General features: G+C 59.5%; 49 protein-coding genes (1 of these 49 only partly in view). 32 read left to right on the forward strand and 17 right to left on the reverse strand.

Annotated features, from left to right (window positions below; genetic code table 11):
• Positions 1–303, forward strand: the final stretch of a protein-coding gene (glgC, locus tag CAQU_RS04650; RefSeq protein WP_075725652.1) for a glucose-1-phosphate adenylyltransferase. Its footprint begins 915 nt before the window's first position; 303 of the gene's 1,218 nt are visible here — the last part of the coding sequence; its start codon lies off the left edge, out of view; the stop codon is at positions 301–303.
• Positions 304–483: 180 nt separating this feature from the next.
• On the opposite strand, the gene CAQU_RS04655 is transcribed toward glgC, so the two are convergent.
• Positions 484–1,137 carry an O-methyltransferase gene (locus tag CAQU_RS04655; RefSeq protein WP_157108903.1) on the reverse strand — a complete coding sequence of 218 codons (654 nt, stop codon included), beginning with the start codon at positions 1,135–1,137 and terminating at the stop codon, positions 484–486.
• A 227-nt stretch (positions 1,138–1,364) separates the two neighbouring features.
• Between CAQU_RS04655 and sigE the strand changes: the two genes are divergently transcribed.
• The 3 genes from sigE to tatB all read left to right on the forward strand — a co-directional run bounded on the left by sigE (position 1,365) and on the right by tatB (position 3,339).
• On the forward strand, positions 1,365–2,045 hold the full coding sequence (gene sigE, locus CAQU_RS04660; protein WP_425429701.1) for an RNA polymerase sigma factor SigE: 681 nt from the start codon (positions 1,365–1,367) through the stop codon (positions 2,043–2,045).
• A gap of 293 nt (positions 2,046–2,338) precedes the next feature.
• Complete coding sequence (locus CAQU_RS04665) at positions 2,339–2,719, forward strand: anti-sigma factor family protein (RefSeq protein WP_075725656.1); 381 nt, start codon at positions 2,339–2,341, stop codon at positions 2,717–2,719.
• A gap of 149 nt (positions 2,720–2,868) precedes the next feature.
• The gene (gene tatB / locus CAQU_RS04670) at positions 2,869–3,339 is read left to right on the forward strand and encodes a Sec-independent protein translocase protein TatB (protein ID WP_075725658.1); all 471 of its coding nucleotides are present in this window, start codon (positions 2,869–2,871) and stop codon (positions 3,337–3,339) included.
• Positions 3,340–3,411: 72 nt separating this feature from the next.
• Here the strand turns inward: tatB and CAQU_RS04675 are convergent, their stop codons facing one another.
• From CAQU_RS04675 to CAQU_RS04685, 3 genes are all read right to left on the reverse strand, one after another.
• On the reverse strand, positions 3,412–4,539 hold the full coding sequence (locus CAQU_RS04675) for an Mrp/NBP35 family ATP-binding protein (protein WP_075725660.1): 1,128 nt from the start codon (positions 4,537–4,539) through the stop codon (positions 3,412–3,414).
• Between the two features lie 14 nt (positions 4,540–4,553).
• Positions 4,554–5,126, reverse strand: coding sequence for a DUF1003 domain-containing protein (locus CAQU_RS04680; protein ID WP_245797297.1), 573 nt, complete (start codon positions 5,124–5,126; stop codon positions 4,554–4,556).
• A gap of 65 nt (positions 5,127–5,191) precedes the next feature.
• Positions 5,192–6,472 (reverse strand): magnesium transporter MgtE N-terminal domain-containing protein, encoded by a 1,281-nt coding sequence (locus CAQU_RS04685; protein ID WP_075725664.1) that lies wholly within the window; start codon positions 6,470–6,472, stop codon positions 5,192–5,194.
• Positions 6,473–6,669: 197 nt separating this feature from the next.
• Between CAQU_RS04685 and CAQU_RS04690 the strand changes: the two genes are divergently transcribed.
• On the forward strand, positions 6,670–7,224 hold the full coding sequence (locus CAQU_RS04690) for a general stress protein (protein ID WP_075725666.1): 555 nt from the start codon (positions 6,670–6,672) through the stop codon (positions 7,222–7,224).
• An 83-nt stretch (positions 7,225–7,307) separates the two neighbouring features.
• Here CAQU_RS04690 and CAQU_RS04695 read toward each other — a convergent pair whose 3' ends face one another.
• On the reverse strand, positions 7,308–8,420 hold the full coding sequence (locus CAQU_RS04695) for a magnesium and cobalt transport protein CorA (protein WP_084562798.1): 1,113 nt from the start codon (positions 8,418–8,420) through the stop codon (positions 7,308–7,310).
• 590 nt (positions 8,421–9,010) lie between these two features.
• Between CAQU_RS04695 and CAQU_RS04700 the strand changes: the two genes are divergently transcribed.
• On the forward strand, positions 9,011–9,718 hold the full coding sequence (locus CAQU_RS04700; RefSeq protein ID WP_157108904.1) for a hypothetical protein: 708 nt from the start codon (positions 9,011–9,013) through the stop codon (positions 9,716–9,718).
• 77 nt (positions 9,719–9,795) lie between these two features.
• On the opposite strand, the gene CAQU_RS04705 is transcribed toward CAQU_RS04700, so the two are convergent.
• The 7 genes from CAQU_RS04705 to CAQU_RS04735 form a co-directional block, all read right to left on the reverse strand.
• Complete coding sequence (locus CAQU_RS04705; protein ID WP_075725668.1) at positions 9,796–10,023, reverse strand: hypothetical protein; 228 nt, start codon at positions 10,021–10,023, stop codon at positions 9,796–9,798.
• Between the two features lie 345 nt (positions 10,024–10,368).
• Positions 10,369–14,097 carry a multifunctional oxoglutarate decarboxylase/oxoglutarate dehydrogenase thiamine pyrophosphate-binding subunit/dihydrolipoyllysine-residue succinyltransferase subunit gene (locus CAQU_RS04710; RefSeq protein WP_425429702.1) on the reverse strand — a complete coding sequence of 1,243 codons (3,729 nt, stop codon included), beginning with the start codon at positions 14,095–14,097 and terminating at the stop codon, positions 10,369–10,371.
• Between the two features lie 255 nt (positions 14,098–14,352).
• Positions 14,353–18,105: an ABC transporter ATP-binding protein gene (locus tag CAQU_RS04715; RefSeq protein WP_075728392.1), complete on the reverse strand. Its 3,753-nt coding sequence runs from the start codon at positions 18,103–18,105 to the stop codon at positions 14,353–14,355.
• Positions 18,106–18,473: 368 nt separating this feature from the next.
• Positions 18,474–19,277 (reverse strand): hypothetical protein, encoded by an 804-nt coding sequence (locus CAQU_RS04720; RefSeq protein WP_075725672.1) that lies wholly within the window; start codon positions 19,275–19,277, stop codon positions 18,474–18,476.
• Between the two features lie 197 nt (positions 19,278–19,474).
• Entirely contained in the window at positions 19,475–20,293 is an 819-nt protein-coding gene (locus CAQU_RS04725; RefSeq protein ID WP_075725675.1) for a shikimate 5-dehydrogenase, read from the reverse strand.
• A 46-nt stretch (positions 20,294–20,339) separates the two neighbouring features.
• Positions 20,340–20,966 carry a tyrosine-type recombinase/integrase gene (locus CAQU_RS04730; RefSeq protein WP_084562802.1) on the reverse strand — a complete coding sequence of 209 codons (627 nt, stop codon included), beginning with the start codon at positions 20,964–20,966 and terminating at the stop codon, positions 20,340–20,342.
• 83 nt (positions 20,967–21,049) lie between these two features.
• On the reverse strand, positions 21,050–22,303 hold the full coding sequence (locus tag CAQU_RS04735) for an IS110 family RNA-guided transposase (protein WP_075725678.1): 1,254 nt from the start codon (positions 22,301–22,303) through the stop codon (positions 21,050–21,052).
• Between the two features lie 347 nt (positions 22,304–22,650).
• Between CAQU_RS04735 and CAQU_RS04740 the strand changes: the two genes are divergently transcribed.
• The 11 genes from CAQU_RS04740 to CAQU_RS12930 all read left to right on the forward strand — a co-directional run bounded on the left by CAQU_RS04740 (position 22,651) and on the right by CAQU_RS12930 (position 34,405).
• Positions 22,651–23,757 carry a VG15 protein gene (locus CAQU_RS04740; protein WP_075725680.1) on the forward strand — a complete coding sequence of 369 codons (1,107 nt, stop codon included), beginning with the start codon at positions 22,651–22,653 and terminating at the stop codon, positions 23,755–23,757.
• Positions 23,758–23,771: 14 nt separating this feature from the next.
• The gene (locus tag CAQU_RS04745; protein ID WP_075725682.1) at positions 23,772–24,146 is read left to right on the forward strand and encodes a hypothetical protein; all 375 of its coding nucleotides are present in this window, start codon (positions 23,772–23,774) and stop codon (positions 24,144–24,146) included.
• Between the two features lie 161 nt (positions 24,147–24,307).
• Positions 24,308–24,844, forward strand: coding sequence for an HlyD family secretion protein (locus tag CAQU_RS04750; protein ID WP_075725684.1), 537 nt, complete (start codon positions 24,308–24,310; stop codon positions 24,842–24,844).
• A 40-nt stretch (positions 24,845–24,884) separates the two neighbouring features.
• Complete coding sequence (locus CAQU_RS04755; protein WP_075725685.1) at positions 24,885–25,268, forward strand: hypothetical protein; 384 nt, start codon at positions 24,885–24,887, stop codon at positions 25,266–25,268.
• The gene (locus CAQU_RS04760; protein ID WP_075725687.1) at positions 25,268–26,287 is read left to right on the forward strand and encodes a major capsid protein; all 1,020 of its coding nucleotides are present in this window, start codon (positions 25,268–25,270) and stop codon (positions 26,285–26,287) included. Before CAQU_RS04755 ends, CAQU_RS04760 begins: the two co-directional genes overlap by 1 nt.
• A 405-nt stretch (positions 26,288–26,692) precedes the next feature.
• Positions 26,693–27,010, forward strand: coding sequence for a hypothetical protein (locus CAQU_RS12600; RefSeq protein WP_157108905.1), 318 nt, complete (start codon positions 26,693–26,695; stop codon positions 27,008–27,010).
• Positions 27,011–27,342: 332 nt separating this feature from the next.
• The gene (locus tag CAQU_RS04765) at positions 27,343–27,636 is read left to right on the forward strand and encodes a hypothetical protein (protein WP_157108906.1); all 294 of its coding nucleotides are present in this window, start codon (positions 27,343–27,345) and stop codon (positions 27,634–27,636) included.
• Between the two features lie 81 nt (positions 27,637–27,717).
• On the forward strand, positions 27,718–28,593 hold the full coding sequence (locus tag CAQU_RS04770) for a phage tail tube protein (RefSeq protein WP_075725690.1): 876 nt from the start codon (positions 27,718–27,720) through the stop codon (positions 28,591–28,593).
• A 110-nt stretch (positions 28,594–28,703) separates the two neighbouring features.
• Complete coding sequence (locus CAQU_RS04775; protein WP_075725692.1) at positions 28,704–28,991, forward strand: hypothetical protein; 288 nt, start codon at positions 28,704–28,706, stop codon at positions 28,989–28,991.
• A gap of 29 nt (positions 28,992–29,020) precedes the next feature.
• Positions 29,021–29,464 carry a hypothetical protein gene (locus CAQU_RS04780; RefSeq protein WP_075725694.1) on the forward strand — a complete coding sequence of 148 codons (444 nt, stop codon included), beginning with the start codon at positions 29,021–29,023 and terminating at the stop codon, positions 29,462–29,464.
• 36 nt (positions 29,465–29,500) lie between these two features.
• Positions 29,501–34,405, forward strand: a complete 4,905-nt coding sequence (locus CAQU_RS12930) for a tape measure protein (RefSeq protein ID WP_211276133.1) — start codon at positions 29,501–29,503, stop codon at positions 34,403–34,405.
• Between the two features lie 8 nt (positions 34,406–34,413).
• On the opposite strand, the gene CAQU_RS04790 is transcribed toward CAQU_RS12930, so the two are convergent.
• Complete coding sequence (locus CAQU_RS04790; RefSeq protein WP_075725698.1) at positions 34,414–35,760, reverse strand: IS256 family transposase; 1,347 nt, start codon at positions 35,758–35,760, stop codon at positions 34,414–34,416.
• Positions 35,761–35,831: 71 nt separating this feature from the next.
• Here CAQU_RS04790 and CAQU_RS04795 point away from each other — a divergent pair, with 71 nt between their 5' ends.
• From CAQU_RS04795 to CAQU_RS04855, 13 genes are all read left to right on the forward strand, one after another.
• The gene (locus tag CAQU_RS04795; protein WP_157108907.1) at positions 35,832–37,337 is read left to right on the forward strand and encodes a hypothetical protein; all 1,506 of its coding nucleotides are present in this window, start codon (positions 35,832–35,834) and stop codon (positions 37,335–37,337) included.
• Between the two features lie 80 nt (positions 37,338–37,417).
• On the forward strand, positions 37,418–38,191 hold the full coding sequence (locus CAQU_RS04800; RefSeq protein WP_157108908.1) for a hypothetical protein: 774 nt from the start codon (positions 37,418–37,420) through the stop codon (positions 38,189–38,191).
• Positions 38,192–38,210: 19 nt separating this feature from the next.
• Entirely contained in the window at positions 38,211–39,107 is an 897-nt protein-coding gene (locus CAQU_RS04805; RefSeq protein WP_075725704.1) for a hypothetical protein, read from the forward strand.
• Entirely contained in the window at positions 39,104–40,999 is a 1,896-nt protein-coding gene (locus tag CAQU_RS04810) for a coiled-coil domain-containing protein (RefSeq protein ID WP_075725706.1), read from the forward strand. Before CAQU_RS04805 ends, CAQU_RS04810 begins: the two co-directional genes overlap by 4 nt.
• Position 41,000: 1 nt before the next feature.
• Positions 41,001–41,807 carry a hypothetical protein gene (locus CAQU_RS04815; RefSeq protein WP_075725708.1) on the forward strand — a complete coding sequence of 269 codons (807 nt, stop codon included), beginning with the start codon at positions 41,001–41,003 and terminating at the stop codon, positions 41,805–41,807.
• Positions 41,804–43,804 (forward strand): phage tail fiber repeat family protein, encoded by a 2,001-nt coding sequence (locus CAQU_RS04820; protein WP_075725710.1) that lies wholly within the window; start codon positions 41,804–41,806, stop codon positions 43,802–43,804. Before CAQU_RS04815 ends, CAQU_RS04820 begins: the two co-directional genes overlap by 4 nt.
• 86 nt (positions 43,805–43,890) lie before the next feature.
• Positions 43,891–44,670, forward strand: a complete 780-nt coding sequence (locus CAQU_RS04825; protein ID WP_075725712.1) for an N-acetylmuramoyl-L-alanine amidase — start codon at positions 43,891–43,893, stop codon at positions 44,668–44,670.
• Between the two features lie 14 nt (positions 44,671–44,684).
• Entirely contained in the window at positions 44,685–45,089 is a 405-nt protein-coding gene (locus CAQU_RS04830; RefSeq protein ID WP_157108909.1) for a hypothetical protein, read from the forward strand.
• Between the two features lie 5 nt (positions 45,090–45,094).
• Positions 45,095–45,487: a hypothetical protein gene (locus CAQU_RS04835; RefSeq protein ID WP_157108910.1), complete on the forward strand. Its 393-nt coding sequence runs from the start codon at positions 45,095–45,097 to the stop codon at positions 45,485–45,487.
• Positions 45,488–45,503: 16 nt separating this feature from the next.
• Positions 45,504–45,869: a hypothetical protein gene (locus CAQU_RS04840; RefSeq protein WP_157108911.1), complete on the forward strand. Its 366-nt coding sequence runs from the start codon at positions 45,504–45,506 to the stop codon at positions 45,867–45,869.
• 237 nt (positions 45,870–46,106) lie between these two features.
• Positions 46,107–47,669, forward strand: coding sequence for a carboxylesterase/lipase family protein (locus CAQU_RS04845; RefSeq protein WP_075725720.1), 1,563 nt, complete (start codon positions 46,107–46,109; stop codon positions 47,667–47,669).
• 94 nt (positions 47,670–47,763) lie between these two features.
• Entirely contained in the window at positions 47,764–48,648 is an 885-nt protein-coding gene (locus tag CAQU_RS04850; protein ID WP_157108912.1) for a (2Fe-2S)-binding protein, read from the forward strand.
• A 183-nt stretch (positions 48,649–48,831) separates the two neighbouring features.
• Positions 48,832–49,572, forward strand: a complete 741-nt coding sequence (locus CAQU_RS04855; protein WP_075725723.1) for a hypothetical protein — start codon at positions 48,832–48,834, stop codon at positions 49,570–49,572.
• 89 nt (positions 49,573–49,661) lie between these two features.
• Here CAQU_RS04855 and CAQU_RS04860 read toward each other — a convergent pair whose 3' ends face one another.
• A complete protein-coding gene (locus tag CAQU_RS04860) occupies positions 49,662–50,186 on the reverse strand; it encodes a hypothetical protein (protein ID WP_157108913.1) in 525 nt (174 codons plus the stop codon).
• Positions 50,187–50,330: 144 nt separating this feature from the next.
• On the opposite strand from CAQU_RS04860, the gene CAQU_RS04865 reads away from it, so the two are divergent.
• Together CAQU_RS04865 and CAQU_RS04870 are read left to right on the forward strand one after the other, a co-directional pair.
• On the forward strand, positions 50,331–51,554 hold the full coding sequence (locus CAQU_RS04865) for an MFS transporter (protein ID WP_075728396.1): 1,224 nt from the start codon (positions 50,331–50,333) through the stop codon (positions 51,552–51,554).
• Positions 51,555–51,704: 150 nt separating this feature from the next.
• Positions 51,705–53,762: a DEAD/DEAH box helicase gene (locus CAQU_RS04870; RefSeq protein WP_075725725.1), complete on the forward strand. Its 2,058-nt coding sequence runs from the start codon at positions 51,705–51,707 to the stop codon at positions 53,760–53,762.
• Between the two features lie 341 nt (positions 53,763–54,103).
• Here the strand turns inward: CAQU_RS04870 and CAQU_RS04875 are convergent, their stop codons facing one another.
• From CAQU_RS04875 to putP, 3 genes are all read right to left on the reverse strand, one after another.
• A complete protein-coding gene (locus tag CAQU_RS04875) occupies positions 54,104–54,580 on the reverse strand; it encodes a hypothetical protein (protein ID WP_075725727.1) in 477 nt (158 codons plus the stop codon).
• A gap of 99 nt (positions 54,581–54,679) precedes the next feature.
• Positions 54,680–55,330, reverse strand: coding sequence for an HNH endonuclease family protein (locus tag CAQU_RS04880; protein WP_075725730.1), 651 nt, complete (start codon positions 55,328–55,330; stop codon positions 54,680–54,682).
• Positions 55,331–55,506: 176 nt separating this feature from the next.
• A complete protein-coding gene (putP, locus tag CAQU_RS04885; RefSeq protein ID WP_075728398.1) occupies positions 55,507–57,117 on the reverse strand; it encodes a sodium/proline symporter PutP in 1,611 nt (536 codons plus the stop codon).
• Positions 57,118–57,671: the final 554 nt, after the last annotated feature.

Genomic DNA, 57,671 nt, shown 5'->3' on the forward strand with positions numbered 1-57,671 from the left:
GTCGCTGGTGGTATCGCGCAGTCCTCGATGGTGGCTTCCGGCTCCATCATTTCCGCGGCTACCGTGCGTAACTCCGTGGTGTCCAACAACGTCTACGTTGAGGAAGGCGCGACGGTGGAGGGCTCGGTGCTGATGCCGGGTGTCCGCATTGGTAAGGGAGCGGTGGTGCGCCACGCGATTTTGGATAAGAACGTGCGCGTCTCCGATGGTGAGTTCATCGGCGTCGACCACGAGCGCGACGCACAGCGCTTCAAGATCAGCCCCGGTGGCGTGGTCTGTGTCGGCAAAAACGAAGTCGTCTAAACGCTGCTAGCGCGCCACACAAAACTGGCGGCAAGTCCCACAATGGTTGGGGCTTGCCGCCAGTGGTGTTTTCACGGGCCTTTTGGGCGCTAATTCCACGAACAGGCCAGGACCCTTAAAGCAAAGGGGCAAGGCCTCTCGGGGCGGGCGGTGGTGGATGTGAAAAAAGCTTGGGGTGGGTTACTTCTGGGCCAGCTTGGTCACGCAGGTTAAACCGGCGCCCAGCGGCAGGCGCATCACCAGGGCGTCATCCATGCTTGACACCAGGGCGTCGGCCTCGCGGGCGGCGACCGCGTCACGGTCATTGCGGGATTCCTCGCCGACTAGCCCATCCAGCAGGCTGTCGGCCAGCACCAAGATGCCGCCTTCGGTCAGCAGCGGCCAGGCGGCCTCCACCATGGCGGATAGGTCGGTGGCCCGCACATCGGCATAAATCAACTGGTAGTTATTTGGCGCCAGACGCCCCATGACCTCCAGCGGGCGAGAGGGCAGGAAACGGCACTGGGAGGGCGCGTAGCCGGCCTCCAAAAACGCCTCCCGGGCGTGGCGCTGGTGCTCGGATTCCGGATCGATACAGGTGAGCTGACTGTCGCCACGCACACCCCGCAGTAGGTGCAGGCCAACCACTGCGGCGGCCGGGGTGATGGCCACCAGGGAGGCCTTGTTGGCTCCGGCGGCCAGCGCCGCCAGGGTGGACAGCAACGACGCGGTGGCCGCATCGGGCACATTCAAACCGAATTCATGCGCTGTCTTGGTTGCGTTATCGAGGGCGGCGTCGGTGACGGTGGCCTCATCGATGAAACGCTGCATGGCGTCAAAAGCAGAAGTACTCACGCCCACATCATAAAAGCGCGCCCACCGGCACCAAGGGGCGCAACGCACCAAAGTCGCCAAACCTGAAACTGCTGTGACTAAAGTCGGCTGAAGTGACCGATGGGGGCAGAAAATGCTAGTGGCCAAAGCGAAGATCTTGCGCCCCGCCAGGGCCCGAGCCAAACCCTGGTGAGGGAAACCTAAAAGCAGCAGCAATCACAGCCTTTTGACAGTAACTGCCTAACTAGGTGACAGCCATTTATCTGGGCTACACTAAGTCCACGATGGACAATCCCAGCATGAGTGTGAAACGCACCCCCGCCGCCCCGGTTTCTCCTGACGCCGATGCCCCTTTGACGGGCACCGCCGCCTTCGACGCCGGCGTCGCCGGCATGCCCAGCTGGGCGGAACTCGTCGCAGAACACGCCGACAGTGTCTACCGCCTCGCGTACCGCCTCTCCGGCAACCAACAAGACGCCGAAGATCTCACCCAAGAGACCTTCATGCGTGTGTTCCGCAGCCTGAAAAACTACCAGCCAGGCACCTTCGAAGGCTGGCTGCACCGCATCACCACCAACCTGTTTTTGGACATGGTGCGCCACCGCGCAAAAATCCGCATGGAAGCCCTGCCCGAAGACTACGATCGGGTGCCCGGCAACGACCTCACCCCGGAACAGGCCTACAACTTCGCCAACCTCGACCCGGTTCTGCAAAAAGCGCTCGACGACCTTGCGCCCGACTTCCGCGTCGCTGTCGTCCTGTGTGACGTCATGGGGATGAGCTACGACGAAATCGCCGACACCCTCGGCGTCAAACTCGGCACCGTCCGCTCCCGGATCCACCGCGGGCGCTCCCACCTGCGCGCCAGCCTCGAAGCAGCCGCACTGACCAACGAGTCCGTCAACGAGCTCATCCCGGTGCGCAGCTAGCCCGGCAGACGCCACCACCAACACTTTTCACCTGACTCACTGGCCACCAGGAGTCAGGTTTTGTGTTTACGCCCCCGTCGCCGAAACGCACCCGATCTGCTGCAATGCCAGAGCGGCTGGAACTCACAGACAACCACAATCGTTAACACCGCATAAGGGCTTTACAAAAACCCACCGGAGGCAGCCTAGAACCCTTCACACACGCGCTGCGGGCATCACTGATGCGCGCAGACGAGTACATTGGGACACAACGAGCAGCCACAACTGATGTAAGGAGGTCGACGTTTAACGCCATGAAGCTCACAGACAGAAAAGGCTTTCCCTCAAAAGGCAAAAGCCTCAGCAACAAAAAACGCTTCGCCTCAGTCGACCACCTCACAGTCGAAGCCGTCGCAGCTTTCGTCGACGGTGAACTATCAGCAGGTGCTACCCACCGCGCAAAAATCCACCTCGTACACTGCGCAGAATGCCGCGCCGACGTCGCCGCCCAACGTCGCGCCGCCGAAGCGCTACGCTCCAGCGAACAGCAGCCAATCTGCGCCCCCAGCGCACTGATCGCAAAACTCACCAACATCGCCGACGCAGCCTGCGAACAAACCGCGCCCCAGCACGACACCACGCCATCGTCAGTTGCTAAGATTTTTACGGCACTTTCAAGAAACAAGCGGAGCTAAAAATAGCCCTCCGACTCTCTTGACCCCCTGGCCGCCAAGACCTAAGTCCCCGCGGCCACACAGACTTACCCACAACACCACATACTGACAAGCCCCCCGCACAAGGGACAGCAGCCAGATGTGAACGCATCGGAAGGTGGCGACCACGCGTGTTTACCAATCTTGGGTGGACCGAGATCATGGTGGTGTTCATCGTCGGGCTCATCGTCATCGGCCCCGAACGACTCCCACGCGTCATCGAAGACGCCCGCGCCGCAATCTATGCCGCACGCACCGCCATCGACAACGCGAAAAAAGAACTCGCCGGCGAACTAGGCCCAGAGTTCGACAGCATCGCCGAACCACTGCGCGACCTCAACAAGCTCCGCGGCATGACCCCCCGCGCCGTCGTCACCCGCACCCTCCTCGACGGCGACGACTCCTTCCTGGACTCCTTCGACCCCAAAAAAATCATGTCCCAAGAAACCGCGGGACAAGCGGTGCGCAAAAACGCCGACAACAACACCACCCACGCCGAACGCGTCCAACCCCCATCAGCGCCCACCCCGGCGCCACAACAACCCCAACCCAACCCGCAGCCCCCGGCAGCCGAACCAGGCGCCTACGACGAAGTTATCTAAGCAAAGACCCGCCCTTTGAATAAAGGGCGGGTCTTGATCGTCAGGGGCAACAAACCCCACAGGCTAAAAAACCTAGCGACGCGGAGTCACTCCCAGCGGCATCCCCGCCAAAGAATCCTGGCGGCGAGCCAGCTTCTCAGCAATCGCACCAAAGGCCTTCCCGGCAGGGGAGTCGGGCTGCCCAATCGCGATCGGCGTGCCGTCATCGCCACCAATGCGCACCTGCGGATCCAAAGGAATACTGCCCAACAAATTCACCTGCGTACCGGTAATCACCGACAAACGATCCGCCACAATCTGGCCACCACCGGAACCAAACACATCCACCACGCTGCCATCCGGCATCACCATGGCGGCCATGTTCTCAATCACACCGGCGATCTTCTGGCGGGTCTGCTGCGTGATCGAACCCGCACGCTCCGCAACCTCGGCGGCAGCGGCCTGCGGAGTCGTCACAATCAACAGCTCAGCCTGGGGGAGAAGCTGCGCCACCGAAATAGCAATATCGCCCGTGCCCGGAGGCAAATCAAGCAACAGCACATCCACATCGCCCCAAAACACATCGGTCAAAAACTGCGAAATCGCGCGATGCAACATCGGGCCACGCCACACCACCGGAGCATTACCCTCCGTGAAATGAGCGATCGAAATCATCTTCACCCCATGCGCCTGCGGCGGCATGATCATGTCATCCACCGGAGTGGGGCGATCATCACTGCCCAACATGTGCGGCACAGAATGCCCATAAATATCGGCATCCACAATGCCCACCGACAAACCACGCGCAGCCAACGCAGCCGCCAAATTCACCGTGACAGAGGACTTACCGACACCACCCTTACCGGAAGCCACAGCATAGACCCGCGTACGCGAATTCGGATCGTTGAAAGGATTCGGCAGCTCCTCACCGCCACCTTTCAACTGGCTGCGCAACTGGCGGCGCTGCTCGTCAGTCATCACCCCGCAGGTGACCTCAACAGCATCCACCCCATCAACAGCAGCAACAGCCGCGCGCGTCGCCTCAGTCAGGGCGGTCTTCATCGGGCACCCCGCAATCGTCAGCAGGATGCGCACAGCCACACTGCCGCCCTCCACAGTGACCTCGTCGACCATGCCCAGCTCAGTGATCGGGCGACCGATCTCCGGGTCGTCAACGGTGGCGAGAGCCTCGAAAATTTTATCTTGTGAAACGTTAGCCATAACGAGGTCTGATCCTATCCCAAAGGTTCCGTCAGGTCGCCAGCGGGAGAGTCACCAGCACCATCCTTGTGCGCGCGAGCCTGCGAACGCGCCGACACGTCATCCAACTTGGCCTCCAAACGGCCCAACAAATCCTTGACATCCTCCAGCTCATGGCGCAGGTAATCACGCGAGACCGAATCGCCCAACGCCAAACGCACACTCGCCAACTCCCGGGCAAGAAACTCCGTATCGGCCTTCGTTTGCTCCGCACGACGCCGGTCATCAGCCAACACCGCACGGTCGCGATCCTCCTGGCGGTTCTGCGCCAACAAAATCAACGGCGCCGCGTAAGCAGCCTGGGTGGAAAACGCCAAATTCAACAAAATGAACGGGTAAGGATCCCAATTCCAGGCAAAACCACCCACATTCAGACCAATCCAAATGATCACAAAAATGGTCTGCCAAAACAGATACTCGCCGGTACCGAAAAAGCGCGCCACCTTCTCGGCGAAAGCACCCACCGCATCGCCATCAACATTGATCAGCTTGCGACGCTGACCACTGGATGGGGTGTCCAACAAAGTCTTCGACACTTGCTCAGCCACGCGGGCCCCTCCTCGAAAAAACATCCACCACGCAGGCGAAAAATACAGTTTGCATCAAAAAAGCCCTAACCTCGCGGCTGGGGGCGAATACCCATCTCACGCCAGTCATCCGGCAACATGTGGTCCAACAAGTCATCCACACTGACCGCACCCAACAGATGCTTATCCTCGTCGAGAACCGGCCCACACACCAAGTTATAGGTGGCGAAATAGCGAGCCGCCGTCTCCTTATCGTCATCGGCGTACAAAGGCGGCAAATCCGGATCCAAAATTCCACTGACCAACGTGGAAGGAGCCTCGCGCAACAGCTTCTGCAAGTGCACACACCCCAAATAGGTGCCGGTCGGGGTGCCCGTCGGCGGGCGCACCACAAACACCATCGACGACAGTGACGTCGGCAGGTCAGGATTTCGTACCGTGGCCAAAGCCTCAGCGACCGTAGTCTGCGGAGTCAAAATCACCGGCTCCGGGGTCATGATGGCGCCAACCGTATCGTCGTCAAAGTCCAACAGACGACGCACCGGCTCGGACTCCTCCGGATCCATCAGCTCCAGCAGAACATCCGCTTTCGCGTCAGGAAGCTCACCCAACAAGTCGGCGGCATCATCCGGATCCATCTCCTCCAACACATCGGCCGCGCGCTCAATCGCCAAAGACTCAATCAGCTCCGCCTGATGATCCTCGGGAAGCTCCTGGAGAATATCCGCCAGCCGCTCGTCATCAAGTTCCTCAGCCACATCATGGCGCTGCGTCGGCGTCAACTGATGCATCAACGTCGCAGCATCCGCCGGGCGCATGTCATCAAATTGCGCCAACAACTCCGCCGTCGCCGGGGAATGATCGGCCGCGGTGGTCGCCAAGCCGTGCACATAGGTCCACGGCACCTCAAACAGGGGAGCACGACGCGCAAACGTCGACTTCGGGCCACTGACCGCGACGCGAGAAATCTGCCAATCACGGGTGCGTGTCTGCTCGATCTCCACATCCGTGATCTGCACCGGCTTGCTATGCAAATCCCGCAACTCCGGATCATCAACCTGCACGCGCGCACCGATCACATCGTTAACGATCGACAACTCGCCAGCCCTGCGCTGGAAGGTGCGCATCGACACCGAACCGCTGACCAAAGTGACCTCCTGCGGGTCGATGGCGGCGATGCGGAGCATAGGAACAAAAATGCGGCGTTTATTCACCATCTCCACCACCAAACCCAAGGCACGCGAAGAGGAATGCGCGGGTCTGATATTGACCATGACATCTCGAACACGCCCAATGGGCTCGGTGTCGGGTCCACGGACAATCATGCCGGCCAAACGGCCAACGTACAGGCGGGTCACGGAACTCATGGTTTCCTAGTCTAGCCAGCCCAAAAGCCCAACCCCGAACCCTGCTGCTTTTTCGGGAACAAAAAAGCCTTCCTTTGCAGTTAGACTGCATATAAGCCCCGCATATATCCCGGGCACTACAAACAGGCGGACTGCCACCTCACCCACCGGGGTGAATTGTTTTTCAGAGCGCGACGAAAGGCTGTGAACAGCTACCAATGGCTCCCAGCGCCCCCATGCCCGCACCCCGCAGCATGCCCACCGGCTGGCCGGTCGGCAGCTTTGAGACCTACGAACAGGCCCAACAAATCGTCAACGAATTGGTGGCCGATCCCGCGGTACCACCCACCGCACTGACCATCGTCGGCCTTGGCCCCATGGAAGTCGAGCACGTCGTCGCCCCCGTCACCTGGGTGCGGTTACTGTTCTCCTCACTCGTGCAGTCGGTAGCACTCGGCATGCTCATCGGTTTGGTCTTCGGGCTCACCGGCAACAACATGGCCGAAACCATGGCCAGCGCGGTCGCGATGACGGTAGTGTTCGGCCTGGTCGTCACCTTCGTGCCCCAACTATTCGCACCCCGGCGCAAAAAGTTTTTGACCCGCACAGAACTCGTCGCCACCCGCTACGACGTGTTGTGTGACCCGGAATTCGCGCCCCACGCCCGAGATCTTGTCGCAGCGATCGTATCCGGCCGACGTCCCCCCGAAAGCACACAGACCCACAAACGCCCGGGGGAAACCACAGGCCGGCCAGATAAGTTCTTCGGCTAAACCCCAAACACAACACCCCGGCCGGGTACCCAACTCATAAAAAGAGCCCTGGGCACCCGGCCGGGGTGTTGTGCAGGATCGGTCTAAAGCCACCGGTTTTTCTTCATAAACCACCACATGAGAACCACCGACAACACCATCACGGCCAAACAGATGTAGTAGCCATAAGGGCTTTGCAACTCCGGCATGTTTTCGAAGTTCATGCCGTAAATGCCGGCGATCATAGTGGGCAATGCCGCCATACCGACAAGGGCGGAAATCTTACGCATGTCGTTGTTCTGCTGCAGCGAAATCATCGCCACACCAGCATCGATCAGGGAAGACAGACGCTCATCGTAGGAGGCGATCTGATCGGCGGCGATCAGCTCGTGGTCAAGCACGTCGCGGTAGTAAGAGCGAAGCTCCTTGCTCAGGATGTCCTTGTGATTAGCGATCAGGCTGCGCAGCGCCGTGGCCAACGGATCGATAGCGTGCCGCATTTCGAGAATCTCCCGCTTGAGCATGTAGATCTGCTCGATGTCGAAGCGGGTATCCGGGGTGAACACCTCGGTTTCCAACTCATCGACATCGGTCGACAGCTGCTGGGCGATAGCAAGATACTGGTCGACCAGGATGTCAGCGACCACCCAAGAAATACCAGTGGGGCCCATAGCGACCTGCTCCGGTTCCGCATCAACCAGCCGCCGAATCTGAGCCAAATTAGTACCACCGGAGTGAGTAATGGTGATGATGAAATCTGGGCCAAGAATCATCTGAACCTCGCCGGTCTGAATGATTTCCTTGGCGTTAGTCACCGACTCGTGTTCCCGGTAACGCACCGAACGAACCACAAAAAACAACTGGTCGTCATAGCGCTCAACCTTGGGGCGCTGGTGCGCAGTCACCGCATCTTCGGCAATGAGTTCGTGCACATCGTAAGCGTTAGCGATGGCCAACATTTGGCGCTCATCGGGCTCCCGCAAAGCCAACCAGACAAAACCCTCGCCACGCTCGCGGACTTCCTTCAACGCTGAAGTGTAGGTGTACTGTCCCCGCTCGGCGGCACCATCGGAGTAGACAGCACAGCGCTCAATAGCGGCCTCCACAGGAACGGGCAGCTTAGGTTTCGGCGAGATCTTCGGTTTGGCTTTAGTAGCAGATGCTTTGGCGACACCAGCCGCAGCTTTGACGGGCTTGATGAATGGGTTTGAAGCCATGGTTAGCCTCCCTCTGACTCGCTCGAGTGGTGATCCAGCATCCGAGGCGCGGGGCTCGCGCCGGGGTGTGGTGGACAGGCCACTGGGGTGTTTGGGCTGATTCACGGGTGCCGGGCGGCGGGCCGACAGCGCTGGTGTGCGTGTTGGTGGCGGGTGGTGTCGCGGGGCGTGACCGTGAGACGAGCGTTGTCCCGCGCAGGCGGGATGACGGTGAGTGTGACGGGCCGAGTTGGTGCGCTTTTTCTACTGGGCGTTTTTCGTCGTGCAGGAGAGAACGCAGGTCGGTTCGACTGCCCCATGCTAAACCCGTGGAGTTGCCTTGTCCAAGACGGGAAGGCTCTGTCCGGGGGTGAGGTGTCCACATAGTGAAAAACCCTGGTGTGGTGGGGCTGGTGAGTAAGTCATGTCACGATGCCGAACTGCAGGATAGGTGCAGCAGCAGGGTAGGATGTAACGGCAGAAAAAAATTCACCGACGCTTAAAAATGAGACACCGCCCCGGGGTCGTGGCTACGCCAGGATTGCCGCGGTGGTTGTGTTGTGTTTTTGCTGATTTTGTAGCTGTTTTCACCCTGACCATAAGGATTCGCCGTGTTTTTTCGCCGACGTGCCATGCTGACTCGCCCTGCGGGGCTGTTGGTGGTGTTGGGCGTGGTTGGTGGCCTGGTGGCGGGGTGCGCCCCGGAACCCCAGCGGGAGGTTAATCCGGCGCAGGCTAATGCTGTGCGGGTCGTCATTGATGATGCGAGTCCGAAGCAGTGGATTGTGGGCGAGTTGTACATGCGCGCGCTGAATAATTATGGGCGCGATGCGGTGCCGTATCTTCCCAGCGAGGATGCGCCGTCGACCGCTCGCCTGGAGGCGTTGGTGTCCGGCAAGGCTGACGTGGTGGTGGGCTGTACTGGCCAGCTGCTGGAGGAGCTTAATCCCGTCGAGGCTTCCCGGTTGTCGGAGGAGTATTCGCAGGCGATTGCCGAAGGCAAGATTGATCCCAATGACGGCACCTGGCGGGATAAGACCTATGAGGCCTTGGTGAATTCTTTGCCGGGTTCTTTGGCGGCGACGGATCCTTCCAATGCGGTGGCGTGCGACCCGGAGTCTTCTCCGAAGCTGCCGCAGAACGTGGTGCCGATCTATCGCAAGCCGGTGTTGAATCGTAAAGGCCGGCTCATCATGAACCGGGTGACTGGCACCATCAGCACCAAGGATGTGGATCAACTTGCCCAGGAGGTGGAGCGCACCAGCTCTGTCTCGGAGACTCTCGGCCCCTATTTGCGCAGCCACGATTTGGGCCGCTAGGAGGGCGCTTGTGGCCTTGTAGGGGGCTGCAGTGGGGGATTGGGGGTCAATCCCCATGCGTTGGGGTGTGATGGGCGCTAGAGCACGTAGCGATGCCGCGCCGCCCGTGCTGTGGGGCGCGGTGTTTCCTGCTGCTGTTTGGGCGCTTTCTCGCAGGGCGTGGGGGTCTGTTGCGGGGTGAAGCGCTTGGCGCACAGGTAGCGTCCCGGGCCGGCGGTGCCGGAGTTGGTCCAGAAGCGGTGGCGGGCGCGGGCGCCGGGCTGGCCTGCCAGGGCGCGGGCGGGGGTGTGGTGGTTGGGGGTCACGATCAGTTTGGCCTTTCGGGGATGTCCTCTGTGGTGGGTAAGACTTCATGAAGGCCGGTGCGTGGTTCTGAGCTACCCCCATCAGTGGGGAGGGAGCGACGCCTGAGGGGGTGGGGCTGGGTGGTGCTGGCGTCTCAGTATTGAGCTGTGGGGGGAAGGTGTCGGGGTCAAGGATGCCAGCGCATGATTTGGGTGCAAAAGTGTTCAATGCATACCGGGTTGTGCATGAATTATTGGTGGGTGGTTGGCGGCCCCGCGCACAAAAAAGACCGGGGCCCGCACCCTGATTGAGGGGTGCGGGCCCCGGCCGTGTGAAGAGGCGGCGCCTTAGGCCTTAAAGGCTGGTTATTCGAAGGCAGCCTGCAGCAGCTGCTCCTGCTCGAACTGGTGGACCTTTGCCAGACCAGTGGAGGTGGAGGACTGTGCGCGGCGGGAGATGCGCTTCATCGGCAGCAGACCATCGATGAGTTCCGGCAGGTGCAGGCCGAGGAACGGCCACGGGCCCTGGTTGGCGGGCTCGTCCTGGCAGAAGCGGATCTCGGTGGCATTCGGGTAGAAGTCGAATGCTTCCTTCAGACGGTTGTGCGGGATCGGGTGCAGCATCTCGAGGCGGACGATGGCGACATCGTCGCGGTCGAGCTTCTTGCGGCGCTTTTCCAGCTCGTAGTACAGCTTGCCGGAGACCAGCATGATGGTCTTGACCTTGTCGCAATCGCCGATGACGTTGTTGTCGCGGTCGACCAGGCGCGGGTCGTTGATGACGGAGCGGAACTTCTTGACCTCGGTGAAGTCTTCGACTGCCGAGGCTGCTTCCTTCAGGCGCAGCATGGACTTCGGGGTGAACACGACCAGCGGGCGCTTGAGCTCGGACAGGGCGTGGCGGCGCAGCAGGTGGAAGTGGTTTGCCGGGGTGGACGGCTGGGCGACGGTCATGGAACCCTCAGCACACAGCTGCAGGTAGCGCTCGATGCGGGCGGAGGAGTGGTCCGGGCCCATGCCCTCGTAGCCGTGGGGGAGAAGCAGGATGACACCGGAGGTCTGGCCCCACTTTGCCTCACCGGAGGAGACGTACTCGTCGATGATGGTCTGCGCGCCGTTGGCGAAGTCACCGAACTGTGCTTCCCAAGCGACCACAGCATCCGGGTTACCGACGGAGTAGCCGTACTCGAAGCCCATGCCGGCGTACTCGGTCAGGGCGGAGTTGTACACCAGGAACTTGCCGGAGCCGTTGGCGCGGGCCAAGTCGTCGATGGGGTTGTACTCGGCGGCGGTGCGCGGGTCGATCATCACGGCGTGGCGCTGGGTGAAGGTACCGCGGCGGGAATCCTCGCCGGCCAGGCGGACCAGCTTGCCCTCCATGGCCAGGGAGCCGAAGGCGAGCAGCTCGCCCCAACCCCAGTCGATGCCGCCCTCGCGGACGGACTCGGCGCGCTTCTTGGCCACCGGTGCGACACGCGGGTGAGCTTCGAAGCCTTCGGGGGTGTTGACGTAGGCCTGGCCGATTTCGACCATGCGCTCGCGGGTGATGGAGGTGTCCAGGCCGTGCGGCAGCTTCTGGGAGGAGGTGATGCCTTCCTGGGCCTTAACCTGCTGCTTTTCGGCCATCTTCACTTCGTTGAAGACGGACTCCATCTGGTCGTGGAAGTCACGTGCCACGGCCTCAGCATCGGCGTTGGTCAGATCGCCACGGCCGACCAGGTCCTCGGTGTACTTGGTGCGGGTGGTTTCCTTGTTGTCGATGATGTCGTACATCTGCGGCTGGGTCATCGACGGGTCGTCGGCCTCGTTGTGGCCGCGGCGGCGGTAGCACACCAGGTCGATGAAGACGTCCTTGCCGAAGCGGCGACGGTATTCGGTGGCCAGGCGGCCGACCCACACCACAGCCTCCGGGTCGTCACCGTTGACGTGGAACACCGGGCAGCCGAAGGCCTTGGCGATGTCGGTGGCGTAGTGGGAGGAGCGGGAGGAATCCGGGGTGGTGGTGAAGCCGATCTGGTTGTTCACCACGATGTGGATGGTGCCGCCGACGGTGTAGCCGCGCAGGTTGGCCAGGTTGATGGTCTCGGGCACGATGCCCAGGCCTGCGAAGGCTGCGTCGCCGTGGAGCAGCATCGGCACGACGGAGTAGCCGTCGGGGCCAAGATCCAGGATGTCCTGCTTGGCGCGGGCAATGCCCTCCATGACCGGGTTGACGGCCTCGAGGTGGGAGGGGTTAGCGGTCAGGGTGACCTTGATGTCGCCGTCGCCGAACATCTGCAGATACTGGCCGGTCGCACCGAGGTGGTACTTCACGTCGCCGGAGCCGCCGGCCTGTGCCGGGTCGATGTTGCCTTCGAACTCGTTGAACAGGGTGCGCAGCGGCTTACCCACGATGTTGGCCAGCACGTTGAGGCGACCACGGTGCGGCATGCCGATGACGACCTCGTCCAGGCCCTGGCCTGCGGCGGTGTCGATGGCGGCATCCATCAGCGGGATGAGAGCCTCGGCGCCCTCGAGGGAGAAGCGCTTCTGGCCGACGTACTTGGTCTGCAGGAAGTTCTCGAAAGCTTCGGCGGCATTGAGCTTCTGCAGGATGTACTTCTGCTCGGCGGGGGTGGCCTTCGGCTGGCCTGCTTCGAGGCGGTCCTGCAGCCAGGTGCGCTCGTCGCGGTCGAGGATGTGGGTGTACTCGGAGCCGACCTTGAGGGTGTAGGCGGCGCGCAGCTTGGCGAGCACCTCACGCAGGGTCATGGTTTCGCGGCCGTCGAAGCCACCGACGTTGAAGGTACGGTCCAGGTCCCACAGGGTCAGGCCGTGGGTTTCGATCTGCAGGTCGCGGTGATCCGGGATCGGCATGCCGGGCTGCTGCCAGTGCAGCGGGTTGATGTCAGCCAGGAGGTGGCCGCGGGAGCGGTAGGCCTCGATGAGCTGCATGACGCGGGTGTTCTTGTCCACGCCGCGGTTCGGGATGTCCTGGGCCCACCGCATCGGGGCGTAGGGCACGCGCATGACCTCGAAGATGTGGTCCCAGAAGTGGTCGTCGACCAGCAGCTGGCTCATGGTGCGCAGGAATTCGCCGCTCTCGGCGCCCTGGATGATGCGGTGATCGTAGGTGGAGGTAATGGTGACCAGCTTGCCGACACCCAGCTCTGCCAGGCGGTCTTCGCTCGCGCCCTGGAACTCTGCCGGGTAATCCATGGAGCCGACGCCGATGATGGCGCCCTGGCCCTTGGTCAGGCGGGGCACGGAGTGGCGGGTGCCGATGCCGCCGGGGTTGGTCAGGGAGATGGTGACGCCGGAGAAGTCCTTGCCGGTCAGCTTGCCCTTGCGGCCGCGATCGACGACGTCTTCGTAGGCCTCGACGAACTCGGAGAAGGAAAGGTTTTCACATTCGCGGATGGCGGCGACGACCAGGGCGCGGGAGCCGTCCTTTTGGGGCAGGTCGATGGCCAGGCCGAGGTTGATGTGCTCGGGCACGATCAGGGTCGGCTTGCCGTCCTTGACGGCGTAGGCGTTGTTCATGTCCGGGTGGGCCATGACGGCCTTGACCATGGCGTAGCCGATGATGTGAGTAAAGGAGATCTTGCCACCGCGGGTGCGACGCAGGTGCTCGTTGACCATGGCGCGGTTTTCGAACATCAGGCGGGCCGGCATGTCGCGCACGGAGGTGGCGGTGGGAACCTCGAGGGAGAGGTCCATGTTCTTGGCGATCGCCTTGGCGATGCCGGTCATGGTGGTCTCGCCGGCTTCGGGCAGCTCGCGGGTGCGGTTAAGCGGGGAGGCTTCCTTGCGCTTTTTCTCCGCCAGCTTGGCTTCGTGGGTCTCGGCGGTGGTGCCGGGGCCGGCGGTGCGGATCTTCTTTGCGCCGCTAGAGCCACCTGCAGCGGGCTTTGCTGCTGCGGGTGCCTGCTGGGAGTTAGCGGCGGGGGAAGAATCTGCTGCGTTGGCGGCCATTACGCCCTGCTTTTCAAACAGGTCGCGCCATTCCTGATCGACCGAGTTGGGGTCTTTCTGGAACTGCTGGAACATTTCGTCTACCAGCCATTGATTCTGGCCGAACTGGTTTGCGCTGCTCACGGCAGGTGCTCGCCTCATTTCTTTACAACAAGTACGTGGTTTGTTTGGTGAGTTTCGGGGGTAGCGAGAACTCACACCGGATTACTACAGGCTAACGTGTCAGCACGTCGAATGTCTTATTTTACGCACTTTCGGGTGTGCCTGCGGGGGCGAGCAGGGGTTTCGCTACCCGGTGGGGTGGTGGGCAGCTGTCTCCGATGGTCGCTTTTGCGTGTGTTGGCGCGCATAAAAGCCCGCGGCATCGGTGGCGTTTTTCGTTGGGGACAAAGGGGGTTATTGCTGCTGGGGTTGGCTGGTGTTGGCGTGCCACATGGCGGCGTAGGTGCCACCCGCGTTTTTCAATTCCTCGTGGGTGCCGTCTTCGACGATGCGGCCGTCCTTGACGACGAGGATCCGGTCGGCGCGTTGGGCGGTGGCCAGGCGGTGGGCGACGATGACGCTGGTGCGGCGCGAGGTGGCCCGGTCGGAGGCGTTGAGGATGGTGTTTTCGGTGGCGGGGTCCAGGGTGGCGGTTGCCTCATCCAGCAGCAGCAGTTGGGGCTCGACGAGCTCAGCGCGTGCCAGGGCGATGAGCTGGCGTTGGCCGGAAGATAGTCCCGCGCCGCGCTCACCGACGGGGTGGTTGAATCCTCCGGGGATCCGGGAGATCGCGGTCAGGGCGCCGACGCGGCGGGCCGCATCGGTGATGGCTTCCCGGTCGGCGCCGGGGCGACCGTAGGCGATGTTGTCGGCCACCGTGCCGCTAAACAGGTGGGCTTCTTGGGGAACCAGCCCAAGGGCGTGGTGCCAGCTGTCGATGGTGAAGTCGCGAATGTCGACACCGCTGGCGGTGACTGCGCCCGTGGTGGGGTCGTAGAAGCGGGTGAGCAGTTTGATGATGGTTGATTTGCCGGCGCCGGTGGGGCCGACGACGGCGACTGAACTGCCGGGCTCGATGGTGACGTTGACGCCGTCAAGCGCCGGGGTGTCGCGCACACCGTAGGAGAAGGTGACGTTGTCGAGGGCGATGTCGCCGTCGGCGTGGCTGCGCGCATCGCTTCGCTGCCCGGCGTCGTGCACGTCTGGTCCGGTGGTGAGGAGTTCTGCGATGCGCCCCAGCGAGACGCGTGCCTGCTGGTAGCCGTCGAAGGTTTGGGATAGCTGTTGGATCGGTCCTAGGAGCAAACCGAGGTAGAGCGCCGCCGACACCAGCGTGCCGGCGGTGATTTCGCCGCGTTCGACCAGCCGGGCGCCGACGAACAAGATGATGGCTTCGACCACCATGTTCACAAATGCGATGGAGGTGAAGTAGGTGGCGATGACCCGTTGGCTGCGCAGGCGGGTGGCGCGGTATTTTTCGGCCTGCTGGACGAAACGGCGGTCGATGAAGTCGCCGGCACCGTAGGCCTGGATGGGGCGCAGCCCGCCCAGGGCTTCCTGGAAATCGGCGTTGACCGCGGAGATGTCCTTGCGGGCTTGGGCGTAGAGCTTGGAGGAGATTTTGCGGAAGACGTTGGTGGCGATAACCACGATGGGGATCACGCCAAGTGCGATGAGGGCAAGCTCAACGTCGAGGGTAAGCATGATGGCGGAGACACCAACCAGGGTGCCCGCCGACACCAGCGCTTGGGCCAGTCCTGTTTGCAGGAAGGAGGTCAGCGAGTCGATGTCTGTGGTCATGCGGGTCAGCACTGAACCTGCGCGGTTTTTTTCGAAATAGGACAGGCTCAGCCGCTGCAGATGCGCGTAGGAGCGCAAGCGCAGCGTGAACAGCAAACGCTCGCCGGTGCGTGCCGCGAAGATGGTTTGGCCGACTGCGGCCACCCAGCTGATGGCCACGATGGCGATACCGGCCACGCTGATGGTCCACAGCGCGCGCGTCTGTTGCTGGCCGACGCCGGCATCGATGGCGATGCGCATGAGGGCGGGAAACGCCAAATCGGCGCCGACGCCCACAATCAGCAACACCACCACCGTGAGGATCAGCCCCTTGACGGTCGATAGCATCGCCCAGGGGCGCAAAGGCCCTTCGAAGTGCCGCCAGTAGTCCGCGTCGACTGCCGGGTCTTCGTCGGCGGGCGGCAGCTCGGTGACTTTCTTCATTAATTGTGGCGTTGCCGCGATCGCGGGCATGCCGGGCCCACCCTTGCCGTGGGGGCGCCCGCCGCCACCGCCACCGCCGCGGGCAGGCTTCGGGCGCTGCCGGGCTTTCGCGGCGCGCTCCAGGTCCTCGGTGTCGTCCGGCCACAGCTTGCTGGCAGGTGGTTCCTCGCCCGCGTCGAAGGGGACTGGTTCGCCGTCCTCGTCGACAACCACCGGGCGGGTGGCCATTAAAGCGCTAAATTCCGGGGATGAAGCCATCTCATCGACCGGGCCGCGGGCGGTGACAGCACCGTCATCGAGCACCACGACCGCATCGGCAAGCCGCACGGTGGATTCGCGGTGCGCCACAGAAATAATGGTCACGTTGTCCAGCTCGTCGTGCAGCCCAGCCAAAATCTTGGCTTCCGTGGAAGCATCAATGGCGCTGGTCGCATCATCCAGGACGAGCACTCGTGGGTTGCGCACGATGGCGCGCGCCAGCGCGATCCTTTGGCGCTGGCCGCCGGATAAGGTCAGGCCGCGCTCGCCGAGCACGGTGTCGAAACCATCGGGCAGCTGCTCAATGAACTCGGTGGCCTGCGCAATATCGGTGGCCCGCAGCAGCGACTGCTCGTCGATATCCGCGCCCAAACAAATATTGTTGCGCACCGTATCCGACATCAGCCACGCATCATCGAACACGCACACCACGGCCTTGCGTAACAGCGCCCGCGGCACCGTGCCGTAGTCCACCCGCTGCGATTCGGCACCTACCTGCGCTGTGGTCAGCGCGAGCGTGCCACTGTCGGGGCGATAAAAATCGCCCAACAACTGCACCAGCATCGTCTTGCCCGCACCGGGCGGGCCAATCAGCGCCACGCTCGAGCCCGCGGGAACCTCCACGCTGACATCGCGCAGCACCTGTCGACCCCGGGTAGAAAAAGACACCCTATCCACGCGCACCCCCAACGGCCCGTCGGGCAGATCCCCCTGGACAGCGGAGTCATCAACCTCCGGGCTCAAAGACAGCACTTCCCGCACGCGCTCCACCGACGACATCGCCAACTGCAAGCGCACGGCCACGCCAGCCAGCATGCGCGTCGAGGAGGTCAGCGTCATCAGATAGGCGGTGAACGCCACAAAAGTGCCAACCGAAATGGCGCCATGCAGAGTCAGGTAGCCGCCGACCGCCACGTTGATCACCAACGTGATCAACGGCAGCTGGTCGAGCGCCGGCTGGAAACGGGCGGTCATTTTCGCCGCGCGCATCCGGTGCGCGAACACCTCCCGGCCCATCCGCTCGATGGTGTCGACCTCCCGGGACTCCTGCGCGAAAGCCTTCACCACGCGCACCCCAGTGATGGCCTCCTCAACACGGGTGGTCAAATCTGCCGCCTTTTGCTGCGCGGACCACGTGGCAGCAAACAACGTGGTGCGCGACAGGGAGGCGGAAAACACGATAATCGGCAAGCTAACAAGTGCCACCAACGCCAGCCACGGGTTGAGCACAAACATCACCACCACCATCGCAACCACCTTCACCGCCACCCCCGAAGCCAGCGGCAACACCGCAGCGATCGCCTGCAAGGTCGTGATGTCGGAAATAGCGCGGGAAGCCACCTGGCCGGTTGACAACTCATCCTGGCGGGGACCATCCACCGCCAACAGCCGATCCATGGCCTGCACCCGCAACGTGTGCTGCATCCCAATCGAAAGCTTGCCCGCCTGCCAGCGGCGCCCAAATTGGGTTGCATAACGCGCCACCGCGAGAAGCAGAAAAACCGCAATCGTCGCCGACAACGGCGAAAAACCAGCCAACAGGCGCGCCGGCACACCACCATCACCCGCGCCCGTAGCCACATCAATGGCATCGCGAGTAACCAACGGAGCGATCGTCTCCGTCGCCGTCACCAGCAAAGTAAACACCATCGCGAGCACGCCAGCCCGCTTTTCCAACGCCAACATCGACAGCAGGGTTTGCAGCCCCTGCACCTGAGACGGCGGCTGACTTTTCAGCGCAGAAGGGGAGTACCCCGACGCAGAAGCCGGAACCTGCGAACTCTGCCTCACGACAAACACACCTTTCCGCGTGAAAAAAACCAGCGCAGCACACCAACAAGGCTGCGCGCACAAAAGCAAAAACACCGCCGGCAAAGAAAACCAGCCGATATCGCCAAAGGGACTACCAACCAGCCAATCAGAAAACCCCCGCATGCGCACATGCGCGCCCAAAGCCCCAAAAAAAAATAAAAGCGCGCGGACTTACAACAGTCCACGCGCCCCAAATAAACGCGCCGACGCCACCCACAAAGGCGCCGGGGTCGCTAAGACACCTAGGCGCTTGTCAAAGGAGTTTCAGGCTCAACCACATCCTGCGGTGCCGCGGAAGCAAACTTCGCCGGCAATGCACCCAAAGAAGTGCGCGCATTTTCAATCAGCTTGTCCGCAATCTTACGGTTAGCCACAGTGCCCACAACCGCACCAATGCCCAACGGCATCACCTTACCGACCCACGTGCCCCACAGCTTCTTGTTCAGCCGCTTCGTCGCGGTCTTTAGAAGTCGGGAGTTGACCTCATTGAGGCTGGGAGTACCAAAGCGAGTCAGGGTAGCCGCCACAGACGCACCTTTACGATCGCCCAAGTTACCGACAGCAGCATCGACAATCATGGTGCCGGCAGAACCCAGCAACACCACCAAAATCAACGCCCGGCGACGCTCCTTAGAACGAATATCCACCCCACGCAGATGCGCCGACGCCATCACATAAAACGTCGCAGCATCCAAAAACAGCACAGACTCCGCGCCCACCGCGGCAGCACCCGTCGCGAAACCAATACCCGGCACCGCAGCGGCGGCACCCACAGTGGCACCACTACCGGTCGCCAAACGCTTAATGTGCTTATCCATCAACCGCTGGATCTCGTAGGGAGAGGCCTCGGGGTTCTTCGAACGCAGCCAGTTGACATAGCCCTCAATCAAACTCGACTGCATATGCGCAGCCTTGTCGAGCGCAGTAATCAAAATCCGGCCAGTCGCACCAGCGCGCTCCTCCAAAACCTGAGGATCGCTGTGCACAGCGTCAGTGATGTCCTTATCGCGCTTGGCAACCTTGTCGTCACGGCCAAAAATGCCCATAAAAGCTCAAACGTCCTTGTGTTGTTGGGTAACAGGGTTTTAAAAAAATCCATCCCCGCCACCGTTAAGACCGCAGTGGAAAACCACGCGGTGGCAGGGTGGGCCGTGCATCACGCACAGCCATCTATTGATAACGCCTTAACTACCAATAGTATTTCCTGCCCGCAGAATACAGGGCGAAGCAGGCAAAAGTAATCCTAGGATTCGTCTCGCTGCGCGTACTCCTCCGCAGCAGCAACCTGCTCCCGAGTTGGCACCACACCGGTGTACAACGCAAACTGCTCAGCTGCCTGCAACGCGATAATCTCGCCGCCATCGATGATTTCCCGATTGAGCTTCTCAGCAGCCTTCACCAGCGGAGTGCGCACCGGATAAGCAACACAATCCATCACAATGTCAGCGTCGTGAATCTGCTCGACACTAAACGCCAACTCATCCTCATCGGCACCCCGCATCCCCAACGGAGTGACATTCACCAGCATCTGCACCCCCTGCGGCACCTGGGCAGAAAACTCCCACCCAAAATCAGACGCCAAACGACACCCAGTGGTGTGATTACGGGCCACCACCGTGCCCCGCATCCCATGATCCGTCAACGCCGCCACCACGGCACGGGCCATACCACCGGAACCACGCACCGCCACCGACGTCTCAGCAGTGGCCGAAGACCGCTTCAACAAACGCCGCACCGCCATGTAGTCCGTGTTGTACCCCGTCAACAACTCACCATCGTTGACGATCGTGTTGACCGCCTGCAGCCGCTGCGCCGAAGGATCCAAACGATCCAACAAAGGAATCACTTCCTCCTTAAACGGCATAGACACCCCAGCGCCACGAATATTCAACCCCCGAATACCCGCCACAGCAGCCGTGATCTCACTCGGAGCAACCGCCTTGTACAGGAAGTTCAGCCCCAACTCCGCGTACAACCAATTGTGAAAACGCACACCATGATTCGAAGGGCGCGCAGCAAGAGACACACACAACGTTGTATTCCGGTCGACGATATTAACCATGTTTATTGATACCTAACCCACAAAACCTACTCTGACCAGCACCGGACTAGGCCGCGTCGCTTGCCGTGGTCTTATCCTGGTCTTGTTCAGAAAAAAGCCCATCAACATGCACCGCGACTGAATCAAGATCGGCATCAAACAGTGTGGTGTAAATATCCAATGTCATCGCAGCCGAAGCATGACCCAATTGGCGCTGAATGACCTTAACATTCGCACCCGCCGAGACCATTAACCCCGCAGCTACATGGCGCAAACCATGCGGGGTCACCCTCGGAATGTCCTTACCGTCTGCCTGCGCGCGTTTAATAGCGCGTTCTAGCCACCCGCCCCCGGTCTTACTGACAGGCAGGGGGCTACCGTCAGGGCGCTGCCAAATCAGTTCATCAGGGGCGCGCATAGCCACCAATGGGGCGATTTTCTCGCAGGCAATTTTGGGCACACTGATTTCCCGCGATTTACCGCTTTTTGGGGTGCCCAGGGTGGGGGTTTTCGTCAAGTAGATATAGTTCCGGCTGATGGTTGCGCGGCCCCGTTCTAGGTCCACATCGCAGGCGCGCAGCGCGATCATTTCACCGAATCGCACACCCGTGGTGGCTAGGAACCAGATGGCTGCTTCATATTGGGGGGTGTTCCTATGGTAATTGCAAGTTCTCGGGCAGCTTTTTAGCGTGATTTAGGTCATTGCCTAGGGGTGTCTCGGGCATGCTTGAGTCCCCATTGCGGCGTGGGTGCAATGGGGTGGCTTTGGGAATTGAGTTAGGCTGCGGCCTGTTGTGGTGGGTGCTCGGCGATGGTGCCGGTTGCTTTGTAGTGGTCGTCGTAGAAGGTGTGGTTTTTGAGCATTGCGAAGATGACGTTGGTTCGTCTGCGTGCCAGGCACATGACTGCAGCGTTGTGACGCTTTCCGGCGTCGCGTTTGCCTTGGTAGTATGTGCGTGAACGTTCGTGTGATTTGATGCTGGCGAAAGCGGAATACCACAGGGCGTTCTTTAATCTTTTATTGCCACTTCTGTTGACGTGTTCGCCTTTGATTGATGTGCCAGATTGTCTGGTCACGGGGCATATACCGGCATAGGATGCGAGTTCAGCCGGGGTGTGAAAGTCACGCAGGTCGCCGACACACATGATGATCGTCTGCGCGGTTTTGGGACCAACACCAGGCATTGACAGCAAGATTTGGTATTCCGGCATGGTGGCTGCCAGTGCTTCTGCTTCTTCTTGGAGTTGCTGGATTTCATCGTTGATGTGGGTGATCAGTTCCAGGTAGCTTTGCACGCTGCGCCATCGTGCTTCGGTGTGCGGCATCGTGATTGTTTGCGATGCGATGGCGGTGATGAGGTTATGTGCTTTGTCGGGTTTGTTGCGCACGGTGGGGCAGTTGCGTTCAAGGAATCGCGTGAGGCGTTTTTCTCCTGCTCGTACGATTGCTTGGGGACTGTTGTAGTGCAGGATCAATGCTTTGACCCATTGTGCTGACAGGGTTTTCCCTGCGAAGAAGCGTTCCAAGATCGGGCAGATAACAAGCAGTGTCACCCGGATGCGGTTGATATATGCGGTTCGTGTGCGGATGAGGTCTTCAATCTGACCGTTCAGGATGGACAGCTGTTGCATCGCGTCTTCGGTGTGTGCGACCGGTTGCAAAGATTGCGGCATGCGCATTGCAGTTTCTGCGATGATTTGCGCATCTTTCGGGTCTGTTTTGCTGTTGCCTGCGTGTAGTCGGGAGGCGTGTCGCATCCGTGTGCCGGTGAGATAGCCCAGCTGCAGGCCTTGTTGTCGGGCAACTTCGACTGCGAAGGCACCGATATTATTTGGTTGATCAACCACCAGCATGACCGTGTCGCCGAAGCGTTGTGCTTTGGTGTAGAGCTTGGTCAGTGATTGTTGGTCTTGGTTGATCTTGCCTTTGTATAGGCATTTGCACTGGGTATCAATGACCCAGGCATAGTGATGAGTTTTGCCGACATCGAGTCCGATGACGATATCGGCGGTAAGGGAGGTCGTTGTCATGACAAATGGCACCACCTTGTTGGGTATTGGTGCGCTGGTTGAAAAGTCCCAGCGACGTTGTTGTTGATCATCGCTGGTGTCATGACGTACGGGCTACAGCCACATTAGATGAGGCATCACCAAGTGCTTCTTGGGTGCCAAGTTCCTATTAGCAGGCGAGTACGTCTCTGGTGCCGGTGGCAACACCCCCCGGATCATTGATGACAGGGACGAAGAGCCATGCCGGCAACCAGCGACGAGCTCAGAACGAGCCACACTCAACTCTAGGTTGAGGGGCACCTTTACTGAACTGCCAATTACGCTAATGTGGCGTGGATTCGCTAAGGCATGTACATGCCACGTATTCGATGTCTTTGGAACTTGCCGTCGCGCAGGCGCAGCAGCGTTTGCAACAGGAATGGGTGGCGATTGTCGCTAGGTATGAGACTGCTGAGCAACGCCAGGAAGCACTGCGCGCCGTGTATGAAGACATTGTTGAGACACAAGGTTTGGCTGTGGCGGTGGATGCAGCGAATATGGTTGAGCTTAGCCGTCTGAGTCATCCTGAGTTGCGGCATCTGCCCACGCCGGAGGTGGCACGAACAGCGAAGCGGACGGCGGTAGTTGCTACGCTGGATGAGGCGTTTGATATGTGGCAGGACGTTGATGAACTTCCCGGATCGTTGAGCCGCATGCTGACAACGTTGGTGTTACAGCCTGCCAGGAACACCGTGATGATGGCCACCGCGCATGCACGCACGGGGTATGTGCTGGTGCCGAATGCTACGGCGTGTGCGTGGTGTTTGATGCGTGCCAGCGGTGGGACTAAGCAGCGTAGTGTCGGCGATGGTGGGGATTTTCACCCTGGGTGCCAGTGCTGGGTTGCTGAGGCGATGGCGGGGGTGGTTGAGAGTGTTCCCGAAATCACCCGTGAGGTGATAGCTATGGCTAGGCGCTCGGGGTTGACGGATAGCGAAGAAGACCAGCGCGCGTGGGAAATCGCCCGCAGGGATTCGCTTTTAAGGTTGTCAGATTTCCGTGCTTTTCCCCCGATACCGGGCGTGGAGATCCCCGAGGTTCGGTTGAGGCACTTTGTGAGCACCACGGGTGTAGAGCTACCACAGCCGAGGATTGAAAATGTTTTTGGGCATGTGCTGTACGGGTGGCGCGGAAACACGTCCATACTGGAAATGCTCAAGTACGCGCGGTGGGGACACACTGCGGATACTTTGGCACCTCAAGAAGACAAGACCCGGTTCCCTGAATACTGGGAGGATCAGGATATTGTGGATGCGCTTGTCGTGGGGCTGGAAGATTCAGGGCCGTGGGAAGTATGGCAAGCTCGCACCAATGGTGCACATGCGCGGACGCGTGTGCACAAAGTCTTCGAGTACGCTGGTCTAAAAGTTAAATTGCAGTACTATATTGGTCGTGACGGTGGGGGTGAACATCTCACCGCTTTCCCCGTGGAGTGAAAAGGAGAGAGGACTTGCGAGCACAGATAGATCTCAAGCATCGTGTTTACGACTCTTTGTCCTTTTTTGAGCGCGAGAGCGTGGCGCGGTCAGACTTCTACGCGTTGTTGGATTTCCTGCTGTCCTATGCTGGTATCGCCGTGGAAGAGCTTGGTGACGATGCGCGGAGTTGCTTCAAGGCTGGGTATCCGGTGGATGCGTTCGATGAAATCGCATATCTCGTCAGCCAGCGCGATGTTGGCGTGCCTGATTGGTGGTTTGAGCAGCTGGCCCTCATCCCAATCTTCCAAGCCCCGTACGAGCCAGAAGAAGTCATTGAGATGGCCGCGTCGATGAAGAAGATTACTGGCGTGCCAGCCCCCTGGGAGGATTCCCAGACAGCCGCGTAAGCACCTGTTGGGCTTCACGTCAGGTTCGAGTCCTGGCGCGGCACGAGACAAACCCCATGCACCCCGAAACTATTTGGGTGGTGTGTGGGGTTTTGTCATGCCCGGCCACCCCGAAAAGGGACACTTGTGGCCACACACCAACCTGGAAAAGGACTAACACCATGGACAAAGAGAACACCACCCAAGCAGACCCGGACACCACTGACGATTCCACCCCGGTGGATCAGCAGCCCCCTGCCGAGCACGAGGAAGCGGAAAGCACCTCCACGACGGCAGAGGAACGCATCAAGGAAGCTGAGGCCCGCTTGGAAGAAGCCCGCAAGCACTCCCGAACCTGGGAAGCACGCGCAAAGGGCAACAAGGAAGAGCTAGACAAGCTGCGCGCAGACCTCACGGCCCGCGAAAGCGAGCTGACGGACACCCGCGCCCAGCTGGACACACTCACCCACGAAAACGCCCTTGTGACCACCCTGGCCGCAACAGGCGCGGACGTGGCCGCCTTGCTGGATTCTCGCAGCTTCATGGACGCGGCTTACCGTCTTGACCATACTGCCGACACTTTTGCCGAGCAGTTGGCCGAACTGGTCAACAGCCGCACTGTTCACACAGTGCCCACCCACGCCCCCATCACCCCGGTCAAAGAGGTGCCCCCCACCACGGGCGCGCGCCGACTATCGAAACTGATGGGCTTGGACTAGGGGCACACTCATATCACACGAAAGGACGGTTGAAGACCTTATGGATCTTGGACTGACTGTAAAAACCTTTGGTGGTGGCGACCAGCGTTGGCTTGGTTCTGCAACCGGCACGACTGATGCCACCACTGTCACCTTGGACATCGCAAAGTTTGCAAGCTTTAAGTCCACCCATGGCGACATCATCCCGGCGGGTACCCCGCTAAAAGTTTCGGATACTGGTGGCAAGTATGAGCCACTGACCCAAAAAACGGAAAAGCTCGCTGGTTTTCTGCTGGTCGCACAACCCAATAAGGGCACTGTGCAGGTCGCCCCGATGATGTGGCACGGCCGCATTCGCGCTGACAAGCTACCCGCAGACCTGTTTGACGTGTCCACTCTGACCACTCCAAACCCCCAATTCACTATCGTTAAGGAGGTTAAGTAATGGCGGAATTGTGGACTGAACTGGTTACCCCGGATGAACTGACCGATGTGGCGCGGAAGTCTCTTGCGCAAATCGAGCAGGAAAAAGGCTCCCTGGCAGCTCTGTTGCCGTCTGAGCAGATTGACGGCCGCGTGGCGGAGTTCAATCGCACCCGTGAGGGGTTGACGCCTGCGGCTGAGTACCGCGCGTTTGATGCAGAATCCCCGCTGGGTCGCTACGAGGGTGGCGAAATGGTGACCCTGGGGTTGCCCCCGGTATCCCAGAAACTGCGTATTGGTGAGCTAGACCTGATTATGGGTCAGGCTGGTCGCCCCTCTGATGACAAGCTGAAGCTGACTATCGGCAAGGTCGCGCAGCAGGCGGTACGTGCGGTGTCCGAACGTATTGAAGCCATGCGTGGTGAGGTGCTGCAGACTGCACGCATCAACATCAACGAAAACGGTTTCAAGGTTTCTGCTGAGCTTGGCCGTGATTCTTCTATGGAGGTCACTGCTGACACGAAATGGGACCAGCAGAAAGCTAACCCTCTGGATGACCTGATTAAGTGGGCTGAAGCCTACAGCGACGAAAACGGCGATGTGCCGGGCATGTTTATCGTGTCCCGTAAGGCAGTGGCGCAGCTGCAGCGTAATGAGATTTTGCGTAAGGCCGTCGGCGGGGTGAATACCCCGTCTATCACCACTCTGGACGCGATTAACGCGCTTCTTGGTTCCTACGGGCTGCCAGGGCTGACTATCTTTGATCGTCGTGTGGTTATTGGTGGTGAGAAAAAGCCCATCCTTGACCCTAAGTCTGTGCTGATGCTTCCTGGTGACGCACCGGTTGGTAAAACCGTGTGGGGTGCCCCTGCTGAAGCTGGGGATGAAGCATACAATCTGCTTCCTGGCGATTTGGGTGGCATCGTCGCTGGAGTTCACCGCGAATACGATCCGTATTCTTTCTGGGTGCACACTAACGCTATTGCGCTTCCGGTTTTGACGAACCCGAACGCCGCAATGGTCGCTACTGTTTTGACCTAGCTACGAAAGGGGGTGGGTGATTTGTTGGCATCTGTTGACGACGTAGCCCTACTTATCGGCGATATTGATGTTGATGAGTACCCCCGAATCACTCGTCTCATTGAGGAAGCTGGCGATGTTGTTCAGGCGTACTGTCGTCGTGAGTTTGCTGAACCTATTCCCGGCCCTGTGGCCCGTATCGTTGCCCGTCTTGTCGCTCGTTCGCTAACGAGTGAGGATACGGGGCTACCTGTGGGGGTTTCGAGTTTGCAAAACACTGCTGGCCCGTTTTCTCGTAGCGTGTCTATGGGTGATGGCTCTACCGATGGGGGTGTGTGGTTGACTCGGCAGGATAAGCTGAGGCTTGCACAGTACAAAGGGGGTGCTTTCACTGTCCGCACGTGGTGATTTCCCACATCATTCGTTGTGGAAGTTGGAACGTTTGATACCAGCACCGATTTTTTTGGTGATGATGTCATTCGGGGGGACGTGCACTGGCAGCAGGTCAATGTGTTTGGGTGGGCGTTGAACGTTGTTGATGAGCAACAGGGGGATAGTGTTAGCCGCACCCGTGACCACATTGACCTTTACGCACCCCATGCCGTGTCACCGTTGTCTGGGCAGGTTGTTCGCCTGCCTGATGGCACGGTATGGGAGGTTGAGGGTAATCCCCAGAATTATGACAACAATCCGTGGTGGCAGCCTGGTTTGGCGGTCACGCGGCTCTACCGGGTTGAGGGGTGATGTAGGGTGGCACGCATCAAGTGGGACATCAAAGCTTTCGAGCAGCTGCGACGTCAGCCAGAAACAACTGCGCTAGTGGATTCCGCAGCGCAACGAGTTGCGGCGACTGCTGGGCACGGCTATGCGTGGGATGGCCAGCAAGGCCACAGGCGCTATCACACCATTGTGTTTCCTGAATCTAGGTTGGCTAAATTTGCTGACGCGCGCACAAACAAGCTGCTGAAAGCACTAGAAGCTAACGGTCAGGTTGGGGGTGTGGGATGACGCTGGGAATGCGGTTGGTTGAACAACATTTCCGCACCCAACACCCGGGTGTGATGGTCACTCACAAAGTGCCAAAACCACGACCGCAGACATTCGTTCGCATCGACCAGGGGGCAGCGCAGCCGGTTGATTTGGTTATTGATCGTAGCCTGGTCATCGTTCAGGTGTACGCGCCTAGCCTGCAGGCGGCTTTTCTACTAGCAGACGAACTGCGCACCACGATGCGCAGCATTGATGCTGACTGTGCTGATGTGTTCGGGTGGGTTGAACAAGCTGGCCCGCAAGAATGGGCTGACCCGGATTTAAGAGATACGGCGCGGGTGCAGTTTACGGGGCACTTGTACCACGACAACCGCGAATAATTCGCAATTCGCTTTTTGTTCATCACGCCACCTAGCTGGATTGGCGGGTGGTTTTTCTAATCCCAAGGGGGGATTCTTTTTATGGCTGCTTCTACTGATAAGCGCAACCGCTACAACTTGATTGTTGGTGCACCTAACGTCAAGGCTGCTGGCGGTATCCAGATTGGTGAGCCTATCACCAACACCGAAAACTACCCGGAAAGTGCTTCTGCTGTGGTTGCGCCTGAACTGGGTTTGGTTCCGGCTGGCCACATCACCGAGGATGGTGTGACCAAGACGGTTGACCGTTCTACCGAGAAAATCAAGGACTGGAACGGTGACACCGTTCTTGTGCTGGATTCTGACCACTCTGCGTCCCTGAAGTTGACCTTTATGGAAAGCGCTAACGTCAATGTTTTGCGCACTGTGTACGGGCCGCAGAACGTTGTCATCTCCAACGGGGGCAAGTCCATCCGCATTGCGGAAAACGCTGAACCGCTGGCGAATATCTCTGTGATGTTCGACATTAAGGGCGGTAAGGGCGCGCGTATTCGTGTGCTGGCACCTGATGTTCAGGTCACCAACGTGGGTGACGTGCAGTGGGTTAAGGCTGGTGTCGTCAAGTACGAGGTCACGTTGGAGTGCTTCCCTGACGTTGATGGCAACAAGCTTTATCAGTGGCTTGACCGAGACAATGTTGACCCGGACGATTTCACCCGCAAGCTGACCCTGCCGTCTGGCGCGTCTAGTGGCACATGGGATCTGACCGTGGACGGCTACACCGCCACCGGCCTGGCACACAACGCGCAGGGCACTACCGTTCAGTCCAAGATTCGTGAAGCGGGCGCTAAGACCGTCGAAGTCAGGGGCAACGGCCCCTACACCATCACCAACGCTGTTTCTGTTGCGGTGAACACCACCGCGCTGAAAGGTGGCAGCGGTGAAGCCAAGGTTGAACGCGGTTCCGCAGACGGCTAAACCGCGCTAGGTGAGCGCCGGGGCAGGCTCGCCACCACACAACACCCCGCAACCACGCGGGGCACTGCCCCCACTTTTCACACAAAACACTCTCACTAGGAGGCCCCCTAATGGCTACTAAAAAGACCACCGATGACCGCACCGAAAACTACGAGTACACCGCCGATGATGGCACTGTCATCACTGTCCCCTGGCTGGATACGGTCATTGACGCTGGAACCATGCGCCGGGTGCGCAAGCTGGATCTGAATGACCAGATGTGGACTCTGTTGGAGGAGTTCGCAGAGCCGGATGAGCTGGAAAAGGTTGACGCTTTGAGCCTGGCTGAGGTTCCGAAGTTTTTCCGTGGCTGGGAAAAGGGTCTGGAAGTGGCCTTGGGGGAATCCAAGCGGCGCTAACGCTGCTAGATGAGCGGGGTACGCGCCGATTGGTTGAAGCCGGGCTTATTGAGCAGGGTTTACGACTGCGGTGGCTTAATGACGGCTCACAACGTTTAACGTGGGCGGATCTTGTTGCCCTGATTGAGACTGCCCGCCCGGGGAGCTTGTTGGCGGTGGCGCGGGCGGGGCAGCAGGCAGCGTGGGACGATTCGCAGCATCTTCAGGCTGAAACGTTGGATGTTGTGAATGTTCTTGCGTGGCTTTTGGCGCTTCATATTTCTGGCGGGAAGTATGACCAGCCCGCACCCCAACCTGTGCCCCGCCCTGGGGCAGATACACCCCCTACCGCCACCAGTGACGTGCCCCCGCAGCAGCTTGACGCGCCTGTCCCTACGGTTGAGGAGACTTTGCCGGGGGTGGATGAGTCTGGGCGCATTGTGGGTGAAGCCACCCCGCTGGATGAATTAAATGAGTGGCTGGGGTGGGTTTAGCCCCCTTGGCATGATTTGATGGGAGGTCACCGGGGGGTGGCAACTGAACTAGGCGTTGGCTATATTTCGATTGTTCCCGAGACGTCGAAGATTGCCCCGGGCATTACGGCCGCGATGGGGCAGGCCGAGAAAGGCGCGGATAAGCAGGGCAAATCTATTGGTGGTGTGCTGGCTGCGGGGATTGGTAAGACCCTGAAGCTGGGTGCTGCGACTACTGGCCTTAGTGCTGGTGGCATTATGGGCACCGCCATTTATAAGGGTATGGGGCGCCTTAATGCTATTGAGGGTGCGCGCGCGAAGATGGGCACCCTCATTGAGTCCGCTGCTGATGTTGACGGTGCTATGCAGAACGCTTTGGCTTCTGTGCGTGGCACCGCGTTCGGCTTGGGTGAAGCTGCTACGACGGCTTCCAGTATGGTGGCTTCTGGCATTAAGCCGGGTCAGCAGTTGGAGGGCGTGCTAAAAACGGTTGCTGATACTGCTGCGATTGCTGGCACCAGCATGTCTGACATGGGGCTGATTTTCGGCTCGGTGGCTGCCCGTGGCAAGCTGCAGGGTGACGATATGATGCAGCTGCTCGGGCGCGGTATCCCTGTGCTGCAACTATTGGCCAAAGAAACCGGCAAAACGTCTGCGGAAATCAGCCAAATGGTTTCCAAGGGCCAGGTTGATTTTGAGCTTTTTGAGCGCGCAATGCACCACGGCATGGAAGATGGTGCCCTTGCGATGGGTGACACGTTCCAGGGCGCGTTTGCCAACATGAACGCAGCTTTGGGGCGTTTCGGCGCAACCCTTATGGGGCCGATCTTTACCCAATCACCAGCAGTGTTTAAAGCGCTGACTGGCACTATCGATGTTGCGACCGAAGCTGTTAAACCACTGGCGGAGGTTTTTGGGCAGCTGCTCGCCCCTATGGTTGAGGGGCTGGTGAACCTGCTGGAACAGCGCGTGAACCCCGCTTTGCAGCAGTGGGCGCAGTCGTTTGCCGACTGGCTACCCCGCGCAGCGCAAGACGTTAAAGGTTTCGTTGATGCTGTGCGCGGTTCCCCCGAGATGGGGGCCGCGTGGGAAGCTCTTTCGGGGGCGTTCAGCACAATTGGGGGCGTTCTTAAAGACGTTGCCCCACAATTGGCAACGATTGGGCAGACCGCAAGCCAGGCTATCGCCAATATTTCTGTCCAAACGTGGAAGATCCTTGGTGAAGCGCTGCAAATTGCTGCACCCCTGATTAAGGATATTGTGCAGTTTTTGGCTGACCATCCTGGGGTGGTGACGGCGTTTTTCAGCGCGTGGGCTGGTGCCCAGGTTGTTAAGACCGCTGTTAGCCCGTTTGAGGGTGTCGCTAAGGCCATTATGGGCGTTAGCAGGGTGCTCATTATCGCCAAACTGGGGCAAGAGCTGTCTGCGATTGCTACGGCTACGCAGGCCACGAATCCTGCGCTTGCAAGCTTTGCCCGCATGGGTTCACGTTTGGCTAAGAGCTTCACCCCGTTCCAGACGGCAGCGAAGTTTGTTCTTAGCCCGATGAAAAGTATTGGCAAACTGGCTGTGCAGCTGGTGCCTAGGCTGTTGGGGCTGTTGGGACCGTGGGGGCTTATCGCTGGTGCTGTTGCAGCCGTGGGCGGTGCCCTGTACCTGTTTTTCACCAAGACCGAAACAGGCCGCAAGCTGTGGCACACGTTCACCGAGTTCCTAAAGAGCACCTGGGATAACGTCAGCCAAAGGTTCCAAAGTGGCTTCGAAGCCATCCGGGGCGTTTTCGATTCGCTGAAACAGGCGTGGGATGACATTAAGACCGCGTTTAGTGGCGGTGAGGGCGCTGGAAGCGCTTTGCAGGGGCTGATTGGTGAGGATGCAGCTAACCGGGTGATGGGTATTGCCGAGGGCGTGGGCAACGCCTGGGGCGCTATCACCGGGGCTGTGCAGTCTGCCGTGTCCAGCATTGGTGAGATTGTGGGCAGTTTCGCCAGTGTGGTTGGTTCTGTGCTGGGCGCAGCATGGGATGGGGTGAAAGTCGGCGCGCAGGCCGCGTGGGAGTTCATCCAAATGGGCTGGCAGAACTTTGTCACGGTTGTTACCGCCGTGTGGGATCAGGTGCGGGACACGTTCACCACCGTGTGGGAACTGATTAAGAACAGTGTTTTCACCGCGTGGCAGGTGGCGCTAGACGTTGTTGCGACAGCTATCAGTGCTTTTAGCTCGCTGGTTAAGGGCGACTGGGACGGTGTTGGCAATGCGCTGAAAGCCGGTTGGGAGACCATTAAGGGGCACGTTTTTGACGGCTTCCAAAAGGCGCTAGACCTGCTGGGGGGCTGGTGGGATCGCACTACTAGCCGTATCGGTGAAGTGGTAGACACCCTGAAGTCTCGCCTGTTTGCCTGGATTGGTGAAACCAAGGCCGCGTTTTTTGATGCTTTGGGACGCCACTTGGCTGACGCGCAGCAGAAATGGGAGCGTTTTAAGACGCTGGTTGGGGAGAAAATCAACGCCTTGAAAGAGACGTTGGTTAATATCGCCAACAATCTGAAGCGCGCGTTTTTTGAACTTTTGACCTCTGCCATCACTGACCTGATGGGCAAGTTCGGTTCTCTGAAAACTGAAGCTGTCTCCAAGGTCAATGAGTTGGGCAAGTTTTTGCAGGACTTCCCGAACAAGGTTAAGCAATGGTTTGCTAACGCCGGGCAGTGGCTAGTTCAGGCTGGCCGTGACATGATTGGTGGCTTCAAACGCGGTGTTGAAGAAGCGTGGAGCAATGTCCAATCTTGGGCATCTTCCCGTATTCACCTCAACATTGGCGGTCACGCTGGTGGCGGTGTAGCGGGCTACGCAACAGGTGGCAGGCACCCCGGCTACCGCCTACCCACCAACGGCCCTGGCACCCACCAAACAGATGGGTTCATGGCTGTGGACGCCCGTGGTGTGCCGTTGGCGCGCCTTGATGCGGGCGAGTGGGTGATTAACCAGCGCAGTTCACAGCGGTACGCGCGTGAGCTAGCCCAGATCAACGCGGGAACGTTCCCGAAGCTTCCGGGCTATAAAGACGGCGGGCTTATTACTAAGTCCAGTGCCGAGATTAAAAAAGCGTTGGAGCATGTGGGGCATCCCTACATCTTTGGTGGTTGGTCTGAAGCTGGCACTGACTGTTCTGGCGCGGTGTCGATGGGCGTTAATGCGTTCCGTGGTCTGCCGATTCTGGATAGTCGTACCGCAACAGCTGCCGAGGGCGCTTGGCTGGAAAACAAGGGCTTTACCCGTGGTGCGGGTGGTTCTGGTGATTTCACCGTGGCGTTCAAAAATGGCGGCCCTGGTGGTGGCCATACTGCTGCACAGCTGCCTGATGGCACGTTCCTTGAATCTGGTGGTAACACTGGTCAGGGTTTGACTATTGGTGGTAAGGCTGGCCCGTTGCAGGGCAGGGGCTTTACTGACTGGTATCACGCACAGGGCAAGGATGACGAAACTGACGGCTCTGACGGGTTCAGTACGTCTAGCAGCAGCGGTGGCAGCTACAGCAGTTCCAGCACACCTAGTGTGAACTGGGGGTTGGCTGGTGACCTTTACACCGCGATTGCGAAGCATATTGGTGCTGACAGGTCGGAGGTTAACCCCGGGTCTAACGCCGGTGTGTCCTACAGCAGTGACCCTATTCTCACTGATGAGAATGGGGATAAGGCGCTAGCTAGTTGGAATGGCCCCGACTGGGGGCCTGGTTTCTTCACGCATGAGGTTGCTAGGGCTGCGAAGTCTTTGGCGCTACCGGCTGCTGCTGCTGCTATTGGTATCGCCACCACACTGGTGGAGTCCGGCAACCCGCTGAAGATGTACGCCAACAAAAAGGTGCCGGAGTCCTTGAGCTTCAGGCACGACGCGGTTGGCAACGACTACGACAGTGTTGGCCTATTCCAGCAGCGCCAGGCGGGCTGGGGCACCCTGGCACAACGCATGACCCCGTTCGACAGCGCGATCCTGTTCTTTGAGCGACTGAAAAAGTTCGACTGGGAAAGCATGGACCCGGGCGCTGCAGCCCAAAAGGTGCAGGTGTCGGCGTTCCCTGACCGCTACGGCAAACAAATGGGGCTGGCTAAAACCATGCTCAAATCTGCCGGTGTCTATGACACTGGTGGTGTGTTACCCCACCTGGGGGCCGCGTTTAACCTGTCTGGCAAACCTGAGATTGTTATCAATGATGAGCAGTTGACGGCTTTTAGCCGTTTGGCGAACAACCTTGGCGCGTTGGTGCCGGTGTTGGAGCGTGCTGCTTTTGCTGGTGATTATCGTGGGGGCGCTGGACTCATTGAAGAAGATGACCCGCTGGTTGATCTAGCCATTACCGCTAATGAGTTCATGAAGAACATTGGCGGTGAGGTGGTTAGTAATTCGCAGGTGGTGCAAGACGCCGAACGTGGTTTGGCGCAAACCCGCCGTGCGGTTGCTTCCGAGATGAAAGGCATTGAAAAGCAGGAAGAAGAACTTGCGCAGCTGCGCAAGGAACTTGCTGACGCTTCAGCCGAGGGTTCTGGCCTGTCTACTGCTGCTACACGCAAACTAGAGGACGCTGAAAAAGCGTTGGCTAGGGCGCGTGAGGACGCGGGTAAGGCCAAGAACGCTAAGGGGCAGGCTGCTGCTGCACGTCGTATCGCTGACGCTGAAAAGCGTTTGCAGCGTGCACGTGAGGACGCTAGTAGCGACCTGGATAAATCCAGCGCTAAGGGCGCGAAAAAGCAGAAGCAGATTCTTGAAAAGATTGCTAAGGCCGAGGATAAGCTGGCGCAAAGCCGGGAAAAGTCCGAGAACGCGGCTAAGCGTCTAGAAGCTGCCGAGCGTACGGTTATTGCTGCACGCGGTAAGGCCATTCAGGACATTCTTGGGGTTGTTGGGCAGGCGTTTTCAAACGTCGCTAACAACGCTGCTGGAAGAGTGTGTCAAGTTTTTTGTGTGTGAACTTCGGCTTACAGGTAAGGCTCGAACCGATCCGGGTAATGTGCTGACAGCTGATTGATGGCCGCAACCCACCCAGTCACACGCACCCCCTCAACAAACCGGCTCGTTCCCGCACGGGCACGCCCGGCCTTCTTTTTCGTTTTCTCCGCCTGCCGGTCCTCGATGTGGCAGATCATCAACCACAACGCCTTGACCGCGGCAGCATCATTAGGAAACTGCCCCCGATTCCTTGTCGCTTTACGCAACTGCGCATTCATCGACTCGATCGCATTCGTGGTGTAGACAACCTTCCTCGCCTGCGGCGGGAACTGCAAAAACGGTATGAAACGCTCCCACGCATCCCGCCAAGCCTTCACCGCCTGCGGATACTTCAGCCCCATGTCGCTGGCATCAAACTCGTCCAAAAACGCAAGCGCCTGCTCTGCCGTTGCAGCGGTGTAGATCTTCTTCAAAGCAGCCGCGACCGCGCTACGGTCCTTTGCCGCCACCCACTGCAGTGCGGTGCGGATCAGGTGCACCACACAGGTCTGCACCATCGCATCAGGCCAGGTGGCCTGCACCGCCTGTTCGAAACCTTTCAGCCCATCACAGCAGACGATGAACACATCTTTGACCCCACGGTTAGCCAACTCCGCACAGACCTGGGCCCAAAACGCCGCGCCCTCATTGTTTGCGATCCACAGCCCCAAGATCTGCCGGGTACCCTCCATGGTGATGCCGACCGCCATATAGCAGGCCTTGTTGACGACCCGGGCACCATCACGGATTTTGATGCGCAAAGCATCCAGGTAGATCACCGGGTAGAACTCCTCTAAGTCCCGGTGCTGCCAGGCAAGTACCTCATCTAGGACCTGGTCGGTGATCTGGGAGATCGTCTCATGCGACAAATCCACACCCAACGTGGTGGCCAGGTGGTGCTGGATGTCACGAAGGCTGGTGCCTGCGGCATACAGAGAGATGATCAGGTCGTCGACATCGGTGATCCTGCGGGCTCCTTTGGGCACCATCCGTGGGGTGAAGCTGCCGCTGCGATCCCTGGGCACGGTGATGTCGATAGGCCCGTACTGGGACTGGACGGTTTTGTTGTAGGAGCCGTTGCGGTGATTGTCGGCCGTGCCGTGGCGGGCTTTGCCTGTGCGGTCTCCTGCTTGGTAACCGAGGTGGGCGTCCATTTCGGCTTGCAGTGCGGTGTTGATCCCGGTCTGGATCATCGAACGCACCATGTCGTTGATGTCGGTTGATGATGTGGCGAACTCTTTGAGGATCTCGGCGAGTTCAGGGCTGGACATCAGTCGCTTCTCTAGTTGTTTAAGCCGGGCTTTGTCTTGCGGGTCGCGGGTGGTCATGGTGGTCATTGTGGAGCATCCTCCTCGATGGCTGGTGATTTAACACGTCACACACAAACCATCTGACACTCTCTGCTGGAATGACTAAGGCGATGGGTGAGCTTGCTGCGACGTTTGAAAAGTCGCAGGCCGAGGTTCTGAAGTTGCACGGCACGCTGGCTGAAAATATTTTGGCCACGGCACGCAATCAGAAGAAGAGTCGGATGGCGCAGCTGAACATTGAACGTGTTCGGCTGGAAAGTGCCCTAAAGGTCGCTAAGGCTGAAGCTAAGAGCGCGAAAAGCCGTGAGCAGGGCACTGAAAGTGTTCGCAAAAAGGGCACCACGACCCTGATTGATTTGGGTGAAGCGCTGGATCGTTTTGCCGAAACTGGTGTTTTTGGCATTGAGGATTTGGTTGAGACTGCTGGGGAGGGTTTCGCAGAGTCCACCAGTGTGGCTTCTGACGCTGCTGCTGAAGTTGCTGCGCTAGAGGAGGATGTGAAGATTGCCCGGCTTGAGGGCATTGCTGCTGTTGCTGAAGCTGAAGCTGCTGCTGCGGAGCAGCGCTATCAGGCGTATCAGGCAACGTTGGCGCAGGCTCACACGGTGAACCTGCTGGCAGCTGCGCAGGAACGCCTAAACCAGCAGGCCGCGTCGTTCTACGGCATGACCAGCCAGGGCGCTGACCGGGCTTCACAGGGCTGGGGCGGTATCGCCCAAACTGGCGGTGGTCTACTGAAGATTGTCGGCGGTGTCGCTATGGGTGTGCTTTCGGGTGGCACCTTGGCTGTCCCGGCGATTATGTCTGCGGTGTCTGGTGTGAAAGACCTGGCGGAGGGCATTCCGAAGATTGCGGCCTACAAGGACGATATTAAGGAGTCCTGGGAAGCTGCTGACGGCTGGGGTAAGGCTGCGCTGGTTGGTGGTTCACTTGCCAGTGGTCTAGGCGGTGCAGCGTCGATTGGTTACGGCGCGTATACCGGCGACTGGGCTGGGGCGTCGCAGCTGGTGGGTGCTTCCGGTGAACTGGGTCAGCATTTGTCGCAGGCACCGTTCAACATGGCTAAGGCGCGTAACGCGCGCGCCGAGTCTGTGTATCAGGAGCGGGTTGCTGCTGAAGAACGCGCTTACCAGGCGCAACGCATGCGGGCTGATTTGGAATGGCAGCGCCAAAAGTCCGGCTTCGACGCCAACGCTGATTATGCCAAGGCGTCTGTTGCTATTGAGCAGCTGACCAAGGAAGTCAAAACGGCTTCCACCAAGGATGAAGCCAAGGCCGCTAATGAGTTGCTGCAGGCTGCTAAGCAGCAGCGCGACCAAATGCTTCAGTTCACCAAGCAGCAACAAGAGTCCCTTAAGGGGCTGACTGACCAGGTGAAGTCCGATGCTGATTCGGCGCGTAAAAACGCTGAAGCGCTACGGAATAAGCCGTTGCCGAACTTGGATATCCATGTGACTGGTGACGCTATTACGACCAGGCAGCTGAATGAGATTGTTGAGCAGGTCAACAAGATCACGCAGGAAACTGGTGCGGTGCGGATGCGTGTGGAGCAGTTGGAGAATCCCCGCCCGGGGGCGTCGCAGTATGTGGGGGTGCGACAGTAAAAGCCCTTTTTGCCCCGTGCCCGTTGTGGTGCGGGGCACCCCACCCTTTTTAGAGAACATAATTACAGATTGGAGCGCTTGTGCGTCGCATCGTTTATACGTCACCTCATGGGGATGTGTGGGATCTGACCCCTGGCAGCGCTGATGATAGGGCGTCGTTGTTGACTGACGGCGTTGAGGGGGGTGCCGGGTCGTGGGATACGCAGGCACTGAACCTGGTGGGCAGCCCGGGCAGGATTCGCACGGGGCTTACCATTAATGAATCTGGTGGCACGTTGCGGGTGTTGCTGAAAGCTGCTTCCGCAGAGGATTTAGACCCGTTGTACCGTCGTTGGCGACAGGGGTGGAGCGCTAAGCAGGCGGGGCTGTTGTCGATGGGTGGCAGCAGTTTGGGCAGGTTGACTGCCCGCGTGTATTTGTTGGATCCGATGCCGTCGCCGGGGTTGAATCCGCAGCGTTTGCGGGCGATGCGGGTGGAGGTGACGTGGGTGAATGATGATGGTGTGTGGTGGACTGATGAGATTCGGGGCACCGGGCAAGTCACGGTGACGAATGTGGGTGATGTGACTGTTAAACCGAAAATCCGTTGGAGTGGTTCCGGTGGGCAGGTCACAGTTCCCTCGGGGGCAACATTCACACTGCCCCCTACGCAACACGCCAGAATCCTGGACTTCGACAACAAAAAGAGCTATCAGGTCACTGATGAGCGGGGCGTTTTGGATAAACCGTTGTGGGGGCGTTTGGGGGAGGTCGTGAAACCGGAGGTGGTTCCGGTGCTGGGGCGTCGTGAATATCGTTTGCCCCCCGGTGCTGAACTTGTGTGGCAATTGGGTGTTCTGGACCCGTGGACGTAAACCATTAGAGGGGGAGCGCATGGATTGGGTGGCTTTTAAAAAGCATCGCGAACAGGTCATTAAAGACCAGGGGCAGTGGTGTGGTGTCCTTGACCAGGATGGTGTGCCGGTGTACGAAATGCCAGCGATCATTAGTGAGACCACACCCCAGCAGCGTTTGGAGCTAGCTGACGCGCAGGTGCTGGTGGATATTAGCCCTGTGCAGGGCGAACCCCACCCACTGTTGAGTATTCTGGCTGAATCTTTGTGGGACGATTGGCGCAACCAGCCTGGTGTGGCTTTGAAAGAAACTCGTTTTTGGTGCGTGGAAAACGCGGCCGGACGCCGGGTGTATAAGGTCGCGTTCATCGTTTTGCGCGGTGAGGGCGAACTGCCCGAGTCGATGGAGATTAACGCGCAGGAAGTGTTGGGTCTGGTCAACGGCTTTGTGAGCGTCGCTTACACGGGTAACTGGCGTGACGCCACGGGCAAAAACAAGTTTCGCAGCTTTGATAGGGACTGGGCTGCTGATGAGCATGGCCAGGGTGGCGATTTTAAGAAGCCCCGTTTGATGAGGGCGATTGAGATGCCTGACCGGGCGGATGGTTTTACCCGCGCGGGTGGGGCGACTGCGATGGTGCGCCGTGTGCTGAAAGAGTCTATTGAAGCCTGTTATCAGGGGGTTGGCATGACCGATCCGGCAACGTGGGGTGTGGTGGTGGCTGACCCGTTGACGCCTGACCCGGCTGATGATTTGCATGTGAAGATTCATCCTGGTTATGGGCCGTTGTGGGATGAGGTTGCGCCGGTGGCGCGTATGGCTGGGGTTAAGGTTTTGGCGCGTTTTTGGTTGCCGGGTGATTCTCGTGTGGGTGTTCCTACGTTTGTTGATAAACCGACGTTGATTGTTGACGTTCAAAAGGGGGTGAGTGTGTGAGTAGGGCGCAGTTGGTGGCTGATGGTGGTGAGGTCACTATTGGCAGGCAGGTTGCCACGTATGTGTATGGCAGTCTGAAAGTGACGTTGAAAGATGATGAGCAGCTAGGCGAGGGGTTGGAGAAAGTCCAGCAGGAAGCTGGGTTTATTTATCGCCCGGATGATATGCCCACGGGTCGTTTTGATGTGTCGTTTTCCCGCGCTGATGCGGAGATTGATAGGCGCACGCAGCGGTCTAATTTTGAGCATGTTCTGGATCGTGCGGTTCAGCGTACTGCTGCTGATGTGTTTTTTGAGCGTGAGATTACTGAAGCGGGTGTGGGGCTTTATACCCCTGGTGTTGATTTTCAGGTGGGGGATGAGGTTGATGTGTGGGTGTGGGGTAAGAAAATCCCCGCCCCGGTGAAAAGTATTAATTATGCTACTGACGCCGAGGGTGCGCATGTTGTGGTCAAGGTGGGTAGTGAACTGCTGGTTGATGCTGAAGCGTTGGCTGACCGTAATAATGAGCAGGAAATACGTATTGAGCGTGAGCGGTATGAGTCCGCTAAGGAACGCAAAAAGTTGGCGGGCAAGATCTCGGGCGTGAGCGGCCGGGTGAGTGCGATTGAGTCGAAACTGCCCGCGTGGGAAGTTGCGGTGAATCAGCATTTGGCGACGGCGCGTGCTGCTGACAAAAAGGCTGATGAAGCGTTGTCTAAGGCGGGGCAGGCGGTTGCTAAGTCGGAGTCTGCTACGGCTAAGGCGGAGCGGGCTACGCGGGATGCTGCGGAGTCGGCTGCGTCGGCGCGTGATTCTATGCAGCGTGCTTCTGATGCTGAGGCGCAGGCGCGTGCGTATACGCAGGCGGTGGAGTCGTCGCAGCGTGATGCTGCTGTTGCGCGGAAAAAGGCCGAGGATGCTTTTACCCGTGCTGATGAGTCGGCTAGGTCGGCTGCTGCTGCGCAGCGTGATGCTGCCGGGTATAAAAAGACGATTGATGCTGCGAACAGTAAGGCTGCTAACGCGCTGTCTACTGCTGAAGCGTTGACCCGGGAAATCACGTTGTTGGAGTTGGCGACGCCGGAGCAGCGTGCTGCTGCGATTAAGGCGAACCGTGATGCAGCCCGCGCACTCACCGATGCTTCAAAGGAGCATCAGAAAAGTATCACCGCGTTGGGTGACGCGCAGGAAAAGCTGCGACTAGCGTCGGTGAAAAATACTGATTCTATTAGGCAGTTGACTGACGCGGGCAAGCAGCTTAAGGCTGCGACCAGTGCGAATAGTGACGCTATTGGGAAACTTTCGTCTGCTACCGGGGCGTTGACTGACGCGCAGGGGCAGCTACGTGAAGCCACGCGCAAAAACAATGACGCGATTGTGCAGCTGGGTTTGGCGCAGGCTGATTTGACTGCTGCTGGCAAAGCCCGCGATAAGGCGATTCGTGACCTTAGGGATTATGGCGAAGCTGCTAGTACGGCGCGCCGTGAGTTGGAGTCTGCCGTGAGCGCGTTGAAATCGCAGGCTGCGACAACGAAAACCGCTGTTCAAAAAGCCACAACCGCGTCTGAGGATGCGGGTATTGCCGTCGGCAAACTTGATAGGGCGTTGGATTTTGTGCGGTCACAGCGTATCCGCATGGCCTACGTCGGCCCTGGTGCCAGCAATTCCTATGAGGATGCCCACATTTCTGTGGAGATCCGCAATGAGGATGGGTTTGTGACCATTAAAGGGGGGTGGATTGGCACGATTGCGATTATGGCTGCTTACGAGATTGGCACGCCGACGTTCTACGGCGGTTCCGTTAAGTACGTGAGCATTGGGCAGACCAGCCGGTATTACAAAGCGTCAAGTTTCTACAAGGGCTGTCGCGCGATGACAGTCATCTATTACCCAGAATATGGAGGTAGCTAATATGGCTACGATTACGATTCAAGGCACATTGTTTGATGGGGCTGGAAACCCTGTTGAGCCAACGAAAGCCACGCTGAAAGCAACCCGCAGGGCGCTGGACGGTGGTGTTGTTCTGGCGGTTCCGACACCTGTTGAGGTGTCCGGCTCGCAGCTGACTATCACCGCGCCGGAGGGGCTGGCTGACCTCACCGTTCATGTGGGCGATGAGGTTCTAACATTCCCCATCATGATCGCCGATGGGTACACGTTGGGGCAGGCTGTGGACGAAGCAGCCAGCGCGGAGGGCGTGCGCCCCCACGACCTTTTCAGGCTGCTGCAGGAAGTGCAGGGTGTGCGGGCTGACGTGGAGCGCATGGCGTCCACCGTAGGCGACACCGCGCGCGAAGCCGGCGAAACCGCTAAAACCCAGTTCGATGAGCATTGCCAGCAGCAGCTAGAGCAGCTGGGCGAGATTCTGCGGTCGGTGGAACAAGCCCGAGACGCCACCACCAGCACTGTCGATGCCGTGACCGAGCAGGTGGAGGAAGCTGCCCGCGCGGTCACGCAGCACAAGATCATTGCGGAGGGTGCGAAAAACAACCTGGACGTGATGGCAGCGTATTTGGAAAGCGCGCAGGAAGCGGAGCGGAAAGCGCAGCAGGCGTCTGATACGGCGGTGGAGGTGGCTGCGCAGACTGGTGCGGGCATTGACGGTGCGGTGCAGCGCCTGTCTGCCCTGGAAAAGCAGGTCGGGGGCATTGACAGCAAGGTTGAGGACGCTTTTGTTCGCCTGATTGCTTTGGAGATTGCTGGGGAGGGTGATGAATGATGGTGCGCGTTGTGGGCAGGTTGACTGATGTTACTGGTCAGCCGTCTAGTGTGCGTGAGGTGTTGGTGCGGTCGGCGCGTACTCGCCCGCAGGGTATTGATGGGGTGGTGGTTGATGAGCCGGTGCGGGTGGAGGTGGGTTCTGGTGGTGCGGTGGCGTTTGATGTGGTTGAGGGTAATGCGGTTTTGACGTTGTTGCATCATTCTGATGTGCCGGTGCCGGGGCATGTGCATTTTGAGTCGGTGCCGTTGGTGGTTGCGCCGGGGATGACGTTGGCGGGGGCGGTGGCTGCTGGTCAGTCTGTTGATTCTGCGGAGTTTGACCAGTTGGAGCAGTTGGCGGTTGATGCTGCGCGTGCGGTTACGCAGGTGAAGCGGGGTAATCGTGAGGTTCAGGCCGCGTTGGTTCAGGTGCGCCGTTTGATTGATGAGGGGTTGCAGGATGGGCAGGTGAGGGTTAAGCACTTGAATAGTGAGGTCAAGGCGCTGATTGATGGTAAGGCCGGGAAGAAGCACCAGCATGCGATGGGTGATGTGACTGGTCTTGATGCTGCGCTTAAGGGTAAGGCGGATAAGTCCCACACGCACCCAATGTCGCAGGTGGTGGGGTTGGATGATGCGTTGGCTGGTAAAGCCCCGAAAACGCACACCCACTCCACTGCCCAGGTGACTGGTTTGGATGCCGCGTTGAAAGCTAAAGCTGACGTGTCTGCGCTGGGTGGTAAGGCTGCGAAGTCGCACACGCATGCTATGTCGCAGGTGACTGGTTTGGATGCTGCGCTGGGTGGTAAGGCTGCGAAGTCGCACACGCACTCTATGGGTGATGTGAGTGGGTTGGATACGGCTTTGCGGGGCAAGGCTGATACGGCTGACCTGCAACGCAAGGCTGATAAGACCCACACGCACTCAATGGGTGACGTGACCGGCCTAGATGACGCTTTGCGGGGCAAGGTTGACGCTAGCCTGCTGGACGATACCAAAAACGGTGCGCAGGGCACTGTGGTGGTGCGTAACCGTGATGGGCACATTCAGCTGTTGGATGAGCCACCCTACGGTGACAGCGCGGTGAACCGCAGGTATGTGGAGGGCAAGGTTGCCGAGTGCGCCCCGGCCAGCCACAAACACCCACTTTCAGATATTTCAGATATTCCGAACTGGGTTGACGGCACAGACCCGCACCTTATCGCTAAAAACCGTTTGTGTGTGCGCCGGTCTACTGGTGGTTTGCGTGTCGCTGACCCGGAAATTGACGACGATGCAGCCACAAAACGCTATGTGGATAAGGCTTCAGGCGGGAGCATTTCACTAGCCCGTATAGAAAAGCTTGGGGCTTCTGGAACGTTCGATAATCGTGGCAAAATCTTGGGCGTTAACTGGATGGCGGAGCCGAACACTATTCCGGTGCGCACGAATGGTGGGCAGATGCGGGTGGGTGATCCGAATGTTGATGATGAAGCTGCTTCGAAACGCTATGTGGACAGGATTGCTGGTGGGACGATTCCGCTAACCCGGTTGGGGCAGAACGGCAGTAGTGGCACCCTGGCGGTGAACGGCACCGTCAAAGGCATCCACTGGAACAACGAGCAGTACACTTTGCCGATTCGCACGCAGAATGGGTGCATCAGGGTTGGGCGCGCCGTACACGATGATGACACCGTCAGCAAGGGCTACATGTTCCAGGAACTGGGCAAAAAAGCCAACAGCAGGCACGGTCACAACGCCAGTGATATCAGCGGGCTAGATAAGGGCGTGGCTAAGGTTCTGGTCAACGATTCAAAAATCAAAGTCGTAGCAAACCAGGGCACCGTGCAGTTCATCGCCACCGAAAGAATCATTAACAGCGACCTTGAAAGCGTGAAGATTCCCGCAGGCTACCGGCCATACCTGGACGTCCCCCTCACTAGAGACCTGGTTGCCAAGGCAGATGGGACGATAGAAATCACAGGCTTTTATGGCAACCACGAAGCGACCGCAGGAATGTGGGTAGCAGCCAAGTAACACCACCCCAAGGGGTGGTTTTTTCATGCCCAAAAACCACGGGGAACCAAACGGGCACAAACAACAAAAAAGGGGGGTGCTGCAACATGCAACCAACACCACAACACCGGGGAGACCCAACATTCCTACCCCAACTACTACGCACCTGGGGAGTACAGGTACAAGAGTTCCCAGGCTGGCGCGACCGTGGACACGGCGACTTCGGCCGCATCATGGGCGTAGTCTGCCACCACACCGGGGGCAACGGCACCAGCGCCGAATACATCGCCCGCCACCCACAACTAGGACTATGCGCACAAATCCACCTCTCACGCACAGGGGTGGCAACCATCGTCGGCGCAGGCATCGCATGGCACGCAGGGCGTGGCTCATGGCCAGGCTGGCCAACCGATAACGCCAACGCCGTTTCTATCGGCATCGAAGCACAGTCTGATGGCACTAGCCCCTGGCCACAAGCCGAACTAGACGCCTACGTGCGTATTTGCGCTGCTATCTGCTGGTACCTAGGGCTACCCGCAGAACGTGTCATCGGGCACAAAGAATGGGCAAAAATCCAGGGGAAATGGGACCCCGGCGGGATCGACATGAACCAGTTCAGGCAGCGGGTGGCTGCTGCTATCAAAGCCGGGCCGTCCGGCATCAACGCCCCTACGGGGGCTAACTCTAAGGGGGGAACCTTGCAGTTTGACCAGATTCCTACGTTGTATGGCTCACGTGTGCCAGGCAGTGAGGTAAAGATGCGGCCGGTTGATGCGCTGCTCAATGCTGACGCGCATGCTTTTGTGGCGCGGGCGAACACTGAAAAGATTCTGCAACGCCTTGACGCGATTGATGCGCGCTTGGCGGAGATTGAGGGGGCAAAGTAATGGCGGGCAACCCAATGCTAGACGTTACGGGGCAGTGGATTCATGAGCAGGTGGAAAAGCAGCCCTGGTATAAGGCTAACGCTAACACTGTGACTACTGCTGTTGGTTTTATTGCCACGTTGGTGGCGTGGCTTGCGTCCCAAGAGTGGGCTGCGAATGACCAGCGTGTACAGGCAGCTGTGTGGGTGGTTGGTTTCGTCTGCACCATTGCGGGCGTGCGCGCAACCCCTAATGGGTGGTCAGCTACGCAGGTAGCGCAGGTGCAGGCCGCGCGCGCACAGTTCATTACGGATTCGGGGTGCACGCAGGAACCCGCGCCGGTGTATCGCACCGTTGTTGAAGATCCCCGCCCGGCTGATGAGTTCACGGCTGATTCGTTGGATTCGTTGGTTCAGCAGTTCAACGCGGGCAGGGGGTGAGTGTTGTGCGCACCGTCGTTTCACGCATCGCTTATGCGGTACTTATCGTGTGGTGCGCGGTCACTGGCTTGGCGTATATTCCCCCGCTGGGGCGACTTCCTGACCAGTTGGATGTGGTTAACCGGATGTTGTCGGAGTGGGGTTTTGGGGGCGCGTGGCTTTTGGCTGCGGGGTTGTTGATTGCTGGGCAGTGGTGTTATAGGCCGCGTCAGATTGGGTTGGCGCTTGCGATGGGGCTGACGTTGATGTTGGCGGGGGGTTATGCGGTGGCGTGGATTGGTGAGGATCAGGCGCGGGCGTGGGTGTCGCTGAAGAATTATGTGATGCTGGCAACCCTGATTTTGGTACTGGCGGTGCACGCTGAAAGGGTGATGCCTGGTGCCCCTACCCATCAGTGATTCAGTGATTGTTGGCGTGATTTCAGCTATTGGCGCGTATTTGGTGGCGAAGTTGAACTTGCGCAGTGCGCAGGATAGTGACAGCACTAAGCGCCTGGAACTGCTGATTGATAGTTTGCAGGAGACCGTTGACCGGCATCAGCAGACGATTCAGTCTATGGAGCAGGAATTGGCGAAGTTGCGCCAGGAGCGTGATGAGGATCGTGAGCAGCATCATGTGACCCGCATGGAGTTGGAGACTGCGCGGTTGTATCAGGCGTATGTGATGGCGGAGTTTGCGCGGTTTAGGCGGTATTTGCGGGTGAATAATTTGCCGTGGCCACCGCCTGATTTTTTGCCGTTCGATGAGTGGAGGGAAGCGTTGCCTAGGGATAGTCCTTAGGTGTGTTTTGGTGCCCCTGGCGTTTTGCTGGGGGCGCTTTTTGCGTGTGTGGGGGTGGTGGTCTTGTGGTCTTATTTTGGTCTTGCTAGGTGGCAAACACGACAAAAATGGCAAAAATGACACAAAACATACAGTGCCCCAAAACACCCACCAACCAGCACCAACCCCACCACCAGCACCAACCCAAAACCACCCCACCACTACCCCCACTAAAACCATGTTTATTACCGTAGTGGCATGACCCCCAAACGCCACACCCGGATCCCAGCACCAGGGCCACTGCGTGGGGTAAAACACGACGGCCGACGCAGCTGGCGTGGCATCACATTCGGCCGCATCGAACCAGGCCACGGCCGCTGGCGACCCCCTACACCAGAACCCACCTGGACCGAACAACGCGTCGCCGACGCCTACCAACCACCAGCCCTCCAACCCGTCTACTCCTGGCAAGACCGCACCACCGGCACCGAAGACTGCCTCACCCTCGACATCGTGCGGCCCAACACCGACGAGACACTGCCCGTCGTCGTCTACTTCCACGGCGGCAGCTTCATCCTCGGCGCCAGCCACCAAGCCATCCTCCGCGGCCACCAATTCGTCACCGACCTCAACGTCGTCTACGTCTCCATCAACTTCCGGCTCGGTGTTTTCGGCTACCTCGACCTGACCAGCCTCGCCGACAACGACCCCACCACCACCGCCAACCCCGCACTCCACGACCAAATCCTCGCCCTGCAATGGGTACGCGACAACATCCACGCCTTCGGCGGCGACCCCGGAAACGTCACCATCATGGGCGAATCCGCCGGCGGAGCCGCCGTGCTGACCCTCATGGCCTGCGAGCAAGCCCACGGACTATTCCACAAAGCCATCGCCCAATCCGCGCCAGCAGCCACCTTCCACCACCGCACCCAAGCCGCCTTTTGGGCCAAAAGCCTCCTCGAACACATGGCCCTGCCCGCCGGCACACCCCTGGACATGCTGCGCGAAGAACCCGCCGGCGACCTGGTGCGCGCCGGGCAATCCATGCTGTGGCGCAACCCCTCCTTCGGCCAACTCAACTCCGCATTCGGCCCCGCCCGCGAAGAAGGACTCCTGCCCCAACACACCCTCAAAACCTTCAAAGCCGGGCACAGCGCCCCGGTGCCACTACTGATTGGCACCAACAACGACGAAGCCAGCTTCGCGAAACTGTTCTACATGCGCAAAGCACCCCGCAGCGCGCGGGCACTGACAATGCTCAAAGCCTACGACCCCGAACACGCGCCCCGCGTGCTCGAGGCCTACCGCGGGGCACGCACCCGACAAGACTTCGCCCAACTGATCACCGACGCAGTGTTCTGGGCACCCTCAGTACGCATCGCCCAAAACCACGCCCTGGCGGGCAACCCCACCTGGATGTACCGCTACGACTACGCCAGCATGCTCATGCGACGCATCGGCATGGGCGCAACCCACTCCATGGAGCTCGCCCACATCTTCAACGATGCCGCCGCGTCCCGCATCTCCACCGTGCACCGCATGGGCGACGAAGGACAAGCCGAACAAGTCAAAGAACTCATGCAATGGCACTGGGGCCACTTCATCCACCACGGGGTCCCCGGCCCCGACTGGCCCCACTACCACCCCGATACCGACAGGGCCACCCTCATCGTCGACACCCCACACAGCATCGCCTACGACCCCGGCAAAGTAATGCGCTGCGCCTGGCAGGACTACCGCATGACGGAATGGGGCAGAGGCCAACAACGCTTCACCACCGACGGCGTCACCATGGACAACACCATCGGTTTTTCCTAGCCCCTCCGCCGCACACCCTAAAACCCCCAACCCCACCACACCACACGCAAAGGACAGGCCAGTGGCACAGCTATCCCGGACACTCGCCCACGTCATGGCTGAATACCCCCGCTTCCAGCCGACGCTGACGCCCCCGGACAACCCAGCCTGCCACGGCGATATCGCCCACTTTTGTCACCCCGACACCCTGGGGGCCGCCATCACAAGCGCGGTAGAAAAATACGACATCGAACCCAAACACGCCGCCCAACTGTGGTGGTTTTCCTGGTGCAACTCCACGGTCAGCGCAAGCGTGACGGCAATGGTGGAGTTCTACAAAATCCCCAGCCTCGACCTGGAACAAGGACAAATCTTCCACGTGGAAGAAAGCGGACACCCGGACCCCTACTGGTGTGGCTTCCTACCCGCCGACCTGATCTCGGCACAGCAGGTGGAAACCTTCCTCACCGGGCTGCAACCAAACAGCCCCACACAACAAGCACTGGCCGAACTATCCGCCACCATCGACGACCCTGACGATCTCGCAGAACTCCACGCGTGCGCCGCCTCGGCACACGCAATGACAGCCGGCGCCAGCCGCATCATCGCGGCCATCGGCGCGAGCTTCGAAGTCAAACCCGCCCCACTATGGGCAGTTTTGGGAGACGCTTTCGTCACCCACGCGGTGGCCGTCGGAAACGACAGCTTCGACCCGGCCCGCGGCGTCGCAATCGCACGGGCACTCAACGCCGGCCTAGCAGAACACGTACCCAGCCCACGATTCGACATCATTCGCGACGGGCACCTGCTTGACCGGGGTGAGCACGATAAGGCGCGCGCCGGGGATTGCGGCATTGATGATGACGACCACGTGGTGGCGAAAAGGTCATCGTGCTGCATGATTTATCACTCACCGCGGGCCGGGAAATGCCTGTCGTGCCCCAAACAGCTACCCCAGGATCGGGAAGAAAAACTCCTAAACTACGTCGCATCCTTGTAAACACCACTAGGCTGGCTGCTGGTGATAGACACCATCAACACGTGCTTGCCGCACCCAGGGTGCGCGCAACAGTGCCGGGGTTGTCGCATAGCGCCAAACATTCGGGATTGTTTCGCGCTTCATCGTCACTTCAACAAGGGGCGAGTGGTGAGGGCAAACACCGCTTTTCAGGAGCCTTAAAACATGAGCTTTTTCGCTGACATTGCCAGGGCCCTCGACGCGGCCAGCATCGAGTACCGCGTAGGCAACGACGATCATGTGATGGTTCCCATCACAAGTGGCGTCGAGGTGCAGTTCGTTGAGATTGACCCCGTCGTTCCCGCCGCCAACGTTTATATCGCGGCGGTCGACGACCAAACCGGCGAGGAATTCGCCCCGGAACTCGTGGGCGTGGTGTTTTCCACCGACGATGCCGTGACCACCATCGAGCGCTACATCACCACGGATCTGGTGGTGACATTCATCCGCGATTTGATGGAGGGCACCGATGAGCGCATCCAGGATCTGGATTTCGCCCAAAACCATGAGGACCCCAACGTGTTGTCCGCCGAGGTGGGGGACAACTCCTATTTGCTGGTGCTGATCGATGATTCTGGGACTGAGCCGGAAGCCCGGGTCATTTTCGAGGTTCCCAACGATGATGCGGAAGAAGACGAAGCGGCCTGGGCTGTTCCGTTGACTTCTGAGGTACTGGAATTGGGTACCTACACTGACTTCGACCGTCTTTTGGACGTCCTGGAGCTGGCTAGTGAGCACGCCGGCAATTGGGAGCGGGCCCTATCCCAGTCGGCTCATGCTGTGGAGGACGAGCCGGAGGTCTACGACATTTTTGGCCTCGACGACGAAGACGTCGTCGGTCCTCCTCCTGTACTTGACGAGGATGAGGACGAGGATGACGAGGTCGAATCGGACGAGACCAGATAAGGCTTTTGCCGCTGTTGTCAGTTCTTCTTCCTCGGCGCACCCCGCGCACCTTCATTGTCGAAAGAAATAAGGTGCGCGGGGTGTGGTGTTTAAGCCGCGTGTGCCGCGTCGAACAGCGCCCCCGGGGAGCGCAGCGGCTCGAGGTGGCGGTTGGTGACCCAGCACAGGGTGGGGGAGGACTCGCCGAGTAGTTCGTGGATGTCGAAGCTTGCCGCGCCGGAGAGCAGGGCACGCACCCATCCTTGTGCCCATTCCGCCTCAACGGGGTGGCCCTGCGGGGAGCTGAAGCGGGCGCTGATGAGAAACGCTGGCTGCCGAATCTCCCCACTGGTGCGGATGATGTCTTTGGCAGTGTGACCCAGGCGTAGGCGCTGCAGGCTGACGGTCAGCGGTGGGCAGTCCGCCACGGCGGGAAGTTTTTTCGATGGTGGTCGCCAGGTGCCCGAGGTGCGGGTGAGCGCGCGGGGGTGGGCGATGATCGACTCCAGCGACAGCAGGGTTTCTCGCTGGGTACGGGCAATGTCCATGGTGCGCTCCTGCATGGAGATGCGCGGGCGCTGGGGCTGTTGGTGGGTCTCGGTCAGGCGGCTGGTGATATCGGTGATGTTTCGCATGCCGCCACAGTAGAAGACGCCGTGCAAGAACCGGCCAAATCTTTCGAAAATGCATTCGAATCCGGCGGGTGTGGGCTGGGTTTTTTAGGTGCCCATTGGTTCGGTTAAAGGGTTTGGCGTTAGGGTATGCCCGTGCCCACCTTTATGAGTCGAAAAAACCGCCCGGCGCCGGCGGCGAAAGTGCCGATTCCGCACGAGATCTGGATTCTTGTCGGCGCGGCTTTCATCATTGCACTGGGCTATGGGTTGGTTGCGCCGATCATTCCGCAATTTGCCCGCAGTTTTGATGTCAGTATCGCAGCGGCTGGCGCGGTGATCAGTGCTTTTGCGGGCATGCGTTTGGTGTTTGCCCCGGTGTCGGGCAAGCTGGTCAATCTTTTGGGCTCTCGCATCACCTACTTGGTGGGCTTGTCGACGGTGGCGTTGTCCACGATGGCGGTGGCTACCGCGGGGGACTATTGGCATGTGCTGATTCTGCGGGCGCTGGGCGGGATTGGCTCCACCATGTTCACGGTCTCGGCGATGGGCTTGATTGTGCGCATTGCCCCGGAGGAGATTCGGGGCCGCGCCTCTTCGACGTATGCCACGGCGTTTTTGTTGGGCAATATCATCGGCCCGGTGGTCGGGGCGGCGTTGAGCCCGCTGGGGATGCGGCTTCCTTTCGTCATTTACGGGGTGGCTTTGATGGTGGCCACGGTTGTGGTCGCTGTTGGTTTGAAACCAACCGCGATGCGGGCGGTGGATAAATCCTCAACTGCCGCGCCGATGACCTTGGCTGAGGGCTGGCGCGATACGGCCTATCGGGCTGCGGTGACCAGTGCCTTTGCGATGGGGTGGACGAACTTTGGGGTGCGCGTGGCGGTGGTTCCGCTGTTTGCTGCGGCGACTTTTGCCAACGGCGTTAAAGTCGCCGGTATTGCCTTGGCGATGTTTGCGGTGGGTAACGCTATTGCCCTGCAGTTCAGTGGGCGGCTGGCCGATTCGGTGGGGCGGCGGCCGTTGATTGTGTTTGGGGTGGCGCTCAATGCGGTGTTTGCTTCGCTGATTGGGCTGAGTGATTCGCTGGTGTTGCTCTATGTCTTTTCGGTGTTGGCTGGTGCGGGTGCTGGTGCGGTCAATCCGGCGCAGCAGGCGAGTATGGCTGACATTATTGGGCGTCATCGGTCGGGTGGCACGGTGTTGTCCACGTATCAGATGGCCCAGGATTTGGGTGCGATTTCTGGCCCTTTGATCGTGGGTGTCATTGCCGATCATTATGGGTATGGCCCGGGGTTTGCGGTGTGTGGATTGGTGGGCGCTGTGGCGTTTGTGGCGTGGATTTTTGGTCGTGAAACGTTGCCACCAAAGGTTGTTCCGCGCCCGGTGTGACGAAGAAAACCTATTGCTGCACTCGTATATCAATAGGTATTTATCCCTGCTCACGGCTAGTGGGCGGGTGCGAAAGGGTGGCCTGGGTAGCGTTTGTGCAGGTGGCGCGAATGGCTTTATAGGTCGTTGTTGCGTAGTGTGGATTCAACAATGAGCAATACCGATAACGTCACCGGCGACGTAAACGAGCCGGAAAACGTCATTTTGTCGGAAGTGGAAGATCATTCGCAGGGCGAGCAACAAGCCGCCGGGGAAGCGAAAGAATCTGAGGCTACCGGCCCGAACGAAGGCTTTGATGGCCTAGGACTCCCCGCGAATGTGCTTTCCGCAGTCGCTCAGGTGGGTTACGAAACTCCCTCCCCCATTCAGTCCGCCACCATTCCGGTGCTGATGGAAGGCCACGATGTGGTGGGCCTTGCACAGACCGGTACGGGCAAAACCGCAGCGTTTGCGCTGCCGGTTCTGGCGCGCATCGACTCGCAGCTGCGAGCACCCCAGGCTTTGGTCCTGGCCCCCACCCGTGAGTTGGCCTTGCAGGTCGCTGACGCCTTCCAGTCTTTCGCCGACAATCTTGGTGGCATTCATGTGCTGCCGATCTACGGCGGTCAGGCATACGGCGTGCAGCTGTCCGGCTTGCGTCGTGGCGCCCAGATCATCGTGGGCACCCCGGGTCGTGTCATCGACCACCTGTCTAAGGGTTCCCTGGATCTCTCCCAGCTGAAGTTCCTCGTCCTGGACGAGGCCGACGAGATGCTGAACATGGGCTTCCAGGAGGACGTCGAGCGTATCCTCGCTGACACTCCCGACACTAAGCAGGTTGCACTGTTCTCCGCGACCATGCCCCCGGCGATTCGTCGCCTGTCCAAGCAGTACCTGAACGAGCCCCGCGAGATCACCGTCAAGAGTGAGACCCGCACCAACACCAACATCACTCAGCGTTACCTGTCGGTGGCGCACCGTAACAAGCTTGACGCGTTGACCCGCATTCTTGAGGTCACCGAGTTCGAGGCCATGATCATGTTCGTGCGTACCAAGCACGAGACTGAGGAGCTGGCTGAGAAGCTGCGCGCCCGTGGTTTCTCTGCGGCCGCCATCAACGGTGACATTGCCCAGGCTCAGCGTGAGCGCACTGTCGATCAGCTCAAGGATGGCCGCCTGGACATCCTGGTTGCGACCGATGTTGCTGCCCGTGGCTTGGACGTGGATCGCATCAGCCATGTGTTGAACTACGACATTCCCAACGACACGGAAAGCTACGTGCACCGCATTGGTCGTACCGGCCGTGCTGGTCGTTCGGGTGAGGCTATCTTGTTCGTCACTCCGCGTGAGCGTCGGATGCTGCGTTCCATTGAGCGCGCCACCAACGCGCCGCTGGAGGAGATGGAGCTGCCGACCGTTGACGAGGTCAACGAGTTCCGCAAGTCGAAGTTCATGGATTCCATCACCGAGTCCCTGGAACACACCGAAGTGGCGATGTTCCGTGGCCTGGTCAAGAAGTATTCCGATGAGCACGATGTGCCGTTGGAGGACATCGCCGCCGCCCTGGCTACCCAGGTGCAGGCCGATGATTTCTTGCTCAAGGAGCTGCCGCAGCAGCGCCGGGAGCGCGACCGCGACCGTGATCGTGGTGACCGGGGCGAGCGCCGTGAGCGTTTCGACCGGGATGCCCCGAGCCGTTTCGATCGCGACGGTAAAGAGATGGCCGTGTACCGCATTGCCGTTGGTAAGCGTCAGCACGTCCGCCCGGGCGCAATTGTTGGTGCGTTGGCTAACGAGGGCGGCCTGTCCAACCGTGACTTTGGTCGCATCACCATCCTGATGGAGCACTCCCTGGTGGAGCTGCCCAAGGATCTGCCGCGTGAGGTCTTCGACGCTTTGTCCGATACTCGGATTTCCGGCGAGTTGATCAACATTGAGCCGGATCCGGGCCCGCCGGCCGGTCGCCCCGCCTACAACCGTGAACGTGGCGGTGACCGTGGTGGTTACCGTGGCGGCCGGGATCGTGAGGATCGTGGCGGTTACCGTGGTGGCCGTGATGACCGTGGTGGTTTCCGCGGTGGTCGTGGTGGCCGGGATCGTGATGACCGCGGTGGTTTCCGTGGTGGCCGTGATGACCGTGGTGGTTTCCGCGGTGGTCGTGGTGGCCGGGATCGCGATGATCGCGGCGGTGACCGTGGTGGTTTCCGTGGCGGACGCGACCGCTACTAAGCGAAGCTAGCGCTAACAAACGCAAAAGAAGATCCCGTGGGCTTTCAACCAGAAAGTCCACGGGATCTTTTTGTCTGCCTGCACCAACAAGTCAGCAGCTGGGCGCACGCCGTGCGCTTGTGTGTCGCGCAGGGCCACACTCTATGTGTGCCAGCACTCCCAGGTTTTTGCCGTGGCCGCGGGGCAGGGGAGTAGGGAAGACACAAAAACCACCTGACACGGCACAGTGCACTTGCGCGAACTCACAACTGTGCAGCTATGCAACTGTGCAGCTGTGCAACTTCGCAGTGCCGTGTCAGGTGGCGTGTCAGGTGGCGTGGGGCTGGTGTGAGATCTTGTCTTTAAACGATGACCATCAGCAGGGCGACCAGCAGCCACAGACCATTGAAGATGCCGCCAAACATGGACAGCTGGCTCTTGGTCTTGTTCCAGTCGCTGACCTTTTTGACCTTCTTGTTGCCCGGCTGGTCGGGGTCGAGAGCCCCGAGCCCGGCCATCATGGTGCGCTGGCGGGGGATGATGGCCAGGTACAGCACCGCCCAGGCGATGATGCACAGCAGGATGCTGGCGTGGTACAGGCCGTTTTTCATCAGGTGGGGGTAGGCGAAGATCCAGGCGGCGATGCCGAAGACCGGCACCAGTCCGGACAGGGCCCCGTAGATGGTGGTGACCCGGTACATCAGGGCTGCGGATCCGACGGCTTGGGCGTCACCCTTGTGGGCGGCTAGTGCCTGGACCTGGAAAGTGGAGGTCGCGAACATGACGGGACCGAGAAACAAAATCGCGGTGATCACGTGGGCGGCGTAAATAAGGTTCATGGTGTCTAAAAGCACTCATTCCATGTTGTGGGTGGGCAAGCTACGTGCTTTGCCAGCAGGGCGGTACCCCGTGTGGGGCGAAAACACGTATGAATTTTCTTACCCTAGTTGCCTTAGCGGAAGTTCGCGAACCAGACAGCTGCGCTTCATGGTGGCGATATCTTCCTCCGTCAGCGCCAGCTGGTAGCGGGCGGCAACCACGGCCACTTTGCGGGCATACCAGCATCTGGCGCTGCTGGCTGGGGGCATCCATTCGGCGGGCAGCTGATCGGATTTGTCCCGGTTGGCCCTCGTGGCGACCACGATGAGGTTGTCAGGATCGTTGGCGAAGCTGATGCGTTGTTGCTCGCTCCAGGTGGCGGCCCCCAAATCCCAGGCGGCCGCCAGCGGAAACACGTGGTCGAGCTCAACATTGGTGCTGTTTATGGCCGCGCCGGTGTACGGGCAGGTGGCCTGCCCGCCACGGATCCGGCAGGAAGCGTCGACGGTGGTGCCGGCAAGTTGTTGTTGCAGTTGCGTGTGCCGGGTGGTGCAGCCGGAAGGATCGGCAGCCCAGCCCCTGCCGAAGTGGCTGCGCTGGTAGCCCAGGACGCGGGGGCGTTGGGCTGTGGTGGGAACCTGCGATAAGGACTGCGCCAGTGGTGGCGGCTGGTGCCCCGGGGTTGCCGGCGGAGACTGCCACGCCACGGCAAGCTGGCCGGCGGCCAAAAGCGCGCTGAGCGCACCAAGAATCACAAAACGTCGACGCATCACATCAGGTGTAGACGCACAACGCCAACGCGGTGGTTTTTCTTTCCCCCTGACACACACAAGTGGCGCCCTGCCACCTCCTCGCGATAACGACGATGAAGGGGACAGGGCGCCACAGGAAGCCCGTTTTGCGGGAGTTGTTCTCCCGCATAGTTCAAGCGAAGAAGAATCGACTTTTAACGGGCCTCAGGTGCGTCGATGATTTCTTCGGCCATGTCCTCAACGGACATGTCGGGGTTTTTCTCCACCGCACGGGCCAACATGGTGGCCTGGTCGAACTCCTCCAGGATGGCCTCATCCGGCTTGCGGGTGGCCAGGGAGACCACCACGATGCCCAAGGTCGCGGCAATCACGCCGGGCACAATCTCGTACAGGTCGGTCAACGCGCCCAGACCCATGCCCTCCAGGGCGGGGTTGAGCCAGCCCTGACCCCATGCGAAGGCGACGACAGCGCCGGCCACCAGGCCGGTGATCGCGCCCGCAGTATTCAGGCGGCGCCAGTAGAGCGCGAAAATCAGCAGCGGACCGAAAGCGGCACCGAAGCCCGCCCACGCGAACGCCACCAGACCAAGAATGGAATCGGAGGGGTTCATCGCCATCAGACCGGCGATAACCGCCACGGCCACCACCGCGGTACGCGACAGGTTAATCAGCACCTGGCTGGAGGGCTTCTTTTTCACCACGATCATGTAGATGTCTTCCACCAGGGCAGAAGAAGTCACCAACAGCTGGGAGGAAATCGTCGACATGATGGCCGCCAACACGGCGGTCAGAATCAGACCGGCAATCAGCGGGTGGAACAGGATACGACCCATATCCAGGAAGATCGTCTCGAAGTTCTCCTGGTCGGTGACCGCGATGGAGGGATCCTGACCAAAGAACGAGGTACCGATCACGGCGACCGCAGTCGCGCCGATGATGCACAAAAGCATCCAGAAAATACCGATGCGACGGCCGGTCTTGGCCTCACCGGGGGTGCGCAACGCCATGAAACGCACCACGATGTGCGGCTGGCCGAAGTAGCCCAAGCCCCACGCCAAGGCAGAGATCACACCGATGGCGCTCATTCCCTTGATCATGGAGAAGAACTCCGGGTTGCCTTCCGGCCACGGGCCATAAGGCTTATCGGTCGCCCAGGTGAACAGGGTGGAAGTATCAGCCAGTGCGAAATACGCCATCACCGGAACGATCAACAGCGCCGCAAACATCAGCATGCCCTGCACCGCATCCGTGTAGGACACCGCCAGGAAGCCACCAATGAAGGTGTAGGCCACCGTCACGGCGGCCACGATCAGCATGCCGTCAATGTAGGAGCCACCAAAAGTAGCCTCAAAGTAGCGCCCGCCGGACACCATGCCGGAAGACACATAGAAGGTGAAGAACACCAAAATCACAATCGAAGACAGCACGCGCAACGCGCGGGAAGAATCGTGCAGACGATTCTCAATAAACGACGGCAACGTCAGCGAGTTGCCGGCGATTTCGGTGTAGGACCGCAGACGCGGGGCCACCCACATCCAGTTCGCCCAACAACCAATGAGCAGACCGATAGCGATCCACAACTCGCCCATACCGGACACGAACAGCGCGCCGGGAAGACCCATCAGCAGCCATCCGGACATATCGGATGCGCCCGCAGAAAGTGCCGCCACGAAAGGGTTGAGACCGCGGCCGGCCAGCATGTAGTCGTCGTACTCGTCTGTTTGACGATAACTCCAATAACCAATGGCGAGCATCACCAGCATGTAGATGACGATCGCGATGATAAACCAAGTATTTTGGCTTATTCCTTCTGAGGTCATGAAAGACAGGCCTCCTATTTACACAAAAAGTTTTTCCGTCACCGGCCGGGAAGCCTCCACGAAACATAAGGGGTGGTTGTCGTGGCAAAAAACAATCGGCCGGTGTTGTACCAGTCACATTATGGTCGCTGAAGCGATGTGATGCACGGAATATCGAAAATTATTTACTCATTTACTGCTGCGGTGCGTCACACCCCACGCACCAGCACGCGCGCACCTGCGCTTTTCGCCGCAAGCTACCGCAGCGGGGTCACCCCCGCGCGCACAAGTCGGCACCAGCGCGCCACGGGCACAGCGTGCCCCTGAAATCCAAGCAGTCGTTGACAGGAAAATAACAGCAACACTGTGGCCGACTGCCTCAGGGATCCCGGGCAGCGCCCGGCCCACACCCTACGCGCCCACGGGGGCTAAACCAAACATAAACCATGCAAAACGGGGGTAAGTCCGTGGAAGAAAACGCCACGCACCCACCCCAAAACCCCCGCCTTGTCACCCCCACAAAACCCCCGCTTTGTGCAGGTCACACCACCTGGCGCCCG

It is taken from the genome of Corynebacterium aquilae DSM 44791 (genome assembly GCF_001941445.1).
In the GTDB taxonomy this organism is placed as follows: Bacteria; Actinomycetota; Actinomycetes; order Mycobacteriales; family Mycobacteriaceae; genus Corynebacterium; species Corynebacterium aquilae.

Bases quoted from the DNA above. Each gene is read 5' to 3' on its own strand.
- CAQU_RS04665 (WP_075725656.1), top strand. From the start codon at position 2,339: ATGAAGCTCACAGACAGAAAAGGCTTTCCCTCAAAAGGCAAAAGCCTC.
- CAQU_RS04675 (WP_075725660.1), bottom strand. From the start codon at position 4,539: ATGGCTAACGTTTCACAAGATAAAATTTTCGAGGCTCTCGCCACCGTT.
- CAQU_RS04685 (WP_075725664.1), bottom strand. From the start codon at position 6,472: ATGAGTTCCGTGACCCGCCTGTACGTTGGCCGTTTGGCCGGCATGATT.
- CAQU_RS04690 (WP_075725666.1), top strand. From the start codon at position 6,670: ATGGCTCCCAGCGCCCCCATGCCCGCACCCCGCAGCATGCCCACCGGC.
- CAQU_RS04695 (WP_084562798.1), bottom strand. From the start codon at position 8,420: ATGGCTTCAAACCCATTCATCAAGCCCGTCAAAGCTGCGGCTGGTGTC.
- CAQU_RS04710 (WP_425429702.1), bottom strand. From the start codon at position 14,097: ATGAGGCGAGCACCTGCCGTGAGCAGCGCAAACCAGTTCGGCCAGAAT.
- CAQU_RS04715 (WP_075728392.1), bottom strand. From the start codon at position 18,105: ATGTTGGCGTTGGAAAAGCGGGCTGGCGTGCTCGCGATGGTGTTTACT.
- CAQU_RS04720 (WP_075725672.1), bottom strand. From the start codon at position 19,277: ATGGGCATTTTTGGCCGTGACGACAAGGTTGCCAAGCGCGATAAGGAC.
- CAQU_RS04725 (WP_075725675.1), bottom strand. From the start codon at position 20,293: ATGGTTAATATCGTCGACCGGAATACAACGTTGTGTGTGTCTCTTGCT.
- CAQU_RS04735 (WP_075725678.1), bottom strand. From the start codon at position 22,303: ATGACAACGACCTCCCTTACCGCCGATATCGTCATCGGACTCGATGTC.
- CAQU_RS04740 (WP_075725680.1), top strand. From the start codon at position 22,651: ATGTCTTTGGAACTTGCCGTCGCGCAGGCGCAGCAGCGTTTGCAACAG.
- CAQU_RS04750 (WP_075725684.1), top strand. From the start codon at position 24,308: ATGGACAAAGAGAACACCACCCAAGCAGACCCGGACACCACTGACGAT.
- CAQU_RS04755 (WP_075725685.1), top strand. From the start codon at position 24,885: ATGGATCTTGGACTGACTGTAAAAACCTTTGGTGGTGGCGACCAGCGT.
- CAQU_RS04760 (WP_075725687.1), top strand. From the start codon at position 25,268: ATGGCGGAATTGTGGACTGAACTGGTTACCCCGGATGAACTGACCGAT.
- CAQU_RS04770 (WP_075725690.1), top strand. From the start codon at position 27,718: ATGGCTGCTTCTACTGATAAGCGCAACCGCTACAACTTGATTGTTGGT.
- CAQU_RS04775 (WP_075725692.1), top strand. From the start codon at position 28,704: ATGGCTACTAAAAAGACCACCGATGACCGCACCGAAAACTACGAGTAC.
- CAQU_RS04790 (WP_075725698.1), bottom strand. From the start codon at position 35,760: ATGACCACCATGACCACCCGCGACCCGCAAGACAAAGCCCGGCTTAAA.
- CAQU_RS04795 (WP_157108907.1), top strand. From the start codon at position 35,832: ATGACTAAGGCGATGGGTGAGCTTGCTGCGACGTTTGAAAAGTCGCAG.
- CAQU_RS04805 (WP_075725704.1), top strand. From the start codon at position 38,211: ATGGATTGGGTGGCTTTTAAAAAGCATCGCGAACAGGTCATTAAAGAC.
- CAQU_RS04815 (WP_075725708.1), top strand. From the start codon at position 41,001: ATGGCTACGATTACGATTCAAGGCACATTGTTTGATGGGGCTGGAAAC.
- CAQU_RS04820 (WP_075725710.1), top strand. From the start codon at position 41,804: ATGATGGTGCGCGTTGTGGGCAGGTTGACTGATGTTACTGGTCAGCCG.
- CAQU_RS04825 (WP_075725712.1), top strand. From the start codon at position 43,891: ATGCAACCAACACCACAACACCGGGGAGACCCAACATTCCTACCCCAA.
- CAQU_RS04830 (WP_157108909.1), top strand. From the start codon at position 44,685: ATGCTAGACGTTACGGGGCAGTGGATTCATGAGCAGGTGGAAAAGCAG.
- CAQU_RS04845 (WP_075725720.1), top strand. From the start codon at position 46,107: ATGACCCCCAAACGCCACACCCGGATCCCAGCACCAGGGCCACTGCGT.
- CAQU_RS04850 (WP_157108912.1), top strand. From the start codon at position 47,764: ATGGCTGAATACCCCCGCTTCCAGCCGACGCTGACGCCCCCGGACAAC.
- CAQU_RS04855 (WP_075725723.1), top strand. From the start codon at position 48,832: ATGAGCTTTTTCGCTGACATTGCCAGGGCCCTCGACGCGGCCAGCATC.
- CAQU_RS04860 (WP_157108913.1), bottom strand. From the start codon at position 50,186: ATGCGAAACATCACCGATATCACCAGCCGCCTGACCGAGACCCACCAA.
- CAQU_RS04865 (WP_075728396.1), top strand. From the start codon at position 50,331: ATGAGTCGAAAAAACCGCCCGGCGCCGGCGGCGAAAGTGCCGATTCCG.
- CAQU_RS04870 (WP_075725725.1), top strand. From the start codon at position 51,705: ATGAGCAATACCGATAACGTCACCGGCGACGTAAACGAGCCGGAAAAC.
- CAQU_RS04875 (WP_075725727.1), bottom strand. From the start codon at position 54,580: ATGAACCTTATTTACGCCGCCCACGTGATCACCGCGATTTTGTTTCTC.
- CAQU_RS04880 (WP_075725730.1), bottom strand. From the start codon at position 55,330: ATGCGTCGACGTTTTGTGATTCTTGGTGCGCTCAGCGCGCTTTTGGCC.